This window comes from Petrotoga sp. 9PW.55.5.1, from assembly GCF_003265365.1.
GTDB lineage: Bacteria > Thermotogota > Thermotogae > Petrotogales > Petrotogaceae > Petrotoga.
Genome location: NZ_AUPM01000018.1, coordinates 1 through 57,671, shown reverse-complemented (window position 1 = coordinate 57,671; position 57,671 = coordinate 1). Strand labels below are relative to the sequence as shown.

The following is a 57,671-nucleotide window of genomic DNA, read 5'->3' as shown; positions in this document are numbered from 1 at the left end:
TACAAGAGTTTCATTTTCTTCGTATAATGCGAGAGTTTTCGGCGTCAGAGTTATGGCATTTGCTATAGCAGCTTTCTCAAAATCAGATTTGTTTTTAACATTAATATGAGTTAATCCAGAATATTTTTTTTTCATCAATATTAAAGGTAAAAATAAAATAGCATTTTTGTACATTTTCAACAAACTTCCCAAACTATACAATAACATTTCAACGGTTCCATATGTGGTGTTTTTGAAAAAAATATCAGTAATTTTAACGGTAATTAATACAGCTAAAAGGCCCAATATTATAGAAATATCAGAAAAATCGTTTATAAGAACTCCCCAAATTAAAAACAAAAAAATATAAGTCATTAAAATCACCTAATTTATATTAAAAAGTTAAATCACCAATGGATTCCCTTAAATATTTAGATATATCTTCAACTATTTCTTTAATTGATTTTTCAATATTACGAGTTTGAATGGAAAACCCGGCGGCCCGAGGGTGCCCCCCTCCCCCATACTTTAAAGCTATTTTTGAAACATCTGCCCATTTTTTTGACCTTAAAGAAACATGGTATAAATTTTCTTTGTACTCTTGAAATACAATAGCTATTTCAACATTTCTTATAGAACGTATATTTTCTACAAAAGAAGGACTATCTTTTGGTAAGATATTATATTTAGCAAGCATACCGAGCGTTAATAAAGAGTAAGCTATTCGTCCTTCGGAAGTTATTTTCAGCTCATTGAGTATATCTTTGTATAATAAAATATGTTCCAAAGGAGTGTTATCTAATATAGTATTTGCGATGTAACTTATATTCGCACCTTTTTCAATTAAATCAGCCGCATCTCTAAAAACAGTTGAACCGGCATTTTGGTATTTAAAAAATCCCGTATCAGTAGCTATTCCAAGTAAGTTCATGTTAGCTAACTCATTATCATAATCAATGTTAAAATCTTTTAGTATTCTATAAACCATCTGTGCAGTTGAACCCATTGTAGGATCAACCCAATTAATGTTTCCAAAATGTGTGTTAGTAACATGGTGATCGATTAATAAAACTCGAAAAGAATTCAAGTATTTCTCAAACCTACCTACTCTATCTGGTGATGAAGAATCTAGAATTATCATTAAGTCAAAGTTTTGATAAATATTATTTTCTACATCTTTGAAACTTTCAATGGAAGCTTTTATAGTTGGAAATTGTAATAAATATTCTGGAATATCATCATCTATAACGGCAGAAACTTTTTTTCCTAATTTTTCCAGTCCTAATTTCATCGAAGTTAAACTACTAACATCATCCCCATCGGGTAATATATGACCTACTAATAATATTTTCTCATTTTTTACTATTTCTTTAGTTATTTCCTTAATATTTCCTTTCAAATATTTTCCTCCTAAACGTCTATAAAAATTAGAATAATTTGATAGAGTTATAGACCACTTTTTCAAATTGGTTTTTAATCTTTTCAGTAGTTCTTAGAACCTCTTCATGCTTCAGAGGTTCAGGTAGTATTCCAGCGGCCATATTCGTAACAGCAGAAAAAGAAATTGTATTTAAACCCACGTGATTTGCCGCCATTACTTCGGGCAAAGTAGACATACCAACTAAATCTGCTCCAAATTTTTCAAACATTTTTATCTCAGCAGGTGTTTCGTAAGAAGGACCCATAGTCCATAAATACGTACCTTTTTTAATTTTTATTCCTTCTTCTTGACATTTATCTATAACAATATCAATCCATTTCTTATCAACAGGTTCAACCATAGAAGGGAATCTTGGGCCAAAATCATCGATGTTTGGACCTCTAAGAGGGTTTTTGAAAGTAAAATTGATAAAATCTGTATTGGCTACTATATCTCCAGGAGTGAAAGTTCTATTTACACCTCCGGCCGCATTTGTGATTATTAAACCTTTAACTCCTAAACTTTTCATTACATATATGGGAAAAACTATTTTTTTGAGGTCTATACCTTCATAAGCATGAAATCTTCCTTTTAATATAATAACAGCAATGCCTTCTATGGTTCCTGTAACTAATTTTCCTTCATGACCCTCTACACTGGATTGGGGAAAGAAAGGTATGTCTTTGTAATCGATACTCTTTGGGTTTTTTACTTTGTCAGCTATATATCCTAAACCAGAACCTAAGATTAAACCCAAGAAAGGTTTTAATTCAATATTATCTTTGATATATTGAGACGCTTTTTCTATTTTGTTAGGCATAAATTCCTCCTTTTAAAAAGAATTCCCATTATTTTTATAAAATATTTTGTGGGCCAATAATTATATGCTCAGCTTCATTTTGGTTTAAATTAATTATTTTATCATTAGCTGAAAATTCAATGGAATTTTTATATTTATTTGTAATCTTAACCAACAAACCCGGAAATATTCCTTTGTCAATTATCAATTTTCTTAAGGAAGATTCTCCAGAAATATCGTAAACTTCAGCAATTTCTTCTTTATTTAAACTCCATAAAGTATTTTTGAAATCGTGGGGCATTTTTTTTGTATATTTTTGAATAAAATTTTTTGCTTCTGCAAATTCTATGGGATTTCTTCTTAAGAAAAGTATTAAACCATCCAATGAAATATAAAATTTATCGTTCATATGATGTTCTACACCACAAGCTAAATTGTAAGCTTCTTCTTTTGATAATCCTAAAATGTTTACAAAAAAGTCTATTAAAATTATATATCTTCTATAAACTTTTTCCGCTGTTAGTAGTCCTTTATCAGTTAATTTAACGTATCCATATCTTTCGTGTATGACATAGCCAATTTTTTCTAACCTTTTAATCGCATCAACTGAAGAAGCATCTTTAACCGACAATATTTTAGATATGTCTTTGATTCTTGGAATCTTACCATCGATATGTAAAATATATATAGCTCGTAAATAATTTTCAAGACTCTCGGAAATATTGGGAATCAATATACTATTCTCCTTCTTTAATGACTTCTCTTATAAATAACCCGGTATCTATACCCGTTTCAATAGTATTACCTTCACATTCCACTACGGGAAAAGATGATGTTTTACCTTTTTTTACTACAGTGGCTTTTTTCCCATTATTTAGAATAACTTGAGTACCTGTTGGGTACAGTCCTACGATCGAAAAGAAAACGCTAACATAGTAAGGATCAAAAATTAATCCTGAATATCTTAAAAGAAAGCTCATGGCATCGTATGGTGTATTTCCGGCTTCTATGAAAGAATCATACGCATCCCCTATTTGTAGTATTCTTACAAGAGGGCTAATATCGTTTTCTTTCAATCTCATAAAAATTCCTGTTCCATCAAATCTTTCATGATGGGTAGAAATGGCATCTACAACCTCTTTGCCAATTTTTTTTTGCATGTCTTTGAAGGTTTCATATGCTGAAACTATGTGAGACCTTACTGTTACATCTTCTATATCAATATAATCAAAAACAACCCTCTTTCCAATTAAACTATATCCAATATCATGCAGCAAGCAAGCCTTAAGCAGATTATTTAAAAATATATCAGGCATATCCAATTTTGAAGCAATTATACTCGATATAATGGCAGTGTTTATAGAATGAGCATTCAGTGCTTCATCCCCCAAAGAATGAAAAAGATTTAAAATAACATCTTCGGATTTTAAAAACTTTTTGTAAATATCTTCTGCGAGAGAATCTAATTCTGAGGGGTCATCTTTTAAGTGGGTTATATCTTTTACAAATTCAAAATGTTCATGCCATTCCTTGTAAGTTTCTTCTTCTACGATAGCAGGAATGTTATCAAATTCTATAGATATTTTTTCTTCGATCTTTTTTTCCAGAAAGTCGTTTTCATCATAAACTTCTACGTTCTTAATACCATGATTTCTTAACCTGATGATATCTTTGTTTTTTAAAACCGTGCCTTTAGATATTAATAGAGTTGAATCTTTGAAGATATCTTCTGCAACTACTTGACCGGGCTTTAATTCATAAAAAGGAACTTTTTTCATAAAAACACCCGCCTTTTAGATATAAAAATTATTATTTTTTGGGAGAAAGTATCGATATATATCGATTATTTGAGAAAATTTTGTTTGATGTATTTAATACATCCTCAATTTCTATTTTTTCTATTTTCTTTATAAAATCTTCTATTGTAATGATTTTACCATAATTTATGTACAAATCTAAAATATTTAATGCCAATGATAAATTATTTTCAATTTCAAGAGTGAGTTTTCCAATCAATCTTTTTTTACCGTATTCAAACCATTTTTCAAGAGTTTTATCATTTTTAATTTCTTCAGGAATTTCTTGCATTCTAACGAGTAATTTTTCTAGATTTTCATTAGTTGTAGCAGCATAAAATAATAATAAGCCAGATTTTGGATAAGTTACATAATCGGAAGCAACTTCATAGGCTAGTCCCTCTTCTTCGCGTATTTTTGAAAACAAGAGAGAACTCATTCCACTACCTAAAAAAGTGTTAAGTATTAAGGTAGAATAATATTCATTTTCTAATTTTGAAGGAGCTTTAAATCCCTCCACCACATAATTACTGGCAAGATCAACCTTATAGTTTCTTAAGGTTATTTCTTCATCAGTGATTTTTGGACTTTTAATAGTATTTTTTGGTTTGAATGTATTTTTAATTTTGCCAAGGCTTTTTAATACGATATCCTCATCAAATTTTCCAGATATTATTACCGTGGAATTTTCAGGTGCATAAAACTTTTCATGATAATCTCGAATTACATCTTTATTCATATTTAAAACAGTATCTTTATAACCTAGTATAGGCCTAGAAAAGTCGGTATCATAAATACCTTCATATAATTTTTCAAATACTATATTTAATGGATCGTCTTCATAAGAAGAAATTTCTTCTATTATTATAGTTTTTTCTTTTTCTATGTCTTTTTCATCAAGAAGTGGATTATAAATAATATCCGACAAAATATCTATTGTATCGTTAACTTTTACAGATGGAACTTTTGAGTAGAAAACAGTAAAAATTTTTGAAGTAAAAGCATTTAAAACTCCTCCAACTTCTTCTATGGGGTGTTTTATTTGATAGATATTTCTGTTTTTTGTTGCTCTGAATGAGGTATGCTCAATAAGATGAGATAATCCTGCATTCTCATTCTTTTCATTAGAAGAGCCAGCTTTAACACAAAAAATTATAGCTGCACTCATCATAGAATCTCGTTTTATCAAAATTACATCAAGACCATTATCTAATTTTTTAAAACTGTACAAAAAGGTCACCTCTATTATTAATAGTGTTTATATTAATTATATAAAAAATATTATATAATTAATATAAACATGCGGTTAAAAAGCCGCACGTTTTTTATTCTAATCTTCTTCTTTTAATTGTTTTAACTGAAACTTACCCTGATCTTCTATACTTAAAACCTCAACTTTGACCTTATCGCCAACTTTGAAGCTTTGAAGTTTATCTTTTAAGTTTGAAACATGCAACATGCCAACTTTTCCTGGAAGAACTTCTACAAAAATTCCATATTTCTCTATTCTTTTAACCATACCTTCGAAGACTCCGCCTTTTACTACTTCAGTAACCATATTTTGAATATGTTTCAAAGCAAGATCAACTTTATTTGAATCGGTGCCTGTGACTTTAACCCTTCCATCATCTTCTATATATACTTCCACATTGTATAATTCACTTATTTCTTTTATATTTTTTCCTCCTGGGCCTATTACTTCACCAATTTTTGAAACAGGTATTCTAATCAATTTCATTATTGGAACATACGGTGACAATTCTTTTCTCGGTTCAGAAATAGTTTGATACATTATTTCAAGTATTTTTAATCTAGCAATTTTAGCTTTTTCCAAAGCTTTTTGAAGTACGTCTCTATTAACCTCATAAGTTTTAACATCCATTTGAAAAGCTGTTATTCCATCTCTTGTACCAGCAACTTTGAAATCCATATCACCGAGATGATCTTCCATCCCCAATATATCTGTCAAAACTACGAAATCGTTATTTTCAAATATTAAACCCATTGCTATACCTGCAACGTGTTTTTTTATAGGTACACCTGCATCCATTAAAGCTAAAGATGCAGAACAAACACTAGCCATTGAGGATGAACCGTTTGATTCCAAAATATCAGAAACCACTCTTATTGTGTAAGGGAATTCCTCATCATTGGGGATAAGATTTTTGTGAGCTCTTTCTGCAAGATGTCCATGTCCAATTTCTCTTCTACTAACCCCTCTCAACCTTTTTACTTCTCCTGTGGAAAAAGGGGGAAAGTTATAATGTAACATAAATCTTTTTTCCTCATCACTAAAGATAGTATCGATTATTTGAACATCCATGGGTGCTCCTAAAGTTACGGTTCCAAGTGATTGAGTTTCTCCTCTAGTAAATAAAGCTGAACCATGGACTCTTGGTATTAATCCAACTTCACAATTAATGTTTCTAATTTCATCAGTAGTTCTTCCATCAACTCTTTTGTTTTGTTGAACGATCATATTCCTCATCGTTTTCTGAAGTTTATCTTCAAAAGCATTGTGTAAAAATCTTTTTTTATCTTCGTAAAAGTTTTCACTCCACTTTTCTAAAAATGTTTCTTCAAAATTTTTCGTTATCTGTTCTTTAAATTCTGATAAAGCCTTATCCCTGTTTTTTTTACCCTGAGTGAGAAGAACATTTTCAAGTTCACCTTCGTCTATCAAAGATAAATAATCGTTGATGAATTCTTCTGGTACCACTTCATTTTTAACTTCCCACTTTTCGATGTTGAATTCTGAAATAATCTCTTCTTCAAGCTTTATTATTTCTAGAATCTTTTCTTGGGCAAACATTAAGGCTTCCACCATTTCTTCTTCAGAAACTTCCAGTGATTCACCCTCAACCATTGTTATTGCATCTTTTGTTCCTGCAACCACCATGTCTATCTTGGATTTCTTTAATTCTTCTTGAGTAGGAAAAGCTATAAACTTTCCATCTACATATCCGATTCTTACCCCCGCAACTACTCCTTCAAATGGTATTGGAGAAAGGTTTAAAGCTAAAGATGCACCAGTTATTCCCCATGTTTCAATACTATCGTCGTTAAGCATTGAAAATACAGTTGCAATTACCTGAACTTCATTAAAAAAGTTTTCTGGGAATAGGGGTCTAATTGGTCTGTCTATAAGTCGTGCTGCAAGTATAGCTTCGTCACTCGGTTTTCCTTCTCGTTTTATAAAACCACCTGGAATCTTTCCTACCGCGTAAAATTTTTCCTGGAACTCAACAGTTAAAGGGAAAAAATCTTGACCTTTTACAGATTCTTCTGAGGCATCTGTAGTTACCAATATAGTTGACTCATCAAAAGTCAACAATACAGAGCCTAAAGCTTGTTTTGCTACTTTTCCGTGTTCTATACGAAGTTTTCTTCCAAATAATTCACGTTCCCATACTTTCATTCTTTCACCTCCATTAGAAAAATAAAAACGGAGCAAATGCCCCGTTTTTTATGTTTTGATTAACCTCTGATACCTAGTTTATTTATGATTTCTTGATAAACTAACGGTTTTTTCTTTCTTAAGTATTTTAGCATCTTTCTTCTTTTTCCTACCATCATCATCAAACCACGTCGACTGTGATAATCTTTGGGGTGTTGTTTTAAGTGTTCTGTCAAATGTTTGATTCTGGCAGTAAGTAACGCAACTTGAACTTCAACTGAACCCGTGTCTTTGTCGTTGATCTTAAACTCTTCAATAATATCGTCTTTTTTTTCGGGGTCTAATCCTCTTGACATCTTTCTATAACCTCCTGCGGGTGTAATTCCTTTAACTAAGTTAAGGGGTTATACCCAAAACTGAGTTAAGGTCCAAAATATATTATACAATCAAATTTCTATTTTGTCAATTTTAACTTGTTTATTTCGGGTTTCGTTAATATATTCTCGAACAGCATGAGAAGAAGCAATGGCTCCATCAGCAACAGCGGTTACTATCTGCCTTATTTCTTTGTGTCTGATATCGCCAATGGCATAAATACCTTTTACCCTTGTTTCCATATTCTTGTCTGTAATTAAAAACCCGTATTCATCAGTTTCAAAATTATTAATATCTAGAAAACTTGTTTCAGGAACTAGTCCAACGAAAATAAAAACGCCATCAAAAAGTTCTTCTTTTAACTCACCGGTTTTTACATTTTTTAAAACTAAGCTTTGCACTTTTTCCTTCCCTTTTATTTCTTCAACAACAGAATTCCAAATGAATTTAATATTTTCTTTTTCAAAAGCTCTTTCTTGATAAAGTTTATCAGCTCTTAACTTGTCTCTCCTATGAATTATATAAACTTCACGGGCAATATTTGATAAATAAACAGCCTCTTCGACCGCAGTATTTCCCCCACCTATAACCGCCACTTTTTTATCTTTAAAAAAATGTCCGTCACAAGAAGCACAGTAAGAAACACCTTTAGAAGTAAATTCCTTCTCTCCTTTTACTCCTAGTTTTTTTGGATTAGAACCGCTTGCTATCATTAAAGTTTTAGATTTAAATATAATTCCATTATCTATAATTACTTCTTTGAAGTCTTCTTCTGATTTTATTTCTTTTACTTCTCCAGAATAAAATTCTGCTCCAAAATGTACAGCGTGTTGTTTCATCAAAGACGAAAGTTCTTGGCCTTTTATCGATTTAAAACCTGGGTAATTCTCTACAATATCAGTTAAATTCATTTGGCCGCCTTCTATAGCCTTTTCAATCACTAAGGCAGAAGCGCCTCCTTGAATCGCATATATAGCGGCGGATATCCCTGCCGGTCCGCCGCCAATTATTATAACATCATAAAATTCTTTTAATTTATCTTTTTTATTTTGTCCTTCAACGTTGAAAAACATAAGAAGTCCTCCTGTTTTTTATTCTACTGCTTTTAGAATTTCTTCAACGTAACTGTTTTCTGGATAAGCTCCTACGAATTCTCCTTTTTTAACCCACTTTCCGTTTTCTTTAACTTCTATAACAGTCTGTGGAACAGAACTGACACCGTATTCAAAAGAAATTCTACCAAATTCGTTAGCTTCAATCATTTCCCCGGTGATTTTCGGATTCAACATAGCTGTTTGATGAGCCGCTAAAACAGATTTTGGACAGTATGGGCATGTTGGAGTAACGAAAACTCTTATGCGTAATTCTTTATTTATATTAGCTAATTTTTCTATATTTTCCTTAGTGAAAGAGTTAACCGTTTTATTTGAAACTGCTATAATATTCTGTAAAAGTGTGGTAAATTCGTATCCTGAAGGTATACCGTAGTACCTTATTCTATAATCTTTACCATCGTTGTCTAAAATCAACAAAGCCGGTAAGAGATCATTTTCAAATTGATAAGTTCTTGCTTCTTCTGAATCAGAATGATAGCTATTTACTATTATTCTTTCGTCTAATTCCTTTAGTTCGTCTAAAAGTTGTTCAACAATATCAGAGTATTCTCCTTCATTTTTTATCAGTACGATTTTGACAGGTTGTGTTAATTCTTGTAAAATCTCTCTCACTTTATTTTGTGTATCCTTGTCTAGCATTTTTTCCATAATTAAAGACCTCCGTTTATTTATTAGTTTTATATTGTTATTATACCCTCCATAGGTATAATAACATAATTTGATTTAATTCACTTTAAAATTTTATATATTTTGTTAACTTTTGAAGTTTTCGCTAAAGCAGTTAAAAATAATATAACAGCTGGTATTACTATTATTAGAGGATGAACATACACATATAATGAATAAAAAAGTTTATCTAGAAAATAGTGTAAAGAAAGAGCAAAAAGATATGCTTCAAAACCTCTTGATAGAATCTTTTTTGAAAGAAAGTTGCTAAAATAACTTTTCTTTGAATTCCCTAGTGATAGAATCGTTATTTTGAATCTTTCATGATACTTTTGAGTTGCGGTATTAAAAGATCTAAGGTAATAGAATGTGATGATAATGAATATAATTATTTCCATGAAATAGATAGAATTGCTTAAATATTTCAAGTAAAAACAAAGGAGCAAAAAAGAACTTGCTCCATAGATATTAAAATAATCTATAAAATTAAATAATTCTCTATTTTTTAATATTAGATTTTTAATACTCAAAAACGCTATAATAAAACTAATAGCGTTTATAAATATAGACCTTAAAAAGAACATCTTTGAATCCTCACAAATCAAATTTATTCTTTATTTTTTGGATTGTTTTCTAAAGGGACATCATTTCTTGAGATATCAGCCATAGCAGCTACAGAACTAAGTATGCCTGATATTTCATAAGGCATAAATATCTTTGTAGATTGTCCATCTGAAATGGATTTTAAAGCTTCAAAATATCTTAGGGTTATTAAATCTTTTGTAGGATTACCTTTGTGTATAGAATTAAATACTTTTAGAATAGCTTCCGCTTCACCATCTGCTTCTATACTAAGCTTGTATTTTTCAGCGTCTGCTTTCTTCTTAACGGCTTCAGCTTCTCCTTCTGCCTTTAAAATTGCTGCATTTCTATCTCCTTCTGCTCGGGTAATTTGTGATTGTTTATACCCTTCGGCTTCTAAAATAACTGCTCTTTTCATTCTTTCGGCTTTCATCTGTTTGCTCATAGCATCCATTATATCTTGGGGTGGATCAATCTTTTTAATTTCTACTCTTGTTATTCTAACTCCCCATTTATCAGTTGCTTCATCAAGTACCTCTCTTAATTTTGTGTTTATTCTTTCCCTAGATGTAAGGGTTTGGTCCAATTCCAGCTCACCTATTACATTTCTTAAATTCGTTTGAGCTAATTTTACAGCAGCAGAAGTGAAATCTCCAACGTTATATACTACTCTGTACGCATCGGTAACCTCATAGTATATTACAGCATCTACAGTAACTATAACGTTGTCTCTGGTAATAACTTCTTGAGGCGGTACATCTATTACCATTTCTCTTAAATCAACTTTAGTTATTCTTTCTATAAATGGCGTAATAAAATTCAAGCCTGAATCTACCTGTCTGTGGAACTTTCCTAATCTTTCTACCAAGCCTTTTTCATACGGACGAATGACCTTCAAACTTACTGAAGCTAAAAAAATAAGAAACACAACAACTATTATTAAAATCAGGAACATTTTATTCCCCACCTTTCTTTAAAAGATTTAATGAAAATATTCTAAACTTCTTCCCTTTTGTTATCCTCTGAACTTTCTAATTTTTTTATATAGACAAAATTAGCACTTTTTCTAGTTATTATGACATCATCACCAACATGTAATTCATTCATAGGTTGATCTTCTTCAGGAAAAGCTCTCCACTCATCACCTTTGATTCTAACTATTATTCTTCCATTATCATAAATTTTATCGATTTTGCCCTTCTTCCCGGCAATTTGTTCCTGATAAACTTTCGAATCTGATGAACTTTTATACAGTCTTTGAACTATTCTTTTGGTTGAAATCCAAAGTATAAAAGAAACTGTCAGAAATATAATTAAATTTAAAGATGCTGATGAAATAAACAAAGAACTAACAGCAGCAACTCCAGCTCCTATTGCAAACCATAAGAAAAAAAATGAAGGAAGAACTGCTTCGGCTATGGCAAAAATTATTGCAAATATGATCCAGACACCCCATTGCCCCATAAATTTCACCTCTGATTTATTATATTTTAAATATTCTTTCTGGATGAACTATATTAATATTTGTATTTGGAAACTCTTTTCTTAAATGTTCAGTAGTTGTTTTAATTATTTTGTTGTATCTACTTGAAACGTGATAAATAATAATTTGTTTTGGCATAGTTTCATGTATTAATCTTTTCAATTCTGACAAAGAAGTATGGTTTCTGATCTTTCGGTCATTCTCTTCAAAAAAAGTACACTCATGAATTAATATTTCGCAATCCTTGGCAAAATTTGGAGGAATAGGTAAAGAATCACCGCTTATGGTTAAAATGTTAGCAGTGTAATTTTCCAAAATATCTTTTTTTTCATTAACTATTAAATTTCTAATTTCTTCTTCTTTTAAGTTCCTATAAGACTCCTTCAATCTTTTTCTTGTTTCTAATATTTGATATCCAAAAGAAACTTCTCCCGGAGAATGTCTGGTTTTGAATGGTTTTATAAATCTTTTATTATTTAGCTTAATAGAGTTTGATAAATCGATTTCTTTGAAAACGACATCGTATCTCAACCTTTTGTTCATTCTACTTATGAATTGTAAATACTCATTTATATTATTTGAACCTTGAGGGTAATATATCTCTAATTTCTTGTTTCTACTTCCCATAGCATTGTTGCGAGTATTTATTATTCCCCATAATCCTGCTATGTGATCCACATGGGAGTGAGTTAAAATAATTTTTTCAATTCCATATATCTTGTTTCCTAATTCGGCACTTACTCCTTCTCCTGCATCAAAAAGTATTCTATTCGGCTTATAGAATACCCATGTTGTATACAAAGCCTTTGACTTTATTAAAAATTCCAATCCTCACAACTCCCAACTAGCTTTTATTCTTCAGGTAAAACTTCAACCTTTATCTCTCCTCTCACTCCTTGAGGAAGCTTCAATTTTAATGAATAGATTCCTAATTCCTTAATGTTGACTTTTTGATCTATCCATGTTTTGTCAAATTTTTCACCTATAACCTCGGTTATTTTGTCAGAAATATTCTGAGCGGTTATCGCTCCAAATAACTTCCCCTTTTCTCCAGATTTTGCTTTTATTTGAATTTTCTTACCCTTTAATTTTGCCAAAATATCTTCGCTACTCTTTTTTATGTTTTCTTTTTTTTGATCCTCTATATTTTTTATTGTTTCTAAATGTTTTAGCTTTCCGCTTGTAGCTTCGACAGCCAAGTTCTTACGAATTAGGAAATTTCTAGCATACCCATCAGAAACTTCTTTAACCTCTCCCTTTTTCCCGAGTTTTGGCACATCTTGAATTAGCAATACCTTCATACAATCATACACCCCTTTATAATATTTTATCATAATTAAGTTCAAAAAAAACACAGATGTGTTTTAGAACAAATAAAAATAGATAGAGGATCTCCCTCTATCTATTTGATAGTGAAAAATTTTACTCACTAACGTATGGTAAAAGCATTACTTTTCTAGCCCTATGAATAGCAGTTCTTACCATTCTTTGGTGTTTTGCACAGTTACCGTTTATTCTTTTAGGAACAATTTTTCCTTTTTCATTTATGAATTCTTTTAATTTTTTTACATCTTTGTAGTCTATATATTCAACATTATCTCTACAAAGTTTGCATTTCTTTACTCTTTTTCTATCTCTTTTTACATAAGCCATTTATAATAGACCTCCATTTTTATTTTTCTAGAAAAAAATCATATAGGTTTTTCATCGGATGTAAGATCGCTTTCCAAATCACTTAAACTTTCCTCAAAATCAGGGATTTCGTCGGAAAAAACATCATCATCTATTTCTTCTATAGAGTTATCGTTTGTGGCTCCTTCTTCAACAGTTATGTCCATGTCAATAAAATCATTTTGTTGTTGTGCCTTTTTTGTTTCCATAAAAGTCATACGATTAGCCCAAACTTCTGCGCTCTCTCTTTTTATATTATCTCTATCAGTCCATTGGTTGATGTGTAAAGACCCCTCAACTAATATTAATTTGCCTTTTTTTAAATAATTAGAAGCAAAATCTGCTTGTTTATCAAAAGCAACTATACGTATGAAATCTGTAGTATCTTGGTTATTGGAAAACCCACGGTCAACAGCCAAACTAAAATTCGCAACGTTCTTTCCATTCATCGTAGATCGTATTTCGGGGTCTCTTGTTAGTCTTCCAACCAAAATAACCTTGTTATAAGAAATAGACATAAAAAAACACTTCCTAAATTTATTTTAAATTTCTTCGGTAACTTCAGGCTCTTCTACTTTTATCTTAGTCTTTTTCTGTGTTTTTCTTACCTTTTTTTCTAGATCTTCTCTTCTTATAGTTTGAAATCTAAAAATTTGTTGATTAACCTTAAAAAGTTCATCAAGTTGGTTAATTTTTTCAGGTTCAGCATTGTAAATAATATAAGTGTAGTCACCATCTGTAAATTTTCCTTTTTGAGTTCTATAGGCTAATTTTCTAATACCCCATCTTGTGAACTCTTCCACTTCTCCGCCAACTTGATTTTCAATCCAGCCTCTTACTTTTTCTGCTAGAGCATTTCTTTCTTCTTCTGGAAGATCTGTTCTTACAACAAACATAGTCTCATAATATCTTTTACTCACTTTATACCTCCTCCTATGGTCTTAGGCCTCTGAACTTGTCAGAAGCAGGAATTTAACATGTATCATTATAACAGAAAAAACGAAGAGTGTTATTTTTTTTACTTAAAAATTATATTAAAATTTTATAGCGATTCCAAAATTTAATCTAATGATATTTTTTTCTTCATCTGAAGGAACAAACTCATTTTTTTCTTCATCCAATTCTAATTTATTTTGGATTACCCCCATATTGGTAGATAAATTAAGTTCTATGTTTTTAAAGAAGAATTTTGTTGCCAATGTATAAATATATCTTTTTTCCAACTTGTCTTCATCTAAAAGATATGTCCCACTATTTGGAGCAGTTTTTTTAGTAGGTGATTTACTACCAGATAAAATTGTTTCAAATGAAGAATAAATATTAAACCAGTTATCTAAGGTATAATCGTAATCCATTAAAAAAGAAACGGTGTTTTCTCCATATTTGTAACCTATATAATTATCGGTGTAATCTATTGTTTCACCATTGTAAGTATTTTCTGGATATATTGTATAGCCAGGGCCTCCGCCTCGTTGAAAAGTGTATCTTGTTGCAAAAGCTCCGTGTAGCCCGAATGTTCCGATATTACTTTTTACGTTGAATCCCGAAGAAAAAGCAACCTTGTCAGGGTTTTGAGTACCTTCTGGATTGAAAAACCTATTCGTGTTAAAATCATCTACTAATAACTGAGAATATAGGTAATAATTAGGATCGTTATAATCAAAAAAGAATCCCATTATAGAATTATCATTGCTATCATCTTCTGACCACGGCATATTATTACTAGAAGATCTAAATTCTTGGGCAAAGTATGCGGGCATTGGGTTTAAAAGATAGTAGTAATCAAAAGCTCTTTCGTAAACCAGAACGTCTTGATAACCTACCCTAAAATCTCCAACTTTCAACCCATAAAGCTTGTAATTCATGCTACTAGTTGAGTCAGGAAAATTTCCGTTATTTTTGCTCACAAGTTGTACCCACATCGTTTCAAAAAAGAAGTTATCATTTTCATAACTAAACTCAAAATAAGGTTGAGAAATCTTTTCGGATGAAAAGAACAAAGAATATGGAGAATTGATCTCATCTTTGAGATCTTTTATTCCCCCACTTAAGGATATAGTTCCGTCATAATTTCTAAGAGTTATATAACTGTTTTCTATCAAGAAATAATGACCCCAGTAATAATCTTCTTCGTAGAAATGGTACTTATCATCGTTGTAAAAAGCTATATCGCTCATAATATCAAAATTTGAGGTTGTATAATAAAGAGTCACACCTAACCTATCGGTTAATTTATCTTCTTCATAAAAACCTTCAGCGCTTAATTCTAAGTTTAATGAAAATATCAAAGAAAAAGAAAAGATAGTTACTAAACAAAGAAATATAGGTTTTTTAAACAATTTCCCCCCTCCTCCATTTTTCTATTGATTTTTTACCTCATAATCTTCATCTTCTTTGTTAATTATTTCTTTTAATTTCATTATTTTAGAATCTTCTCCAAGGACTATAATTACATCATCTTTTTCAATCTTAGTGGATGCTTTGGGATTGAATATGCTTTTATTGTCTTTTTTTCTAACAGCAATAACTATAAGATCTACTTTGTCTGGTAAAGCTATTTCTTTTAATGTTTTATCCGCTATCCATGAATTTTCAGGGATTTTTACCTCTTCTAATTGAAGATCTTTTTCGGGTGTATGTATTATCGTTTCAAGAAAAGAGACAATGTTAGGCCTCGTTGCCATATAAGCTAATCTGTTACCAGAAATTTCTGATTCAAGTACTATTTTATTTATACCTGCGTACGAAAGCTTTTTAACAGATTCGGGATCGTTGACCTTAGAAATTATATTTATATCCGGGGCTATGCTTTTAACAGTCAAAGCGGCAAAAAGATTATCAACATCTGAAGGTAGGGTGAGTATTACACTATTTGCCCTTTCAATTCCGGCATCTAAAAGGGCATTTTCGTTTTTTGCATCACCAACAATATATGTAATTTCCTCATTAATTTCTTGTATGAATTGATGAATCTTCTCTTCGGATTTATCTAGAAGTATGAAATCCTTCTTTTCTTTTATCATGTTTTGACAGACAAAAAAGCCTGTTTTTCCTGCTCCAACAACAATGTAATGATTTTTCATATTATTAATTTTTTTCATCCTTTTTCGGGCCTCCAGGGCATTTTTCATTTCACCTTCAATGATAAAAGAAGTTAAAGTTGATAAAGAATAAACGACAACCGTAATTCCTGATAATATTAAAATAATTGTGAACATTTGAGTTCCACTTGTTATGCTTTCTGGTAAATTATAACCTACTGTGCTGAGGGTGACGAGGGTAAAAAAAAGTGATTCTAATAAAGACCAATCTTCAAGCATGGTATAACCTAAAGTGCCTATTAGAACAATTAAGATAAAAATTACTAACGATATCGTAAAACGCCGCATTTTAAGAGCTAAACTTTCTCTCATATTAGGTACTATTAGCCTCCTTTGGGAAGGGCCTCTTAAGATTAGTATATTATTTAATTATCATTAGAATTTGGTCACCCTCGACACTATCTCCCCTTTTTACTAGGATTTTTTCTACGACACCATCGTATTCTGCAGGAATTTCATTTTCCATTTTCATTGCCTCTATTACCAAAAGTTTATCACCAGCTTTGACAGTTTGACCTTCTCTTACGTTTATTTCATTAACTAACCCTGGAAGAGGAGCTTTTACTTCAAAACCAGAAGTTTCATCGCTTTTAAATGATTCCGTTTTTGTTTCTTCTGTTTTTTTCTCCTCTTTTCTTTTTTCTTTTTTCGGTTTTTCTGGAATTTCTTTTGGTTTCTTCTCGATTTTTTCCTTTTTTATTTCTTTTACTTCATCATCTTCATAATTCTTAGATGTTTTTTCGACTATATTTTTATTATCTTCTGAATCTATTTCTTCTACCTCAACTTCATAGCTTTTATCATTTATAGAAACTTTAAATTTTCTTTTCAATTTAACCTACCTCCAACGTTTATTATAATATGGATTCCAAGAAAAAGTTGGTTCATGGGAGATCCACTTGTTTTTAATTTTATTCTCAATTTTCTCAGAATCTTGAATTCTTTTTATGCTTTCTATTTTAAACTCTGCTTGAGAAATATAACTACTTATCGCTGAAACAATTGCAAATAGCTCTTCTTCTGTGATGTTTTCTTGATTTTCGATTTTTTTTACTTGTGGAGGTTTTATATACTCCTTATGTGGTTTTTCTAGATTGGTAGTAACATTATTGTTCCCGTTTTTACTTTTGAATAAAAATTTAAATGACCAAATAATCGCCATTAAAATAATAAGTAGTATAAAAACTATAGATATACCCATTAAAGCTAATGTCCATATATTTCTCATAATTATCCCTCTTTATAAAGGAATGTTACCGTGTTTTTTTGAAGGTTTGGCTTTAACTTTTGAATATGCTATTGAAAGAGCACTAGACAGTTTGTTTCTTGTTTGTATTGGTTCGATAACGTCTTCTATATATCCTCTTGAAGCAGCTTCGTAAGGATTTGCAAATCTCTCTTTATACTCTTCCACACTTTTTTTACGAGTTTCTTCAGGGTTTTCTGATTGTTCTATCTCTTTTGCGAATATTATGTTTGCCGCTCCTTCAGACCCCATAACGGCTATTTCAGCAGTAGGCCAAGCAAAAACAAAATCTGCTCCAAGATGTTGTGAAGCCATAGCTATATAGGCTCCTCCGTAAGCCTTTCTTAAAATAACGGTGATAAGAGGCACGGTGGCTTCTGAATAAGCGAATAAGAGCTTTGCCCCATGTCTGATTATTCCACCATGTTCTTGAGAAACTCCGGGTAAATAACCTGGCGTATCTACAAAGGTTATAATTGGAATATTAAAAGAATCGCAAAATCTAATAAACCTAGCAGCCTTATCTGAAGCATCGATATCAAGAGAACCTGCTAAAATCTTAGGCTGATTGGCAATAATTCCTACAGATTTTCCCTGAAGCCTTGCAAAACCAACGACTATATTTTTAGCAAAGTGAGGATGCATTTCAAAAAATGATCCTGGATCAAAAACTAAATTTATTATATCTTTTACATCATAACTTTTTTTAGGATTTGGTGAGACTATATCGTTTATTTCTTCACTTGGTTTATACTTTTTGTCGAAGTCTATTACTTCTACTGGATCAACATTGTTTGACGGTAAGTAAGAAAGTAATTTTCTTGTAAGTTTCATCGCTTCTTCGTCGTCTTTAGCTAATAAATGAGCGACACCACTTTTTGAGTTGTGTATCTTTGCTCCTCCCAAATTTTCTTTATCAATTGATTCACCTGTTACAGATTTAATAACCTGAGGACCGGTAATAAACATTTGAGAAGTTTGATCAACCATTATTACAAAATCGGTAATAGCTGGGGAATAAACTGCTCCGCCCGCACATGGACCAGCAATTACAGTTATTTGGGGTATAACACCTGACGCCTGTGTGTTTCTGTAAAATATTCCTCCATAGCCATATAGCGCATCAACCGCTTCTTGAATTCTTGCTCCACCTGAGTCGTTTATACCAATAATAGGGATTCCATAAGTCATTGCTAAGTCTTGAAGTTTCATTATTTTTTTAGCATGCATTTCCCCCAAAGAGCCGCCTTGAATGGTAAAATCCTGAGAAAAAATTGCTACTTTTTTCCCATCAATTTCTCCAAATCCAGTTACAACACCGTCGTAGGGGAACTCTTTTTTATCCAACCCGAAATAAGTACATCTGTGTTTCACCATCATATCTATTTCTTCAAAGGTTCCTTCATCTACAAGTAAATTTATTCTTTCTCTAGCAGTTAATTTGCCATTTTTATGTTGTTTTTCTATTCTTTCTTTTCCGCCACCTATTAACAAACTTTCCTTTTTTTGCTTTAACACTTCTATTTTTTGTATTAGTTCTTCATCAGGCATAAATTATCCTCCTTTATTTGATGTGTTGAACAAATTCAGTTAAAATGCCATTAGCTGATTTAGGATGTAAAAAGAAAACTAAACTTTCTTCAGCTCCTTTTTGTGGTGTATCGGATAAGGTTCTATACCCATTTTTTTTAGCTGTTTTTAAGACTTCTTCAATATCATCTACTTCAAATGCAATATGGTGAAAACCTTCACCGCGTTTTTCAAGAAATTTTGATATTTCTGAGTTTTCTCTAATTGGTTCCATTAATTCTATTCTAACATCTTTTACATATAAAAAAACGACTTTTATTCCTCTATCTTCAAGAATTTCCTCTCCACTTTTTTGAATGTGAAGTAAGTCTTGATAAAATTTTAAAGCCGTATCAATTGAATTTACAGCAATTCCAATATGATCAATCTTCTTTTGCATTATTCGACTCTCCTCTACATAGAAATTTTAGAATTTCATCTTTTAAGAAAGAAATGTCATTTCTTTCTACAATATGTTCTTCTAAAAAATTTTCTATTATGTTAAGAAAATAGTATTTTATTTTGTTTTTTTCTCTTAATAGAAGTTTAGAGTCTTGATTTATTTTTTCTTTTTCGTTTAGTTCTATGTTATCGAATAATTCTTCAAATCCTAGTCTTTCAGTTGAACTAATACCAAAAATCTTTTTTTTACCTTCATTTTTTGAATCAAAATAACTTTCTAAGTACATTAAAAATCTTTTTGAGTTAGGTAAATCTATTTTGTTAACAACGTAAAAATCAGCTATTTCCATTATTCCAGCTTTGTAAATTTGAATCTCATCGCCAGAATCGGGAGACAATAGTAAGATGGTTGTATCGCATGCATAGAATATATCTATTTCTGATTGGCCTGCGCCAACGGTTTCTATAATTATTTTATCGAATCCAAAAGATTTCATAATATCAGTTATATCATAAATGGCATTACAAACACCACCTACAGCACCTCTACTTGCTAAACTTCTTATATATACATTGGAAGAATTAATTGAGCTAAACATTCTTACCCTATCCCCCAAAAATGCGCCTCCTGTAAAAGGGCTACTTGGATCTATCAAAATTATGCCGATTTTTTCTTTTTTTCTCGTATAGTGTTCTATTAATTGTGAAATAAAAGTGCTTTTACCCACCCCGGGACTTCCAGTAATGCCTATTACATGAGAATTCTTTGGGGGTATTTCAGACTGTAATTTTGAAATTATAAGCCAACTATCTGTTGGGTTTTCCTCAACCAGGGAAATCATTTTAGCAAGGGCACTTTTATCCCCTGATTTGAATTTTGGGATTAATTTCTCAAACTTTTCTTTCCAATACAACATTTTTCACCTTCTCGATTATTTCAGAAAGAGGAGTTCCCGGTATAAAAATTTCGACTATACCCATTTCTTTTAACTCTTTTATATCCTCCTCAGGTATAATCCCGCCTAACATTACTGGTATGTCAGCATTCTTTTCTTGAAGAAGTTCAATTATTTTTTTACACAGGTTTTTATGAGCACCAGATAAGATTGAAAGACCAATTACATCAACATCTTCTTGTATTGCTGATTCAACTATTTCTTGTGGGGTTCTTCTAATTCCTGTGTAAATTACTTCCATACCAGCATCTCTCAACGCTCTCGCTATAACTTTTGCACCTCTGTCATGGCCATCTAAACCAGGTTTACCAATTAAAACTCTAATTTTTTTAGGCAATTAGTAACAACCTCCTTTATTTTTGAAGGTAATACTGTCTTTAGAAATTCCAAAACACAGAATTTAACTAACTTTTAATACCTTGTGTTTGAAGTGGTTACCTCCCTACGTTATAATGTATTTGGTACCACAAATTTATTATCCCGTAAGGAGGTTAACCAGATGTCTCTTCATTCTGAATCCAATCAACTGTATTTCGATTTCGTTTATTCCGATTATTTTAATAAACATTCTGAGTTTAAATATTTGCTCGATTTGATAAATCAAATAGATTGGTCTGCTGTTCCTGAATTTAACAATCCCCATGTTGGTAGAACTGGTTATTCTCGTCACTCTTTACTTAAGGCTTTGTTCGTTCAAAAGGTTAAAGGGTTTAATACTAGAGAGTTGATTCATTTCCTTAGATCATATCCTTTTTTCTCTCAAGCTATAGGCTTTAACCCTATTGCTAACTTTGTCCCTTCTGAGTCTACCTTTTCTTCTTTTAAGAAGTCTTTTGATACTTCTTTACTCGATGATATCATTGCTTCTACCGTTAAAAGAGGTATCGATATGGGTGTCTTTGATCCTATTAACCTTTGTATTGATTCTTACCCTGTCACTTTTCGTTCCTTTTTCAACAATAAGAAGAGCCACGGTAAGTTTAAATATTGTAATGAGTATTATAACTCTCCACTTGATGCTGATTTCGGTGTTAAACCTGTTTCTAATTCTAAACCTGTTTACGATAAACACGGTAACCAGAAAAACTCTATCTCTTATCTTGGTTACAAGGTTCATACCCTTTCTTTTTTAAATGTTCCCCTGTTTAGCGTTGTTTCTTCTGCTAGCCATCACGATAAGAATTATGCTTTCCCTTTACTGAATAAAGCTAAAGAACTTTTGAATCTTTCTGGGTTTAATTTCTTGGCTGATGCCGCTTACGATTCTTCTGATCTTTACGATTTTGTTCATTTGGAGAGTGAGTCTACCGCTTTTATTCCTCTTAGAACTTCTTCTAAGAAACCTTTAGTGGGTGATTGCGGTAAACCTCTTTCTCTTCATTCTCACTACCGTGAGACTAAAAGGAATATCTTTAGAAATAAATACGTTTGTGATGATCCTTCCAATTGTCCTTTGAACAAAAACAATTGTTATGCCTATAGAAACTTTTCTAAAGATGATTTCCGTCGTTTTCTCAACAGAGATTCTTCTTCTTTCAAAAAGGTTTACAAAAAGCGTACCCTTATTGAGTCTATCTTTTCTAAGTTGGCTGATATGACTAATTCTACTTCTTTGAGATGTAAAAATGCTGTTGAAGTTGAATGTAACCTTTCTAACCTTTATCTTATTGCTTCAGCTTTCTTGGCTCATAGTATGGGTAGAGATGATTTATTAGCTTCTCCTAAGACTTTGATGTATGAGACTGCTGTTTGCTGATTTGTCATCTTAGTTATAATCAATACTTTCTAACAACCAGTTACTGACTAACTGGAGTCTTTTTATTCCTGTTTTTTCTTCAAAATGAGTACTTTCTTGTATCTTTTTATCCTTCTTTAAGTTTTTTGACTTTTTCAAAGAGCATTTTTCCTTGGAATTCAATATTTTAGTTCTTCTTTCCTTTTATTTAATCTTTTTTACTTCAGCTTAACCACTATTTTTTGCTATTTCTGAAGTGGGTATTTTGAAGGTAATTCATTGTTTTTTATTTTATATAGTTAAGTTTTCTTCGTAAACTCCATAGACTTCTTTTAATGTTTTTATTATCTCACCAATTGTTGCATAATTCTCTACACATTCAATGACAAAGGGGAAAAGATTTTCTCTTATTGTTGCTGCTTTTTTAAGTCGTTCTAGGGATTTTTGTATTTTATTAGTATCTCGCTCACTTTTCAATTTTTTAAGTTTTTGAATTTGTCTTTCTTCAATGTTTTCATCCATTTTAAGCATTTCCACTTTTTCTTCAGCATCTGAATTGTATTTGTTAACGCCCACAATAATTTGTTCTTTATCTTCTATCTTTTTTTGTGTTTTGTAAGCACTATTCAATATTCCTTTTTGAGGATATCCTATCTCTATAGCTTTAACCATACCACCTATTTTATCTATCTCATTAATGTACTTTATTGCTTTTTCTTCTATCTGTGAAGTCATTTTTTCTATGGCAAACGATCCTGCTAGAGGATCTACAGTTTCAGTAACTCCCATTTCATGAGCTATAATCTGTTGGGTTCTTAAAGCAATGGTTACAGCTTGTTCGGTAGGTAAACCTAAAGCTTCATCATAGGAGTTAGTGTGAAGTGATTGTGTGCCTCCTAAAACCGCAGCTAATGCCTGTATAGTTACTCTTATTATATTGTTTAAGGGTTGTTGAGCCGTTAAGGTAGAACCAGCTGTTTGGGTATGAAACTTTAGTTTCATAGCTCTTTCATCGGTTACACCGAATCTTTCCTTCATGATTTTTGCCCATAATCTTCTTGCTGCCCTAAATTTTGAAATCTCTTCTAAAAAATTATTGTGAGCATTAAAGAAAAACGAAAGATTTTTACCAAATTCATTAGGATCTAAGCCGGCTTTTATCGCTGCTTCTACATATGCTATACCGTCTGCTAAAGTGAAAGCTACCTCTTGTGCAGCATTTGCTCCAGCCTCTCTAATATGGTATCCACTTATACTTATTAAATTGAATTTTGGAAGAGTTTTACTTCCATAATCGAAAATATCAACTATTAAATCCATAGACTCTTTTGGAGGAAATATGTAAGTTCCTCTTGCCATATATTCCTTTAATATATCGTTTTGTATAGTCCCTCTTAATTTATCATATGGTACTTCTTGTTTTTTTGCTATAACCATAAGCATTGCTAACAGGATCATTGCAGTGGAATTGATAGTCATGGATACGCTAACTTTATCTAGGGGGATACCATCAAACAAAATCTCCATATCTCTTAAAGAATCTATTGCAACCCCAACTTTGCCTACCTCCCCTTCACTCATAGGATCATCTGAATCGTATCCTATTTGTGTAGGAAGATCAAAAGCAATAGAAAGACCAGTTTGACCCTGTTCTAATAAGTATTTATACCTTTTGTTTGATTCTTCTGCTGTTCCAAATCCAGCGTATTGCCTCATGGTCCAAAATTTGCCTCTGTACATAGTAGGTTGAACTCCCCTAGTAAAAGGGTATTCTCCCGGGAATCCTAAATCTTCTAAATAGTTTAAGTTTTCTATATCTGAAGGAGTATAAATTCGTAATATGTCTTCTTCGAAAGTAGTGTGAAATTTCTCTTTTCTTTCAGGAAATTTCGCTAATGTTTTATTCAATGTTTTTTCTTCCCAGTCTCTTTTCTTTTTTTCTATTTCGTCGATTTTTTCCTTATCAAACATCAATAATTCCTCCTTTGGGAGTGATGGTGTATTTTTATAATATGGTATGAAAAAAATTTCATTATTATATATTATTAATATTTTACCCTATTATTTTGTAATTTACAAATATTTTTTACAGAAGTATCTACTAAAATATTTTCAAAAATAGTGTGATATAATTAACTACAAAACAAAGATTGTGGGGTTCAGGGAAAATGATTAAAGCTTACTGGGATAAAGATATAAATAATTTAATAGAAAAATCAAAATATTCGAAAGAACAAATCGCTAAGGAATTAAAAATCCCAATCATCACCTTAGAAAACCTAATAAATGGGCAATTTGATACTTTCACAAAAGTATCATTGTTTGATATATCAAAGAGACTCAGCTCTTTGCTGGGCGAAGAAGTAAATATAATTTTTAAGGAAGAATATGAAAAAGAAGAGAAAAAGGAAATAAAAAAAGTATCTAAAAATTTAAAAGTCAGCTTTTATCGTTTGATAATTACGTGTTTTTTAATAGTTAATTTAGTGTTTCTATATTTTTTGATAAAAGACCTACGGTATTATAATAACGTTTTAAAAAGGAATATTTACACACTGAATATTATCAATAACGGTCCTTCACAAATAACAGTTGGAGATAAAGCATTAGAGCCAAAAGAAAGTCTAATAATCGAGCTACCTTTCGGAGAAAAAATAGAATTTGAAAATAATCAAGGAGAAACCCTTATTGAAACACCAATAGCTAAATATAGTATAAAAATTGAAAATTTTGAGGTGAGCTTAACATATGGGGAAGACTAAGGTAGCTGATCTTGTAAATTATGTGATCCATCTTTTTACCGCAGGAGATTCAGAGCTTTGGTTGAATAAAATGAACTTAAAGAATATTCTTGAGGACCATTTTGGTCTTGTTGATTATGTTTCTAAACCGTTAGATTTTCAACGTTTTACTTATTACTATAATGAAGAAATGGGCAAAAACATCAAAATTGAAGGGAGGCTTATTAGTTTTAAAAACCTCGGTTCTCCTGCATTTCTTCCTGATGCAAAGTTGATAACCAATGAAATAGAGAGGTTATACTCTGTAGATAATAATAGAAAAGTAAATTTGGATATCGGTTATTTGCATCATACCCAGTTTGTTTTAGCTAGCACGAAACATTGGGGTAATAGGTTATACATAGGTAAGAATATCTACGCAGAAGTTACTCTGATGTACAATTTTGGAGAGTGGGAACCATTAAAATATACCTATTCTAATTTCAAAGATCCAATTTATCTTAAGGAATTAGACTATATTAGAGATATGTACCTAAAAAAAAGAAAGAATTACGTTTTATAAAATAATATTCTTAATAGAAATGGAGGGCGAAACTATTGTTATCTTATGGTGGCTGGCTAACGCTGATATATTTGGTAATATTTCTTTTCTTAGCTTATTTTTCCCCTTTTATTATTGGTGCTCTGATCTTAGGTGTATTTATTTCTATGTTAATAGAAGCTCCTAAAGGTCTTTTGTCCAAGTTTATGAATCCAAAAGTGTCATCTGTCATATCTCACGTTCTTGTTCTAGGACTTATACTTTATGCGGGGATTAATTTCTTTCCAGTTGTTATTAATGAAGGAAGAAAATTGTTTTCGATGCTTTCAACTTTAACTATTCCTCAAGAAGAGCAATTAGCCCAATTACCTGTATGGTTGATAGATTTTATTAATTCACTCAATCAAAACTTATCTGATTTTGCTTTGAATATAATAAACCAAATGATTGCCTATGTGCCTAACTTGATTACTGCAACAATAGTTTTGGTTATTACAACAACCGCGATAGGATCTTTAAGATCTGTAGCAAAAAATAATGTATGGAAACTTTATCCAGTAAGTGATAGAGAAAGAGGTTTGAAATTTATAAAAGAGACTTATTCACAGTTTGAAAGATTCGTTCTCGGACAGTTTTTAGCAGCTTTAATGCTTGGTACCTTTATAGGTGTTATGTCTTTTATATTGAAAATTCCAAGCGCTCTTTTTTTAGGAGTTTTAGCTTGGATAACTGATTTTATACCTTATTTGGGTGTTGTAATTTCAGCAATACCTCTGCTTATGCTTGCTTTCACTGAAAATGGATTAATAGGGCTGATATTGGGACTGATAATTTTAACTCTTGCTAATCAATTAGAGATGTGGTTTTTACATCCAAAGATTCAAAGTAATGCTCTGAATTTACACTGGTTTGTTATTATTGTTTCGCTTCTTCTATTTGGTGAATTATTCAGTCTTTTAGGTGTTCTTATCGCTTTGCCTATAGTTGTTTATATTAGAAATTTCTGGGAATACTTTGTATTAAAAATAAAGTGAGAAAAAATGAAAAAATTGACTTTACTTATTGCTAGTATTTTTTTTGTGATTTTAAGTTTTTCGTCAGCCAAATTTCTAACTAAAGAAGACCCAAAATATTATTTTGTTTTTTTGGGTGGTAACAATTTAAAATATCCAATCTACGATGATGAAAATAACGTCGAAGGCTTTGAAAATTATTTAAGTTTTACTTTCGATCTAAAATATGAAGAAAGGTTAGTAGATAATTTTAGTTTAGTCTCAGGTGGCTGGTATAGAAGTACGAATATAAAAGAGAATTTGTTCAGAGACTTTGTTTTAAAAAACGGAGAGTTGTTTTCTTTTGGTTTTAAATCTTATTATGAAGACTATTTCTATGCACAATTCATTGCTGATTTTAGGTTAGCAGACACAACGTATTTCAAGTATGGAAATTATAATCTTTTTGATTTACCTGATATAGTTTATATAGGATTAGATTTTCCGACCTTATCTTATTTATCCTACAATAAAGAAAAGTTAAGTTTTTTTGTAGGTAGAGTACCTCTTTCTTATGGCCCAATGAAGTATAATCTTGTTTTATCGGATAATTCGCCTTATTACGATACATTTGCTTTTTCTTACAGATTTAATTCCCAAATTGATTATGATTTTGCAATTATATCGATGGTTCCAATGATGTCAAAGCAAGAATATGAAAAGATGGATGAGGATTTTATTGCCTTTAGAAACGCCTTTTACAACGGATTAAATTATAATCCCAATGAAAAATTATATCTGGGAATTAGTTCATTGAATCAGGTAGCAGGGAAGCTTCCTAATCCTATAAATGTTTTTGTTAAATCCGATGTGGGAATTTATGGGGGATATATTAAGCTCATACCATTTCTAGGAATTAATTTGGATGGGGAGTACGCAATAAATTATGATACTCTTAAGGGTGGGTACGGATTAGGAATATCAAAAACATTTGATTTTGATGGTTTGAAATTTAAAATAGGGTTTGAAAGATACGAGGTAGAAGATTCCTTTTTCTCTAGCGATTACCCATATAATAATTTGTACTACCGTACGATAGCTTTATCAAACGATCCAGGAGCAAGGATCTTTTTTGATTATCCTTTTGGTTTTAAATATGGAGAAGATTCTAAAATCAACAGTTTAGATCTAACTTTGGCTTTCGAAAAAGGTTATCTAAGTTATATTTTTGATAGTGGTTACAACGCACATGGGGAAATTAATAGTATAGAATTTAGAATTTTATTGGATTCTAAACTAGGAGATTTTGGATTGAATTGGAAATCACTAAAAAATGGCGGAGATGAATTTGAAACGTTGTTTTTATTTTATAAATTTGAGGTGGATATAAAATAAAATGAAGAAAGTAGAATTATTGTCGCCAGCTGGAAATTATGAAAAATTAGAAACGGTTTATCATTATGGAGCTGATGCTGCATATATTGGTGGAAAAGTTTTAAATCTAAGAGCCTTTTCTAAGAATTTTGAAGATGAAGAATTAGAAAAGGCCATTAAATTGTCTCACAACTTAGGGAAAAAACTTTTCATTACCGTGAATGCAATACCCCATAATGAAGATTTAGAAATACTTCCTGAATATACAAAATATCTTGAAAGTTTAAAAGTAGATGCAGTAATAGTAGCCGATTTAGGGGTATTTAATATAATAAGAAAACATACAAACTTGCCAATAACTATAAGCACACAAGCCAGCAACACAAACTGGGCAAGTGTTGCTATGTGGAAGGAACTGGGAGCAAAAAGGATCATTTTGGCAAGAGAACTGTCTTTAAAAGAAATATCAGAAATTAAGCAGAAAGTTCCTGATGTTGAATTAGAGGTTTTCATACATGGAGCTATGTGTATTTCTATTTCCGGAAGATGCCTTTTAAGTAATTATTTAACAGGAAGAGATGCCAACAGGGGCGAATGTACTCAACCATGTAGATGGAAATACCATCTAATGGAAGAAAAAAGGCCTGGAGAATATTTCCCGGTTTTTGAAGATGAAAGAGGCACATATATAATGAACTCAAAAGATCTTTGCACTATTGATTTCTTAGACAAAATAATAGAAACGGGTGTTGATAGTTTAAAGATAGAAGGAAGAATGAAAAGCTCATATTATGCAGGAGTAACAACAAAGGTATATAGAGAAGCAATAGACAGTTATTACTCAGGAAATTTAAACACTCAGAACAAAGAAAAATGGATGAAAGAACTTCAAGGTGTTAGCCATAGGGAATATACCAGTGGATTTTATCTAAACAAGCCAGGAAAGGATTCGCAAAATTATAAAACGTCTTCTTATATAAGAAATTATAAGTTCGTTGGTAAAGTAATAGAAAAAATTTCAGAAAACAAATATATTGTAGATGTTAGAAATAAAATCAGGAAAAATGATGTAGTAGAAATTATACCGGGAACTGGAAGTAATATAACGATTCATCTAAATAAAATCGTAGACTATGAAGCAGGAGAAAGTTTAGAAGAAGCCAATCCTAATCAAAAAATCGTTATAGAAAGTGAAAAACCACTAGAAGTTGGAGATCTAATAAGAACAATGAATATATCTGATTCTTAATAATAATATTTTGACACACTTAATATTAACTTTTATAATAAGAATATTATCATTTTTACTAAAAAAATTATAGCGGTTTTTTATCGATAATTTTAGAAAGCATTCTTTTGGTCAATAAGTTCTTTCATCTTTTTGGGCTGTTCTGCAACCTAAACACTTTCCTTTAACATAAGTAGGGCAACTATCATAATAAAAACTTGACTTTTCTTTATTGTAGGATAAATAAGATAAGGTTGTACTGAAACAAATATTGAAATGGAAACTTGACTTTTGACTGCTATCATAGTATAATATGATAGCAGTCAATTTTAAATGGGTGATAAATTATGTGGTTTAGTATAGATTTTTCTTCTCATGTACCAGTTTACAAACAAATAGTAGAAAAAATAATGGTAAAAGTTGCACAAGGTGAGTTAAAAAAAGGAGACTTTTTACCTTCTGTGAGAAAACTTGCTGAGGATATAGGCGTAAATTTTAATACTGTTTCCAGGGCTTACAAAGAACTAAGCACAATGGGAATAATTGAAATTCAACGAGGAGAAGGGTATATTCTAAAAACAGAAAATCTTAAAGATTTCAATAAACAAGTATTATCAGAAGTAAAACAAATAATAAAAAAGGCACTAAATGCTGGTGTATCCCCAGAAGAAATTGTAAAGGTTTTTGAAGAAGTTGTTGGGAGGGAAATATATGATTCTAAAAGTAGAAAATCTGAACAAAAGTTACAATCAAAAAAAAGCGGTAAATAATGTAAGTATTGAAGTAGAACAAGGAGAAATTTTTGCTTTGTTAGGCCCTAATGGTGCTGGAAAAACTACAACTATTAAAACGATTTTAGGTCTGAGAAAAAAAGATTCTGGAGAAATAAAATTATTTGGCAAATATGCTTATCTTCCAGAAAAGAAACAATTGTATAAATACCTCACAGTTAGAAAAATGCTTGAAATTACAGCAAATATTTCTAAATATTTTTCATTAAAAAAAGCGAATCAATTTGTAAAAGAATTTGAAATTCCTCTTGAAGAGAAAATTTCAAAATTATCTCATGGGATGCTTACGCAACTTTATTTATCCATTGTTTTGTCTGAAGAAGCAGATATTTATTTTTTGGATGAGGCTACGGAAGGGTTGGATCCAATGAAACGTTTGCGTTTTTTTGAACTAATAAGAAATTTTTCATATGAGGGGAAATCATTCTTTTATACAAGTCACGTCATTCCAGAAGTAGAGAAAATTGCTGACAAGGTGGCTATAATGGTAAATAGTAAGGTAGTTGAAATGGATTATCTTGACAATATAAAAGATAAATTTACCGCATGTGTAGTTGATAAAAATAATTCACTAGATGGTTTTTTATATAGGCAAACTGAAAATGAGAAAGTTTATGTAATTGAAAAAGATAAAGTAAATTCGAAGCAAGAGCCAGTTACTTTTGATATGATCTTTGAAGCTATTGTTAAACATTATTCTGGAGGGAGAAAAAAATGAAAAAAGAAATTATGGAAGAAAAGAGAAAAGCTATATTGATATTAATTATAATGGTTGGATTATTTTTTTCTTTTGCTCCCTTTCAAGATTTTATGGTTTCAATATTTAATGAGGATTTGCAAGGGTTTGAGCAATTTATCGGGCAAGATTTAGTACAAAATCTTAAAGACTGGGATTTTTACATGACTTCACAGTGGTTTGGCAAAAATTTCGGACAATTTGTACCTATAATTGCAATAATTCTATCTTTTTCACTGTTCGCAAGAGAATTTGAGAGTGGAACTATTGAGTTTTTACTCGTACGACTTCCTAGAAAGAAGGTATTTTTAAATAAATTGGTAGGTAGTCTTGCGATTTTATTAATCATACTAAGTGTTCTGTCATTTTTACCTTCCATTTATTCTTTAGTAGTATCAAAAAATTTTGAGCATATATTGACCCTTAAATTTATGGTTCATGTATTATTTGGAGCTTTCTTTTGGTACAGTATTAGTATATTAATGAGTGTGCTTTTTGATTCTCAGGTAAAATCATTAATTACATCATTACTACTACTTGCAATAACGACTATTTTAGGATTGATAAAACCACTTGGTTTTTTAAACACTTATAAATACATTTTGGGTTCGGATATTTTTGGTGGGCAAATTAATTGGATATATTCATTTGTTATTTTAATTATAGGTATTCTTTGCATTTTCTTTTCTTACTGTGTTTTCAAAAACAAAGAAGCATAAGATTTCAACCTTTTTTATGAGGAGGCTTTAAGAAGTTGATTGAACTAATCAATCTAACGAAACGTTTTTCTGAAAATGTACTTGCTGTTAATAATTTGAATCTAAAAATAGAAGAGGGGAAAATTTTTGGTTTTCTTGGGCCAAATGGTGCTGGAAAGACAACAACTATCAATATGATAACGGGATTATACAAGCCGACATCTGGGAAAATAATTGTGGATAATATGGATATGGAGAAAGAATCAGAAAAAATTAAAAAAATTATAGGTTTTGTACCAGATGAGCCTCTTATATTCGAAAAAATAACAGGAATATCTTATCTAAATTTTATATGTAACGTATTTGAGGTAGATCCCGAAGAAAAAGAAAAAAGAGGAGATTGGTTAATAAAAACTTTTAAACTAGAAAAAGTGATCAATAACCCTATTTTCACATATTCTCACGGTATGAAACAAAAATTAAGTTTAATCGCAGCTTTGATTCATGAGCCTAAAATATGGATTCTTGATGAACCTATTGTAGGTCTTGATCCAGAATCTGCTTTCATTTTAAAAAATTTAATGAAGAAACATGTTTCTAATGGGAACATAGTGTTTTTTTCCACACATGTTATGGAAATTGCAGAAAAAATTTGTGATGAATTAGCAATAATAGATAAAGGAAGTATAGTTTTCCAAGGAACTATAAAAAACTTAAGAAAATTAAGAGGAGAAAAATCTCTTGAGCAATTATTCTTAGAGGTGACAAATAGTGAAAGTGAAAAGATTGACTTCTCTTATCTTGATTGAACTCGACCAACATTACAGAATTACTAAAAATAAATATTTGATAAAAAGAAACAAAAGTGATTTGTTTTCATTTGTAGCAATATTATCAGCTATTATAGCAATGATTCTAATTTATTCCCCTATTTATTTAAAAATGCTTGAAGCAAATTTAGAAATCTACATTATTACTCTAAACATTCAATCGTTTTTTCTGGCAAATTTTATTATTCTTTCGGGATTTTTTGGGTTTTTCCTGGGAACTTTTATTATGATAGGAGAGTTTTATTTCAATAAAGATATGAAATTATTAATAACTCTACCTTTAAAACCATATGAAACGATTATAGGGAAAGTATCAGTAGTATTAGCCGATCAAATGATAATTTCTATAATATTACTACTGACTCCAATGATTTATTTTGGTATCAACACTAATCAAAATTTTCTCTATTATGTAATAGTATCTGTTGTATTTCTTTTTTCACAGATATTACCTGTAACGGTAGTTTTATTGTACACATTTCTTATCTCCCATCTTTTAAAAAAAATCAATAAAAAAGAGATTTTGATGTATCTACTGACAATACTCCTTATAACTGTTGTGGCAGTATACATATTTTTTATGGGGAACATATTCTCAGTTAATATAGAAAATAGTCAGGAATTGCCAGCTGTTTTAATAAATCCAGATAGTTTAATTTCCAAAATATTTTGGATTTATCCAACCGCCTTTTTTGCAATAAAAGCATTTAGTTCTTTTGGTATTGCAAAATTTCTATGGTTATTAATATTTATATGTTTTCATTTTTTTCTATTTTTTTTGGTAATATATTTTGGAAAGAAATTTTTTTATTCAGCGTATTCAAACTTAATACAAGTAAAACCCAACAACAAAAAAGTAAAATCATTTAATTTTAATAAAAGATATTCTCAAGATAAATCTTTGTTAAAAAGAGAGTGGCAATACTTTTTAAAAACTCCTTCTTTTTCCTTTAATGGATTTTCGAACGTTTTAGTTTTTCCAATATTGTTTATTGTTTTTAGTATTATATTCAAAAACGTTGATTTAGGTTTGACTCAGGAAGGGTTAGAAACCCTCTTTCACTATAAGATTTTCATTGTAGCTTTAATTGCATCGTTATCTTCTTCACTAAATGGTCTTTCTTATTCTTGCTTTTCAAGAGAAGGAAAGTTCATTAAGGAGTTAAAAGTTTTACCAGTAAAAACAAAACAAATTCTTAAAGCCAAAATTATTCATATATTTCAATTAGGTTTTATTGGACATATTACTGGGTTGATTGTTGGAAGTATCTTTTTTAGACTCAATCTTTACGAATTTTTTGGTGCTCTCATCTTATCAACAACTTTAAGTGTTTTTCTCAATATAATTCAAATGGTTATAGATGCTCTAAGGCCATATCTAGACTGGGATAATCCTCAAAAAGCAATGAAACAAAACATAAATGGTCTTTTCTCGGTATTGATAATATTTGGAACTTTCGGATTGTTAAGTTTTTTAATATATAAACTAGTTCCAATCTTTGGTCAAACTATTTGCTTGGTTATTTTTAGTATAATATTCTTAATATTAACGCTCTCATTCTCGAAGATATTGATTAGAAAAACAGAAAATCTTTTTAGTAAAGACTTATAAAAATAAAGAAGGTGAAAGGCATGAAAAAGAAACTCTTGGTAATGATTTTAACGGTTTTTTGTTTTTTGATTGTTTTCTCAGAAAGTTATCAGTATTATATTTATCAAAATGATGTAGAAATAGGAAACATTTTGGTTGAATTTTATCCAGAATCTTATTTAGGAAAAACCACATCAACATTTGAAATAAGTGGGAATATAATAAAATATGTTGCAGAAACAAAATACGACAAAACATGGGATTTTAAAGAATATTCTTTAGATATTTTTGTAGATAACCAAAAACAAGGCACATTAACAAGCACCTATGATGGGAAAAAGATACAAAACAAATTTAATGGTATAAAATTAAAAAGCTACAATGCCAAAAACGCTATTATTTTAGATAATAACTTTATATTTGATCACATCTTTGCTATTTTATACAAGGAATTATCTGAAGCGACATACACCGCTTTTGTACCTCAACTTGTATTAAATCAATCAACTTGGGATTTAGCCATTTTAGATATCAGATTAAAATTCAAAGACTCAGAAACACTAATAATATCTTCTCTTGGAGTAGAACAATATATTACTTTCAAAGACAAAAAAATTATAGAATATGAAATTCCTGCCCAAGGGTTTGAGGTAACAGAAGTTAAAAAAGAACAAAAAGAGAAAAACTATATCGAAAAAGAAATATCTTTTAACAGTTTTGATGATGGATTTAAATTAGAAGGCTCTTTAATGATTCCAAGTAATTTCAAAACAGGAACACAATTACCAGCTTTTGTATTAGTTCACGGTTCAGGGCCAAATGACAGAAATGAGACGATGGGGCCACTAGCCCCTTTTAAAGATTTATCAGAACAACTTGTTAGCAATAATTTCATTGTATTAAAATACGATAAAAGAACTTACACTATGATTAAAAACAATCAAGACGCTTTAAATGTAATGCCCGAAGATTTTATAAAAGATGCACAAGCAGCTATAAGATACCTAAAAACTCTTCCGGAAGTTGACCAAGATAAAATAATAGTCATAGGTCATAGTCAAGGCGCTTCTTTCTTGCCATATATAGTAGAAGGACAAAACGTAGCTGCCGCTATAGCTATTTCACCAGGAATAATAGAAATCACTGATTTAATGGTTTATCAAATAGAATACCAAATAAAAAATTTAGAAAAATTAAACAAAGATAATATATATGATGATTTAATAAATCAATTAAAAAGCCTTCTGCCAGAAATGAAAGAAATAAACGAAAAAATGAAAAAAGAAGAAATAGAGCCAGATAACATCTATTTAGACTCCATGACTGGAAAATTTTTATTACAATGGAGTGAATTAACACAAAACATGGTAGATAAATTTATAAATATGAAAGTACCTGTATTGATAATAAACGGAACAGAAGACTTGAAAACACCGTATGAACTATTAAAAGAAAAAGAAAACGAATTAAAAAGCAAAGAAGATTTGCAAATAATATACATCGAAAACATGGGGCATGAACTCTATAAAACCGGAACAGCTAAATTCGAAGAAAAAGTTGTGGAGCAAATCAAACTCTGGTTGAAAAATTTAGAATTAAAATAGGCTAAAATATAGCTAATATTTCCAAAACAAGATTTTCAATTCGTATGCGTCAAAAAGATTAAATTAGCAGACTCTTAAGGTAAAGGAGCAAAAAATATGGATGAAATTAAATACCATCCCATTGGTATAGTTCATTCTCCGTTTAAAGAACCAAAAGGTACACCTATACAACCCACTGCTGCTCTTGGAATCAAAGCAACTGTAGAAATCTACCATGAATATGAAGAAGGCTTACAAGATCTAGAATGTTTTTCTCATATAATCATAATATACCATTTTCATTTATCAAAACATTATAATTTGAAAGTCAAACCATATATGGATAACAATTTCCATGGTGTCTTTGCAACCCGAAGCCCTAGTAGGCCAAATCCTATTGGTTTGTCTGTTGTTAGATTAATAAGTATAGAAAATAACGTACTAAACGTTCAAAATATAGAAATTATTGAAGGTACACCAGTTCTAGATATAAAGCCATATATTCCAGAATTCACAACTAACGAAAAAATAAAAATAGGATGGCTTGAGAATAATATTCATAAATTAAGGCAATCAAAAGATGATGGTAGATTTATTTAAAAATAAAATTTTTTGGTTCTCTCACAAATAGTGTGGGTAATTAAGCCGGAGTTAAATTAAGATTATCCAAAGCAATAAAGATAGTTATTTTTAGATTCTTTGATCTTTTTGAATTCAAACAACATACCGAATGTAGTTTAGAAGATGTCAAGAAACAATAAGAAAGAAAACTAAAAGGATTTTCTATGGCATATAATGAACTACATAAGATGTTGGAAAAAAGATATGGAAAGTAGCAAGAAGTTTTTAGTTAAATAGGTTTGAAGGTAAAAAGGTTTTTCAAAAAATGATTAAATCCACATCAATTAGAGGCAAAGAATCTATCTAAAACATGCTCTTGAAAGCAATAACCAATAATTAAAATAAAATACCAACAACTAAATAAATCAGGGAGAGCTTCTCCCTGATTTATTTATTGGCTTTTTCTTTTAACTTTTTTGCTAAGAAGGTTGCAACATGGTTTCCTTTAGTTCCTCTTCCAAATCCTGCGTCCATATGATTTTTTACTGCTAGCTCGTTGGTTATTTGAGTTCCTCCAACTATTAAGAATAATTTATCCCTTACTCCTTTTTCTATAGCTACTTCGTGCAATTTTTTCATATTTTCAACATGTACGTCATTGTGAGTTATAATCATTGAGGCCAATACAGCTTGAGCCCCAACTTCTATTGCACTGTCTATTATTTTTTCTGGTGAAACGGAAGTGCCGAGATAAACATAGTTGATTCCGTACTTTTCTATACCTCCGTGTTTTATATCGAGTATTTCTCTAAGCCCGATACTGTGTTCGTCGTTTCCTATAGTACCAGCAACAACTTTTACTTTGTGTTCAGCAAAGAATTTGTATAATTCATCCTCACTCATTATTTCACTTTTCTTGGGGAGTTTTAGTTCATCCTTTTTTACGAAAAATGGCACTTTTCCTTTTAATTCAAGGTATGTACCTTCTGAGGGATGTAAGATGGTTGTGTGAATTACTTGAATTTCTTCTAGTCCCATTTTTTTACATATTTCAACGGCCGCAGCTTTTGCGTATTCTTCAGGTTCTGGGATGGTCATATCCAACTGTATCCAACCATCAAAGCTCCATTCTACTTCCGGTTTTATTAGGTTTTGTTGCTTGTATTCTTTTATTTCTTCAATTCTTTTTTCTACGTTGTCGCTTTCATCCAATTCGTCTATAAATTGAATTTTTTCTCTTTTTTCCAAGGTGCATCCGTCTATTAAATCACAAGGTTTTTTTATGTTTTCAGGAAGGTTGTTGTATCCAAAATGTTCACATACTGGGGCCATGTAATCTTTGTCTCTTGGGACAACTGTGCCTGCAGCTATTTCTCCGTTTTTATGCCTTGCAATGCCATCTCCAGCCCTTTCTGGGTAGTAACCATTATCTACGAACATTCCGTTTTCTAGAGCTTCAAAGTAACCACCCATCTCTATTATTTCCTCTAACATTAGTATAGCTCTCATTTTTAGTTCTCTTACTTCTTTTCTTATTTTTTCTTCATCAATTTTTAGATATTCTTTGATGTCATCAGCAGATATTAATGTGTGTTTAGCTGTTTCAACGCCTCTTATAGAATTTATGTGCCAAGGTACGTTTCTTCCTTCATCGGGAGTGATAGTTGATTGAATATCAGCGGAAGTAAGTCGAGAAATGAGAGTGTTTAAAACATGGATTCTAGTTGCATCAAATAGATCCGATTCAATATATCTTGTGTTCATCTGGGCTCTGAATTTGTATCCTTTAAATAGTTCTCTTAAGGTTACTGCATAAGCTAAATTTATTCTAAATTCAGGGGTTGGAGAGACTATCGGAGGAACGGTTGACAATGCAATATTTTCTTTTTTCATACCAACTTTTACTGAAAACAGAGAGTTTATGGCATGTTGTACTAGAAGTTCAGGCATAACATTTTTTGCCTTTTTAGCTGAGGCATTGGCGTTGTGAGCCCCATCTATTTGAAGCATGTTAACAGAAGCCATTATTTTTTTTGCAACAGCTGCATCTACAAAGGAACGAATTGGGTTGATTCCCCTGTATAATATATTGTATTGTGGGTCTTGATGTGCTCCATTTACACCTTCTTCTGAGAATAAAACAGCTATTTCAGGGCCTGCAACCCCCGAAACGTAGCTATGAAAGTTTATTGGCCTTCCAACTTCTTCTTCTATTAAGTCAAGAGCTTTTCTTGTAGCCCTTAGTTGTTTTCTTGTTATTGGAATACCGCCGATTCCTTCAGGAGACCCTTCTATGAGTCCATCTATATGGCTTTGACCTAGGGTTCTTATTACCATTATATGATCCGCTCCATGCCAAGCTGCCATTCTCATTCTTCTGATATCTTCTTCGAACCTTCCAGAAGCAATTTCAGATGTTATTACTGTATCAGGTTGTGGATCGATGTTATCAAAGTAATGAGATGCTGGTAGAAGGATAGAATTTTTCAAATCTTCACTTATTTCATAATAGTCGAAGTCACTTTTTTTTGTTCCTTCAGGTAATTTTTTTCTCCAAGTCCATCCTTTTCTTTTGGGAGAGTAATTTTCTAGATTGCTTAAGATTTCTTCTATATTTATTTTTTCATTTGGTTGAAGTTTCATTAGTTTCACCACCTTCGAAGATCTTTTCTACATCTTCCCAATATTGATCGTTTATTAACGCTTTTCCTGTGTCTATTATTTCCATGTTTTTTGATTTAGAAAGTTGGTAAACAATGTTACCAGCACCTTTTGAAAGAAGGTTATGTTCCCCTATTTTTTCTACCAAAGCTTTTGCTTGAAGTGAGTTGAAACCCATCCTTAGTAACACGGATCTTTCTATGGAGGGAGAGGTATGTGTTTGAGCTAAATCAACCAAAGGGTCAACTACTTTGCCGACTAATTCCCAAAAGTAATTGTCTAATTCTTCATCTGTCATATTCTTAAGCTTTTTGGATCTTTCATTGAAGTCGTCGGGTCTTTCTTTCATTCAGATTCCTCCTTTATCTTTTCGATCAACTTTTCTAAGAATTCGAGATTTTCTCTAATATCTTCTGCTATAAATTTCTTCTCTTTTTGAGAGAGTTCTTTTTTGCTTAATCTTTTGAAAAGTTGCTTTATGTATGATTCTTTTAACTGAGTCATTGGAATTTCAATATAATCTATTTGTGAAGGATTTTGGGGAATGACTATATTTTCACCCGGTTTATCATCTTTTATTGGATCTCCTATTATTATTTTTATACCATTTTCTTTTGCAAAGGTTAGCTGAGCACTTGGGAGTTTTCCAGCACCAGTGTATTCTGTTTCGTTAACTACTATTGTTTCATTTTCATTCATTTCTTTTGCCAGTGCAAAAGCAGCTGCTAAAGAAGTGTTCCCAGCAGGTCCTCTTTGCAATCCTTCAAGCTTTGCTAAAAGTTCCGTCATATAGAAAACTTCTCCTTGTGTTACTAGAACGTATCTATCCATGTATCTTAAAACTCTTGCAGCGTTTCTTGGAACGTCTGATCTATCAGGAAAAACTGCGAAGGGTATTCCAAATCCTGTGTGCCCAGTTGTGAAAAACTTTCTATTAAAATCTTTATCTGAAGCCATGTGCAATCTCCTTAAATCTATACTTGCACCTATTATCTTTGTTGAATTAGCGCCCGCTTTTTTCAATCCTCTTGCTGTTCCTGTTGTTAATCCTCCTCCTGCATGAGTACTTACAACAACATCTGGGAATTTTCCAATGATTTCCTTACTTTGATGAGCTATTTCCCACCCTAGAGTTTCTATTCCAGCTATTGCGAAAGGAGAGTATAATGATGCATCGAAGTAGCCTGTTTCATCAAGAAGCAGCAAAGTATAATAAAATAGTTCTGGCCCTACACTTACTTGAATAACCTCACTTCCATATGCTGCACAAGATCTTTCTTTTTCTAATATTTCAGGTTGGCCAACACCACGAGAGTCAAAACATTCTTGGACTATAATTGATTTTAAACCTCTTTTTGCTGCTTGAGAAGCTACTGCTGCTCCATAATTTCCACTTGTCGCTGCAATGACTCCTTTGTATCCCATTTCTTTTGCTCTATAAACACTGATTGATGCGCGCCTGTCTTTGAAAGATCCTGAAGGATTAGTTTGTTCATCTTTTATAAATATTCTTGCGCCTTTTCCTGGTTTTGATAATTTTTTGATCAGTTTGTTTATATTTTTTAGTTCTACTAAAGGAGTGTTTCCTACTCCCGTTTCTTTTTGAATCTTTTGAATTTCTTGGATTGAGTATCCTGCTTCTTCCATCATCTTTTCATAATCAAAAGCTATTCCCTCGATTTCATATTTGCTATAGTCAAGACCTACAGATTTTTTAATGATTTCTACTTGCCTATTCATTATTTCTTTGTAATTTTTAGTCATCTTTATCACCATCTAGCAAATCATCTTTGTTTATTTTTAAAAGTTCTGGAATGGGATCTCCAAAGTTATGTTCATACTTCGGATTTATTTTTTCCAAAGTTCCTTTAACTAATCTTCCTATTGGTGTTTTAATAGTTACTGTGTCTCCTATTTGTGCTTTGCCTTCTTCTAAAAAGCCTTTAATTCTAATTTCAAACGGGACTTTTTTTGTGTCTTCAGGTAAATGAGGAGACCTTTCTTCAGGTTTTAAGGCAATAAAATGAATTTGAACCCAGTCACCTTTATGCGCATTCATTTTAATAACCTCCTTCAAAAAATGTATCTCCTTTTAATAAAGCCCTTGGTATAGGTAAATCTGCCATAGTTAATAATCCAGGCTTTGATTCTATTACTGATTCGATCATATTTGTTGCTATAGCTACAGTACCTTTTCCACCAGGGATTTCAGGTTTTATTGACATTGAGATATCAGGGTCTCCCTTTATATTTATGTAATCTCCAGTTTGGACATTTTCCTTTTCTGGAAGTATTTGTTGCGGATGCTCTAAATCAATCACAACTTCATCGTTCATATACGCTTTTGCAGTGTGTTTACAACCAGCTACCATTCCAGGTTCAACTTTTATATACTTAGTTTCTCTAACGACATTTGATATTATGGGTTCTCTTTTTTCAATGATTTTATCTATCTTCCAACCTAATGCTTTTGCTATCATCCTTATTGATTGTTGAAATCCTATATGGCCAACAATTTTTCCATTTTTTATTCCTTCTTCAAATTCTTGAGGTGTTGTTCCAACTCCCTGAGTTTCCATAACTGTGGGGCCAAAAGGTGAAAGATCGTTGATTCTAGAGGCATTTATTTTTTCAACGTTTAAGCAAGCTCCCGTTAAAGTTATGATAAGTGTATCAAGTACAAATCCGGGGTTAACACCTGTCCCTAAAACAGTTACGCTGTGTCTTTTTGCAACGTGATCTATTTCATTTGCTGCATAAGGATCTGTATAATATGGGTAAGACATTTCTTCGGCGATAGTAATTACATTTACATTTTTTTTCAGTACAGAAATTATTTGATCTTTTACTACAGAAATAAAAGAGTGTGTCGCTATTACAACCAAATCAGGATTGGTTTCTTCGATCATTTTTAAAGGGTTATCAAATACTTTGATATTTATATTTCCTATATTCAATAATTCTCCAACATCTTTGCCAATGTATTCTTTCCTTTTATCGTGTACTCCTACCAATTTCATATTTACTTTACTAAGAATATTACGAGCTATTCCACTTCCCATAGCTCCAAAACCCCAAACTGCTACTCTATACAATTCAAAAACCTCCTTAAAAATGAATTTTTACAAAGTATGAAATTTTTTTCATCATTCTAATTATATCTTACACCAATGTAATATTTTTCTCAAGCCTAATTATTCTTGATTAAAAGTAAAAAAAGGCGTTTAATCGTATTTAGAAACGATTAAACGCCTTATAGTCGTTATAATATAACAATATAAAAGATCATATAATTTTTATGTAACCTTCTTTTTTTCGAAAATATTGAGACAATTTTTTTATTCTTTTGTCTTTTAAAAGGTCCTTGAAAAATTGCTCATTTTCAGAATCGCTTTTAAACCAATAATTTATTAAGTCAATGAAACCTAAGTCTTTATCATCCTGTTTTAAATACAATCTTGCAAAACCATACTTGTTCCAAACATCGGCTTGGATCAAATAATCATAAGATAGAGATTCAAGAATCTCTTTGAGGCTTTCTCTCTCTTTGAGAATGGTTTCTTTTTCTTTTTCCAATATAGAAAGAAGAAATAGTAAAAAGTCTTCTCCCATTTCATCAACTATTATTTGATTTTTTTTTGACGTATCTTCATCAAAATCATAATAATCCACATCTTTTTGAACAGCGTATCCTGGAACTATTTCAAATGCTTTCATTAATTTAAGAACATTCACAATTTCCTTTTTGTTTTTAACAGATTTTCTAAATCTGTTAATGTTTTCCCTTTCATAGGTTTCGAATTTAAGGTTATCGATAATTTCTAACTGTTTATCAGTGAGTATTTCCAAATAATGAGCTAAATACAGTTTGAACAAGCCAATTTACTCCTATAATCTAAAGATTTTTAATTTTTCAGATAGCTCTTCTGACAGACTAGACAATTCTTGAGAATTTTTTTCAATATTTTTCGCATATTCTTTCTGATTGTTTATTAGCTTTGTTATTTCTGTTAAACTTTCACTTATAGAAGTAACTGCCTGAGCTACTCTATCCATTGCAGAACTCATTTCTTCAGTGCTTGCACTTTGTTCTTGGGAAGTTGCTGTTAAGTTATCTATCCCGCTGTTGAGATTTTTAACCATTTCTAAAATCTCTTGGAATCTTTCGTTTATGCCTTGCATTTGATTATTAATATTATCGATCATTTTAACTGTTTCATTTGTAGAAGTGTCTACTACATTTGTACTATTTTTAATTCCTTCAAGCATATTTTCTATTTGAGAAGTTGCATCTTTTGATTCCTCTGCCAAGCCTCTTATCTCATCAGCAACTACTGCAAAACCTCTTCCTGCTTCACCTGCTCTTGCAGCTTCTATTGCGGCATTTAAGGCCAAAAGATTGGTTTGTTCGGTTATGGTATTTATGGTATTCACTATCTTACCAATATTTTCTGATCTTTGAATTAATGCTTTTACAACGTTCTGAGTCTTTTTAGATTGTTGAACAGCATTATTTATTGTGTCAACAATTAGTTTTATTGATTCTAATCCATTGGTGGCTAAATTTTCGGTTTCAGATGCTGCTGTGTTTAACTCTTGAGCTGATTTAGATACATTTTGTGCTGCTGCAGATATTTCTTGAATACCAGATGTAACTTGCTCTACTGAGGCGGACGTATCTTCAGCATTTTCGCTGATTTCAGTTGCCTTTTCAGATAAGTTTTCTGCTGATTGTGTAGTATTTTTGGATATATTGAATAATTCTAAAGCAGAGCTGTCGATCTTTAAAGATCCTTCTCTAATTGATTCTATAGAAGTTTTCCAAGCACCGATAGCTTTATTTAAAGAATTTGCCATATCTCCTATCTCATCTTTGGAATCTATTTTGAGGGAATTTGATAAATCTCCTTCTCCTAATTTATTTATGTATTCTTTCATTTTGTTTATAGGTTTCGTAATGATGTTTAGTGCAAATAAGATTCCGGCTATAATTGCTAAAACTGCTACTACAATAAATATAATTAAAGTTGTTTGTGTGACATTTCTTACTTCATTGTATAAATTATCAGTGTTTGCTTGTGTTAAAACCGTCCAATTTAAACCGGGTATTTTGTTATATGAGAATAGTATATTTTCATTAACAAAAGCACCTCTTGATTTGGTTATATTTTTAAAGTAACTTTCTTTTGAAATGTTTTGTCCTATCTTTTCGTTTGATGGGTGAAAAATAATCTGACCATTTTCGTTTATGACAAAAATAGTTTCATCATATCCTAGATTTTGATTTATTATTTCGTAAACTTTGGACATTGAAAGGTCTATTCCAACGACGCCTACTATTTCGTTTTTAGTATCTTTTACAGTCTTTGAAATAGCAACTAACGTATCACCAGAAACTACATCTAAATATGGATCTGAGATTACAACATTTTCCCGATTTTGAATAGCGCTTTTATACCACGGCCTATCTCGTGGGTCGAAGTTTGAAGGAATTTGATTTTCAGATTCAATAGGTCTGATAAATATTTTACCATCTTTTGAACCTACGTAAACAGATATAAACTCGGGATAAATTTCAATGTAATTTTGTAGCTTTTGATACATTCTGGCTCTTTCTTCGTTACTTTGACTGAGTAAATTAATTACATCAGGATCAATAGATAATGAAGAAACAACTTTTTCTAAATCTTTTATATACTGATCTAAAAAATTTGCTATTTGACCGTTATTTACTTTTATTATTTGCTCCACGTCTTCTCTTAAAATATTCCCATAATTTACAGATGAATAAGTTATCAAGATAATCATTGGTAAGGCTGAAATCAAAAGTATTAAAGTAACAATTTTTGATCTTAATTTCAAAGTTTTTCCCCCCTCGTATAATAGTATACTAATTTATATTACATTTTTTTCTAAAAGTATTTGTTTCAATTTCTTCTCTAGAGTTTCATAGGAGAAGTATTTTTTACCCAATTCAAAATTTTTTTGAACAACATAAGAAGCTTTTTCTTTATTAAATAGTATATCAAAAATTTTGTCTTTTGCCTTAATTATTTCATTTTGATTCACTCTATACTTTCCTCTTTCATATTCAGCCTTGCTTCCAAGTGTAACCACTTCAAACCCTAAAGGGGCGATATCTTTTTTGTATACTGGGTATTCAAATAACAAAACAGGAGTTTTTGAAAAGATAGCTTCTAAAAACTGATTTCCAAAACCCTCTAGAATACTTGGGTAAGTTATAAAATCAGCAATTGCATAGAAGTCCCATAAAGAGAATATTTCTTCCTCTTCGTGTCTTATATCATCACTAATTGAAAAGGCTAACTTTAATTCTACGTCTTTTTGTGTCGCGTACTCTTTTAATTCTTCCACATAGTCAGATTCCTCAGATAAACCTGGTAATAACAGAAAAATATTTGTATCTTTCGTTATTTTCTTTCCATTATAGGTTTCTTGCCCTGTAAATTTATTGAGATCTTTTTTTACTTCAGATATAGTATCAATTGCTAATTCTATAGCCTTTCTTCTTACAATTCTTGTTGCTTGTAAAAATATTAAGTCGTTTGGTGAGATATCAAGCTTGTCATAGATTTTTTGGTTATAGTCGTCTAATTCCCATTGTTTTTGATTAAAGTCAAAGACATTTGGGATAATGTAACTATCCACTCCTTTTTTCCTTTTTAGTTCTTCTTGAGCTAAGGAGTTAATAACAATATGCGTTATATCTTTTGGGGGGAAATATTCATCTAATATTTTTTTTATAAAATTATTGGTAGGATTATTATAGAAGTCTCTTTCCCAATAGAAATCATGATGATGACCGATCATTTTTATACCTTTATCTTGGCAAAATTTGTATAAAGCAACAGAAGCAGCTGGGTTGTGAGCTAAAGAAAACATGTTGTTAATTATCAAAACATCTAAATTCATCATTTCATCAAGTTGATTGTAAATTCCTCCTATGTATTTATTCATTTCTGTTTCAAATTTTTTTTCGTCCCAATCATCTAACCCTATAAATGATCTTTGTTTTAACAAGTTACTTCTTTTATCTGTATAAGCGATATATGGGATTTTAAAACCTGGAGATGTTCCCATATCACCTGCTATTAAATAAACTTTGAAATCCATGTTTTTTAGGACTTCTTTCCATTTAACCATTTCCAAAGAAACCCCATCTGTTTCTCCGACTCTGAAATGAATGAGTCCAATTTCCATTAAATATACACCTCTTTTTTTGAACTAAGTAGTTGAAGAAATGCCTGCTAAATATCCACTGGACCAAGCCCATTGTAAATTGAAACCACCACTTTCTCCAGCAACATCTATAACTTCTCCGGCAAAGAACAAACCAGGTATTATTTTAGATTCTAAAGTATAAGGATCGATTTCGTTAGTATTAATTCCGCCTAATGAAACTTGAGAATCTTTCCAATCGCATGTATCTTTAACTTGAAAATCCCAATATTTTAACTTATCGGCCAAAATTTCAATATCTTTGGTAGTTAAATAGCCAACAGGTTGATCTAAATTTTCTATCCCCATTCTTTTGAAAAAGTATGGTATCAACCGTTGATCAATTAGACTTAATAATAATAATCTCAAAGGCTTTTCCGGTCGAAATTTTATCTTTTTTGTTAGCAAATCATATATATCTTTTTCAGAATAAGAGGGAAACGCAATGAGTTTTATAAAAATATCTTTTCCATTTTCTATAAGAGGATGAATATAATTACTTAATTCTAATATAGGTATTCCGCTGAGAATTCCACCTTTTTTGAAAAGAACTTCGCCTTTATATACTTTGGATAAAATTTCACCCTTTTGATCTGTCAGGTAAACGTTTCCTTCTAATTTAGAACCTGAAATTTCTTCTGTAAAGTAAGATATAACCTTTAAGGGTACCAACCCGGGCTTTAATTCAATTATAGAATGGCCTAACTTTTTAAGAGTTTCAAATATATTGCCATTTGAACCATATTGAGGTGAGGATTTGCCTCCAGTTGCGACAATAACTTTATCTGATTCAAAAGATTTATTTTGGCATTTAATTAAAAATTTATTCTCTTTTTTTATAATTTCTTCTACCTGAAAATTAAGCACAACATTTATGTTGTGCTTAGCTATTTCGTATTTAAAGTTGTCTACTATATCTTTTGACCTTTCTGTATATGGAAAAAGTTTTGTGCCTTTTTCTTTGACAATTATTCCAATTTCTTCAAAAATACTAAGTGTTTGAACTACCCCAGATATTTGTAGAACTTTTTTAACAAAATCTAAATCGTTGCTAAAATAGTGATTTTCATCAGTTTCCAAATTAGAAAAATTCCCTCTTCCATTACTGCTAGCTAAGAGTTTTTTGCCTAATTTTCCTTTTCGTTCAATTATGGTAACTCTTGCTCCATTCCATCCAGCTATAACACCCGATATTAACCCAGCGGCTCCGCCACCAATAACAGTAACTAACAACTTTTGAATATGCTCCTTTTCAATTATTTATATAGCTATTTCTTTCAACTTATTTTGCATATCCAAGATGGCTTTTAACACGTTTCCTAAATTATTTATATTCTTAATTAGCAGGTTTATCTTTTCTTTTGAGTCAGTTAATTCTTCGGCATTTTTCTTTAAATCATCTTTCTCAGTATTCAAATTTTTTATTAAATTTTCCATAAATGTTAAGTTATTGTTCAAAGTAGAAAGGGAAGTTTCAATTGAATCAGTTATTGTCACAAAAATATTTTCTAGATTATTGATGATTTCTTGAACTTCAGTTATTTGTTTTGAAAGAGTTTCAACTTTCTTAGATATTTTACCAGATGCGTTGTTAGTCTCTGCAGATAACTTTTTAATTTCTTCAGCAACAACTGAAAATCCTCTTCCACTTTCGCCGGCTCTTGCGGCTTCTATAGAGGCATTTATTGATAATATATTTGTTTGCCGAGCTATGTTTTTTATGGTTCCTGTTAGTTCATTTATTTCTTTAAAGCTATCTATAACTCCTGAAATTGAGTTGAGAGATTTATTTACGTCTTTTTCAACTTCATCAAAATTGGAACCAAAATTACTAAGCTTGGAAATAATTTTTTCATTATTTTGAGAAATTTCACCGATTCTTTTATCGCTATCTTCAACGGATTTTTCAAGAGTTTCAGAAGTGTTGTTTATACTTTCTATGAGTTCTAAAAGGTTGTCTCCTACATTTTTGGTTAGTAAATTCGCATCATAAAACCGGTCCCCTAGAACTTCATCTAATCGTTCAATAAAAGATACTAGAAGATTTTCATGGTATACACTTGAAGACAATTTTTTAATTGTATTTTTATATCTTTCTTCACTGCTCATTTCTCATTCTTCCTATAAATTTTGTCGAGAATATCAACCCCACATTCTAAATTGGAAAACCATTTTAAAAACTCTTCAAACTCTGGTTTTTTGTAAATAGCCCCGTGTTGTGGGGCCATTTGTTCTATTTCATATTTTTTTATAAGTTCTACCCACATCTTGCATGCTTTGTTAGAACTCATATATCTTTTATGAAAACCTTCTATATATTTCATATGATTTGAAAAATCCTCTACAAATAATTTTTCCTCTCCTTCAGGAAAAACTGATACACCGATATCTCCTGAAAATAGTATTTTAGAGACAGGATCATAGAGAGTAAAGTTTCCAGTTGAATGAAGAAAATGCGCAGGAATTATTTCTAATTGGGTGCCATCTTTAAATTTAATCTTACCTCCGGTGTCTTCTATGGTGACCATCCTTGATTTTTCAAAAATCCCAAAATGTGGTAAGAATCTTTCCCATAATTTTGAAATGTAGAAATTGGTTTCTAAAACACTATCCCAAAGGGTTATACCGGAAGAAACATCCGGATCTTGATGGGAATAAAAAACATGCTTAATTTTGCCAAGATCTATAAATTCAACTACGCTAGCCAAAACTCTAGGAAATACATGAACCCCCCCTGGATCAAGCAAAACTCCTTCGTTCTTGTGAATTATTAAATATTGGTTAGTAGATATGCTTTCTACACTTTTGTTTTCGGAACCAAGAAATATAAATTTATGTTCTCCGTTGTCGAACAAAGTTACTAAGTTATTATTTTCTTTATTCATTATATCCCTCCATCTCTTTCTAGAACTGTGATTATTTATTATTGACAATAGAAAAAAATTCTGTTATAATAACTTTTGTCTTAAGTCGCCCCTGTAGTTCAACGGATAGAACGGTGGATTCCTAATCCACAAATGAAGGTTCGACTCCTTCCAGGGGCACTTTTATATTCTCTGAGCGGGATAGTAATTTATTTTTCCGTTGTCTGTAACAGATATAACGTCTATTTGAACTTCTTCAAATTTAATATGATGATTTTTTGCTATAAAATAATTACCGACTTTCATTATTTTCTTCAGTTTGTTTGAGTTTACCCTAAAAGCGGGATCGCCCAACACATCTTTTCCACCTTTAACTTCAATAAGGTGAAGAACTTTATTTTTAATAGCTATTATATCTATTTCTCCATATTTGTAAGAAAAATTTCTTGATATTATTTGGTATCCTTCTTTTAAAAAATAAGAGGTAGCTATATCTTCATATATTTGACCTTTCTGATTCAATTTTTCATTCTTCCTCTTTTATATTTATCCCTGGAACTTTGAGAAACCCATCTTTGTTTTCAGGAAAGTTGTTAATAATACTTTCTCTGTTATCAAATCTTTCAACTTCATCTTTTCTGAGAACAGAAGAAGAAAATTCGGCAGGAGATATCAATTCATCAATTCCATCAACATTTACATTGTCTAAAATCTCTAAATAAGCTAAAAGATCGTTTAGATCATCTTTTATCTTTTCTTCCTCTTTTTCATTTAATTCTATATTAGACAATTTTTCAAGTTTCTTAATAAGCTCAGAATCTATTTTCAATTACAACACTCCTTCCTTAAACTAAGCCTAAAATGAGAACTAACTTGCCGTTTTCGATTTTTAACTCGTCAATAGAAATATTCTTAGTTATAGGGTTTGGTGGAAAGTCTATAACTAATTTTTTTTCATCTAATTCAATAAAATCAGGGATTTCATCTTTTTTTATCATCTTTGTGGGAATGTTGTGAAGAAATTCGTATTTCCCTGAAAGTGTTTTAGGGTATGTTTTTATTTTTAAAAAGTATTTAAACATTAAAACTTTAAATCTAATTTCGTTATTATCAAATTTTATATCCGATATATGGTCAAAAATTCTTTTTAAAAAATGAAATTTGCTATTTTTAACAAGAACTAGTAATAATTCTTTTGCGATTTCCGAATCTATTTCTAAAACTGTGTTCTTCATAATACACCACCTAATTTTTGAACTCAATCAGCAAATCAAATTTTCCATCTTGTAGCTGAAGTTGTGAGATTTTAATAGACTTCATAATTGTATCAATAAAAGGGTTAATCCTTACTTTGTTGAAGTCTATTAATATTTCAAAATCCTTTGAAGAAATCGCTTCACTAAATTCTGAGAGAATATAAAAAACACCCTCTAATATTTTTCTAACCCCTTCGTCTCCGGTTAACGATAATCTCAACTTTCCTTTTTCTAAATCTTCAGGTTTTTCTAAAATTTTTATTAAAGATTCAACGGTAGCTTCTTTTCCCAAGAAATCTACCTCCATTTGAAAATTAATACCATCTTCCCTTAATTGCACATTCAAATTCTTAAGGCCTTGTATTTGAGTGTTTTCTTCTATAACTTTGTCTATTAAACCGTTAATAAATTCTTCATCAACTTCTATCTTTAATTTGCCCAAAATATGCTCCCTCCTTGTACCTAAAGATAAGCAAAAATCATGCATTTCTTAATTTTTATATTATATCATATATTTTATACGAAATTTAAACAAAAGATATGATAAAATAAAAAGAACGAAGTTTTTGTAAAAAATAATACGAAAGAAGGCGAAAATATGGATGTTAACGGCTTTGTAAACAACGAAGTTCTTACAACCCTTTATTTATTGATGGTGAATTCAATCTATGTTCTACTTCCGCTATCTATATTTTTCTTGTTTTTTTCGAAAATTTCTTCTAAGGTAACTATTTTTCTTTTGGGGATTTATGCATCATATTCTATAATGATTCCATATCTTTTAAAGATACCTTTTATTAATGATTTTATTGTTTCTACAGGAGATTTCAGCTTTTTTGTTTATCTGATCTTTAGTTTGATCTTTGGATTTGTTTTTTATCATTTGGTGAACCTTGCTTTTATTGTTGGAGGATTCCTTTTGGGAGGTTTAATAGGTTATTCAATAGGAACTTTTATTATTTCTTCCAATGGAGAATGGTTAAATAATTTACCTTTTGCCGCTTCATACATACCATGGATAGTCTTCGCTGTTTTGGGAGTCATCATTTCGATAATATTTTCAAAAAATTATGAGTCTATTATTTCCACTCTGTCTATTATTTTTGGCTCATTTATTCTATCGTTTTATACTATTTTTCTTTTAGAAAAATATACTAAAATAACTCTTGGTAACAATTCTCTTTTAGAGAGTTTGGATCAAATCAGCCAACCTGAATTTTATAGTATTTTTATCTCTTTTATTATTTACATGGTGATAGGTTTTTACTTTTCAATGAGGAAAAATAAAAAAGACAAACGAATAGGATAAATGGAGGATTTTAATGGTTTCTGAGAAACAAAATTTACTGCTGCAACAGATTGAAAAAGTAAAAAGAAGTGTTCGTGAGCAAGTTGAACAAAGGTACGAAGAATTCAAGAAAATTGGAGAAAGTGGAGATGAAGTCGCATTATTTGGAGAATTATCTTTTTGTGTTTTAACAGCAAACTGGACCGCAAAAGGGGGAATGAAAGCCCAAAATTTGATCACTAACGAAGGGTTTGCTTATTTAAAAGAAATAGAGTTAGTGTCCAAATTAAAAAAAATAGGGCATAGATTTTCTAATACTAGAGCGAAATATATAGTTGAAAATAGATGGATTATTGGGAAAATGAAAGATATTTTGAAAATGGATGTAAAACACTCAAGAATTTTTTTGGTAGAAAATGTGAAAGGGATAGGTTGGAAAGAAAGCAGTCATTTTCTAAGAAACGTTGGAAAAGATGATGTAGCAATATTAGATAAACATATATTGAGAATAATGAAAAATTATGATCTTTTAAAAGAGATACCAAAACCTTCGTGGAACGAAAAAAAGTATACCGAAATTGAAAAAATTTTAAGAACTTTTGCTAAAAAAACAAACGAACCATTAGGAAAACTTGATATCTTTTTATGGTACATTGAGACAGGCAGTATCGATAAATAAAAAATTTTTAACCTTATTATCGTATAAAATTTCATAATTTTTTGTTATTATGTAAACGAATTTTTGAAATAATTTCTTTTTAAATAAAAGTTTGGGACTTGAGAGAGTTTCCTAACTTTGTTTTTTTGATAAATTGAAAGAAATCGAAAAAGGAGGAAACAAAATTGCCTTTATACAGATATAAGTGCGAAGAGTGTGGATATGAGTTTACAGTTTTGCATTCAATGAGCGAAACACCAGAGATAAAATGTGAATTATGTAATTCGAGCGCAAAGAGAATTATTAGTAATGTAGGAATTGCTTTCAAAGGAGAAGGTTTTTATGTAACGGATTCTAAGAAAAAAGCAAAAAGTGATACAAAAAAAACTTCTTCAAAGAAAGAAAATAATAAAGTCGCTTCTTGACAAAATCAGGAAGTTAAGGTATAATAGGTAACGTTCAGGGCCATTAGCTCAGCTGGTAGAGCGGCTGACTCTTAATCAGTAGGTCGTGGGTTCGATTCCCGCATGGCCCACCAAAAATCAAAAAGTTAATATTAATAATTCATATCATACTAAGAGGAAGTCACCTAAAATTCACTTCCCACCTCGGGTAAAGAAACAAAAACCGTCAGGGGTAATAAGAAACTATTATTATCGATATTAGAAACAATTTTACGATAATTAAATTTCTAATTATTTTAATGGGTGACTACGATGTCACCCATTTTTAAATATCAAAAGGAAGGTGATTTTATATAAGCGATAAAGTCGCTAAAAATGAGGAAATAAGGGTTAGAAAAGTATTGTTGATTGATCAGGATGGCAATAAATTAGGAGAAATCCCAACCAAAGAAGCATTAAAATTGGCTCAACAATCCGGACTAGATCTTGTTTTGGTAGCACCTCAAGCAAAACCGCCTGTTGCAAGAATGATGGATTATGGTAAGTATATCTATGAAAAAGAAAAGAAAGAAAAATTAGCTAAGAAAAAGCAAAAGAAACAATTAGTGAAAGAAATGAAATTTAGGCTAAGAATCGATGAACATGATTTTAATACCAAATTGAAGAAAATCAGAGAATTTCTAGAGGACGGTCATAAAGTTAGAGTGGTTATTATGTTTTTAGGTAGAGATATATTGTTTAAAGAAAAAGGCAAAGAGATTTTGGATAGGGTAGTAGAACAAACTTCAGATATAGCAAAAGTCTCAAGAGGGGCAAAGTTACTTGGAAAAGATATGGATATTATATTAGAGCCTATTGTTGAAGATAAAAAATAATTTATTATATAAATTAAGATATTAGGAGGAATAAAAGTGTCCAAACTAAAGATAAAAACAAAAGGTTCAGCTAAGAAGAGATTTAAAGTAACAAAAAGCGGAAAAATCCTTCGCCATAGGAACAACGTTGGTCATAATACAGGCTTCAAAAAAAGTAGCCATATGAGAAGATTAAAAAGAGAAGTTGAAGTTCCAAAAGAAATTGAAGATAAAGTGAAAAGATCAATTGGATTGAAAGGTTGAAATATTTTAAAGATATGAAGGAGTGAGTGAAATATGAGAATTAAAAGGGCTTTAGGTTCTCGAAAAAAAAGGAAAAAATATTTAAAAGCTGCCAAAGGATACACAGGGGCATTAAGTAGAAGATATTCTTTAGCAAAACAACAATATTATAGATCAGGAAAATACTCTTATGCTGGTCGAAAGAATAAAAAAAGAGATTATAGAAAATTATGGATAACTAGAATAAACGCAGCAGCTAGAACACAAGGTATGAAATACAACGAGCTAATTCACGGTTTAAAATTAGCCAATGTAAATATAAATAGGAAAATGCTTTCTGAACTTGCTATAAACGATCCCGAGGGTTTTAATGAATACATCAATATTGCTAAAGAATCTTTGGCTCAAAACGTACAATAATAAAAAAGGGCGAATTATTTCGCCCAATTTTTTTAGTTTTTTAAATTATTTTCCACCTACACTAAGATCTTTTATTAACATTGTGGATCCGGATACGGGGCCTAAATACTTAAAGTCAGAACCTATACTAACTAAATTGTTTAAGAGCTCGCTCAAAGTGCCTGCTAAAGTCATACCTCTAAAACTGCCAACAAATTCTCCATTTTCAACTACTCTTCCACTTATTTGAACGGAAAATCTACCAGAAACAGGATCAGCAGTATGCATGCCCATTATATTGGTTACATATAAAGCCTTTGGAACGTCTAATATGGCTTTTCTTGTCTTGTTGGCAATGAAATGTAGATTTACTGTTCCAATTGAAGGGTTAGGTGAATCTATTGAAGCAAAAGCGTTTCCGCTAGGTTTTGTTCCAAGTTTTTTAGCTGAATATATATTGTGAAGATAACTTTTTAGAATACCATTTTCGATTATATTAAATCTAGAGGTATTTGTTCCTTCATTATCAAACGAAGCGATTATAGGAGCGGAACCATTCATGGGATCGTGAATCAAATTAATTGAACCATTAGCTACCTTTTCTCCAACTTTTCCCTTTAAAAATGATTTCCCCTTAAAAACATTTTCTCCTGATAATGGGGTAGTAAGAGTTCCGATAAACATTGCCGATGCTAGAGGACTCATAATTATATCGTATCTTCCAGACTTTAAAACCTCTGCATTTAAGCCAGAGATCGCCATTTCTACGGCGTTTTTTACTATACGGTCTATGTCAACAAGCCTATAACTTTGAGCAACTTCAAAATCAAATCCAAAAGAAGAGTTTTCCCCTTCTATTGCTGCTAAACTAATAGAACTTGAAGCATTTGTATGTAAAGCATTCTTGTATAAGCCATTGGTGTTAGCAAAATGAATCCTAGTTAAATCAGTTTCGTATTCAGCACCACGCACAAACATTATTCTATTATCGGCATTTTTAGCTTTCTTCTCTAACTCTTCTGCTATTTTCATAACTTCGTTCAAACTCATATCTCTTGTATCTGTATCATAAGCCCAATCTATATATGTGAACTCTTGATCATCAGAAATATCATTTCCATCATCTTTCTCCGTATATTTAACCATAGCCATAGCCTTTTCGCTAGCTTCCATAATACCTTTTTCAGTTAATATATTTGTAGAAGAAGTAGCTATTCTTCCATCGGCACTTATAACTTTTATTCCAGCTGTACCTTTTTCTCCTTCAGCTAATTGCTCTAACTTTCCATTACTGAAGGATGCATTTTTACTTTCAATGGAAAAAATATTTATTTGTCCTTTGAATCCCTCTTTTTTTATCACATTCATTGCTTTTTCCATAATACTCTTTATATTGCTCATTAATTACTACCCCCTTTAACAATTCCTCCAACGACTAATTTTGGTATTCTTATTGTAGGTTGTGCATCAGAAACGGGCGCTCCTTGTCCATCTTTTCCACAAGTACCAACACCGTAGCCTAGGTCATTTCCAACCATATCAATACTTTCTAGAACTTTCAATCCATTTCCAACTAAGCTAGCTCCGCGAATTGAATTTTTTATTTCCCCATTTTCTATAATATAACCTTCGTCAACACCAAATTGAAAATCACCACTTATAACATCGACTTGTCCTCCACCCATCTTTCTAACAAAGATACCATGTTTTACGGATTTGATTATATCTTCGGGGTCATCTTTTCCAGGCAAAATCATTGTATTTCTCATTCTGACTATGGGTAGAACCATATAAGACTCTCTTCTTCCATTGCCTGTAGGATCTACTCCAAATTTTTTGGCAGTGATCTTTGAGTGCATATAGCCTTTTAAAACACCATTTTCAATTAAAATGGTTCTCTGGGTTGGTGTTCCTTCATCATCGTAATTAAGAGTTCCTCTCTTATTCTTATCAGTACCATCATCTACGACGGTTACCTTATCAGAAGCTATTTTTTTACCAATCTTATCTCGGTAAACTGACCCAGAAAGAACTAAATCTGCTTCCATACCATGTCCGCAGGCTTCATGAATCATAGTCCCACCTGCTTCAGAAGAAAGAACAACTGTAAATTCTCCAGCAGGGGCATCTTCTCCTTCTATTTGCGATATTACCTGTTTTATAGCATCTTTTGTCACTTTCTCTATCATATCATCACTAAAAAATTCAAAACCCATATTTGCCCCATCAGAAGAATAGCCTCTAAACAAATTTCCATCACTATCTTCTCCGAAAACAATGACTGCATAACGAGGATAATTTCTGATATCTTCTACAATATTTCCTTCGGAGGTTATTATTTTAACCTTACGGCTACTATCAGCATAAGAAACGGTAATTTGTTTAATTCTATTATCAGTATTTTTTAAAAGATTAACTCCTTTAAAAACTTTCTCTACTTTCTTGTCGATATCAATTTGATCAAACGGGGTTTTAAAAGGAGAAAAATTTCTCTTTTCAGCTTCTTTCAACTCTTCAACTTTTATAACGTTTGAACTGTTGAATCTTTCAGATGCATTCTTTTTCAAAGTTTCTGCAAGGTTCATAAGGTTTTCAAAAGTAGGATCATTAGTGTGTGCGAATATTGTTTCCTCACCTGACACAACCCTTATACTAGCACCTTTTTGACTGGAAAAATTAACTTTCTCGATCTTACCGTTATCATACAGTATTGATGTACCGTAGTAATCTTCAAAGAAGATTTCGGAATAATCTCCCCCCGATGAAAGAGATGTGTTTAAAATTTCCAAGTATTGGTCCTTAGATAACTCCACTTCTATCCCTCCTAAAACTTTTAACTAAATTTAGTTAGTTTTCCTATCTAATTAATTATACTACCAAATCACAAAATAACAAAGAAAACACCATAGATTACATTTTGTGTCTGTTTGCTAATATAAAAAGGAATGAATAGATTGAAAATCAAAGAAATAATATTCTTGGTTGAAGAAAATCCTGAAGGCGGTTACAAACTAAAAGCTTTGAGAGAATCGATCTTTATAGAAGTTGATTCTTTAGAAGAATTTTAAGAAAACATTAAAAACGCAATTAAATGCCACTTTGGCAGAGAAGGATCTTTATTCAAACACCATTAACACCTCAACAATCTTCTCTCTTTCTTCACCTTCAAAAACATAGAAAGAAGTTGCAGATAATCTTCTTTTTAAAGTGTATTTCTTCACAAATACATTAATTTCTTTTGGTACCTTTGGTCTTAATTCTTTTGGTATGTTCTTTATTTCATAATACCTTCCATAGTTCATTATGTACTTTTCTATTATCTCTTTTTGATCTGAATCAAGTTTTATATATTTTTCAATGAACTCTTGTAAGTATGTTTTATTTAAATCTTTCATGAACCTTTTTACAAGGATTTTTCTTTGCTGAATAGTAAGGATGTTCTTTGAAAGTTATATCTTTGTTTGTGAATGTTTTTAGTCTTTGGTTGTTTGCAAAGTAATGAATCAACATCTATATTTGGAGTTTTTTCAAATATTGAGTTTATTAACTCTCTTGTGTAATAATCACATCTTTCTTTGATTAAACTTTCACTTTCAATATCTTTAATCACCTTTTCTAATTTAACCTCTTGCCTGTGATAATGAACAAGATACGAAGTAAAAAATTCAGAAAGTTGCTTTTCTACCCTTAACTGCATAAATTTGTAAAAGTTTTCTTCAAACTTTTTGTCTATATCTTTCTTTTTTAGTTCTTTTATTATTGGAATAGCAAGAGAGGTGTTTATTTCAAACTCAAGNTTNTNTATTATNTTTCTCAATGTATTTGGCTTTATTTGCTTTGTTTTTCC

65 protein-coding genes, 2 tRNA genes and 1 pseudogene (1 of these 68 running past the window's edge) are annotated in these 57,671 nt (G+C 31.0%); 21 read left to right on the top strand and 47 right to left on the bottom strand.

What is annotated here, in order from left to right:
• The 26 genes from PW5551_RS03170 to PW5551_RS03045 form a co-directional block, all read right to left on the bottom strand.
• Window positions 1–354, bottom strand: the 5' portion of a protein-coding gene (locus PW5551_RS03170) for a Na+/H+ antiporter subunit E (protein ID WP_113074372.1). Its footprint begins 72 nt before the window's first position; only the first 354 of its 426 coding nucleotides appear in the window; the start codon lies at window positions 352–354; the stop codon falls past the left edge of the window.
• A 19-nt stretch (window positions 355–373) separates the two neighbouring features.
• Complete coding sequence (locus PW5551_RS03165) at window positions 374–1,378, bottom strand: bifunctional oligoribonuclease/PAP phosphatase NrnA (protein ID WP_113074371.1); 1,005 nt, start codon at window positions 1,376–1,378, stop codon at window positions 374–376.
• Window positions 1,379–1,406: 28 nt separating this feature from the next.
• The gene (locus PW5551_RS03160) at window positions 1,407–2,219 is read right to left on the bottom strand and encodes a purine-nucleoside phosphorylase (protein ID WP_113074370.1); all 813 of its coding nucleotides are present in this window, start codon (window positions 2,217–2,219) and stop codon (window positions 1,407–1,409) included.
• Window positions 2,220–2,253: 34 nt separating this feature from the next.
• Window positions 2,254–2,931, bottom strand: coding sequence for a metal-dependent transcriptional regulator (locus PW5551_RS03155; protein ID WP_158526125.1), 678 nt, complete (start codon window positions 2,929–2,931; stop codon window positions 2,254–2,256).
• A gap of 4 nt (window positions 2,932–2,935) precedes the next feature.
• Window positions 2,936–3,976, bottom strand: coding sequence for an HD-GYP domain-containing protein (locus PW5551_RS03150; RefSeq protein ID WP_113074368.1), 1,041 nt, complete (start codon window positions 3,974–3,976; stop codon window positions 2,936–2,938).
• Window positions 3,977–4,007: 31 nt separating this feature from the next.
• Window positions 4,008–5,225, bottom strand: a complete 1,218-nt coding sequence (locus PW5551_RS03145) for a pitrilysin family protein (protein ID WP_113074367.1) — start codon at window positions 5,223–5,225, stop codon at window positions 4,008–4,010.
• A gap of 99 nt (window positions 5,226–5,324) precedes the next feature.
• Window positions 5,325–7,412, bottom strand: a complete 2,088-nt coding sequence (locus PW5551_RS03140; protein ID WP_113074366.1) for a polyribonucleotide nucleotidyltransferase — start codon at window positions 7,410–7,412, stop codon at window positions 5,325–5,327.
• Window positions 7,413–7,471: 59 nt separating this feature from the next.
• Window positions 7,472–7,747, bottom strand: coding sequence for a 30S ribosomal protein S15 (gene rpsO / locus PW5551_RS03135; protein ID WP_113074365.1), 276 nt, complete (start codon window positions 7,745–7,747; stop codon window positions 7,472–7,474).
• Window positions 7,748–7,837: 90 nt separating this feature from the next.
• Entirely contained in the window at window positions 7,838–8,839 is a 1,002-nt protein-coding gene (gene trxB, locus PW5551_RS03130; protein WP_113074364.1) for a thioredoxin-disulfide reductase, read from the bottom strand.
• Window positions 8,840–8,857: 18 nt separating this feature from the next.
• The gene (locus tag PW5551_RS03125; RefSeq protein WP_113074363.1) at window positions 8,858–9,529 is read right to left on the bottom strand and encodes a thioredoxin family protein; all 672 of its coding nucleotides are present in this window, start codon (window positions 9,527–9,529) and stop codon (window positions 8,858–8,860) included.
• Window positions 9,530–9,609: 80 nt separating this feature from the next.
• The gene (locus PW5551_RS03120) at window positions 9,610–10,131 is read right to left on the bottom strand and encodes a hypothetical protein (protein ID WP_113074362.1); all 522 of its coding nucleotides are present in this window, start codon (window positions 10,129–10,131) and stop codon (window positions 9,610–9,612) included.
• A 23-nt stretch (window positions 10,132–10,154) separates the two neighbouring features.
• Entirely contained in the window at window positions 10,155–11,084 is a 930-nt protein-coding gene (locus PW5551_RS03115; protein ID WP_113074361.1) for an SPFH domain-containing protein, read from the bottom strand.
• Window positions 11,085–11,125: 41 nt separating this feature from the next.
• Entirely contained in the window at window positions 11,126–11,593 is a 468-nt protein-coding gene (locus PW5551_RS03110) for an NfeD family protein (protein ID WP_113074360.1), read from the bottom strand.
• Between the two features lie 19 nt (window positions 11,594–11,612).
• Window positions 11,613–12,440 (bottom strand): MBL fold metallo-hydrolase, encoded by an 828-nt coding sequence (locus tag PW5551_RS03105; RefSeq protein WP_113074359.1) that lies wholly within the window; start codon window positions 12,438–12,440, stop codon window positions 11,613–11,615.
• 23 nt (window positions 12,441–12,463) lie between these two features.
• Window positions 12,464–12,913: a 50S ribosomal protein L9 gene (gene rplI / locus PW5551_RS03100; RefSeq protein ID WP_113074358.1), complete on the bottom strand. Its 450-nt coding sequence runs from the start codon at window positions 12,911–12,913 to the stop codon at window positions 12,464–12,466.
• Between the two features lie 121 nt (window positions 12,914–13,034).
• Window positions 13,035–13,265, bottom strand: a complete 231-nt coding sequence (gene rpsR / locus PW5551_RS03095) for a 30S ribosomal protein S18 (protein ID WP_113074357.1) — start codon at window positions 13,263–13,265, stop codon at window positions 13,035–13,037.
• 38 nt (window positions 13,266–13,303) lie between these two features.
• Complete coding sequence (locus PW5551_RS03090) at window positions 13,304–13,801, bottom strand: single-stranded DNA-binding protein (protein ID WP_113074356.1); 498 nt, start codon at window positions 13,799–13,801, stop codon at window positions 13,304–13,306.
• A gap of 24 nt (window positions 13,802–13,825) precedes the next feature.
• Window positions 13,826–14,203, bottom strand: a complete 378-nt coding sequence (rpsF, locus tag PW5551_RS03085; protein WP_113074355.1) for a 30S ribosomal protein S6 — start codon at window positions 14,201–14,203, stop codon at window positions 13,826–13,828.
• Between the two features lie 114 nt (window positions 14,204–14,317).
• Window positions 14,318–15,622 (bottom strand): hypothetical protein, encoded by a 1,305-nt coding sequence (locus PW5551_RS03080; protein ID WP_113074354.1) that lies wholly within the window; start codon window positions 15,620–15,622, stop codon window positions 14,318–14,320.
• 21 nt (window positions 15,623–15,643) lie between these two features.
• Complete coding sequence (locus tag PW5551_RS03075; RefSeq protein WP_113074353.1) at window positions 15,644–16,696, bottom strand: TrkA family potassium uptake protein; 1,053 nt, start codon at window positions 16,694–16,696, stop codon at window positions 15,644–15,646.
• A gap of 49 nt (window positions 16,697–16,745) precedes the next feature.
• Complete coding sequence (locus tag PW5551_RS03070) at window positions 16,746–17,216, bottom strand: biotin/lipoyl-containing protein (RefSeq protein ID WP_113074352.1); 471 nt, start codon at window positions 17,214–17,216, stop codon at window positions 16,746–16,748.
• 6 nt (window positions 17,217–17,222) lie between these two features.
• A complete protein-coding gene (locus PW5551_RS03065) occupies window positions 17,223–17,612 on the bottom strand; it encodes an OadG family transporter subunit (RefSeq protein ID WP_113074351.1) in 390 nt (129 codons plus the stop codon).
• A 12-nt stretch (window positions 17,613–17,624) separates the two neighbouring features.
• On the bottom strand, window positions 17,625–19,181 hold the full coding sequence (locus tag PW5551_RS03060; protein ID WP_113074350.1) for an acyl-CoA carboxylase subunit beta: 1,557 nt from the start codon (window positions 19,179–19,181) through the stop codon (window positions 17,625–17,627).
• Window positions 19,182–19,194: 13 nt separating this feature from the next.
• Window positions 19,195–19,599 (bottom strand): methylmalonyl-CoA epimerase, encoded by a 405-nt coding sequence (mce, locus tag PW5551_RS03055; RefSeq protein WP_199562165.1) that lies wholly within the window; start codon window positions 19,597–19,599, stop codon window positions 19,195–19,197.
• The gene (gene meaB, locus PW5551_RS03050) at window positions 19,583–20,518 is read right to left on the bottom strand and encodes a methylmalonyl Co-A mutase-associated GTPase MeaB (RefSeq protein ID WP_113074348.1); all 936 of its coding nucleotides are present in this window, start codon (window positions 20,516–20,518) and stop codon (window positions 19,583–19,585) included. Before meaB ends, mce begins: the two co-directional genes overlap by 17 nt.
• On the bottom strand, window positions 20,493–20,894 hold the full coding sequence (locus PW5551_RS03045; RefSeq protein ID WP_113074347.1) for a cobalamin B12-binding domain-containing protein: 402 nt from the start codon (window positions 20,892–20,894) through the stop codon (window positions 20,493–20,495). The genes meaB and PW5551_RS03045 overlap by 26 nt, the downstream gene beginning before the upstream one ends.
• A gap of 162 nt (window positions 20,895–21,056) precedes the next feature.
• Here PW5551_RS03045 and PW5551_RS03040 point away from each other — a divergent pair, with 162 nt between their 5' ends.
• Window positions 21,057–22,313: a transposase gene (locus PW5551_RS03040; RefSeq protein WP_113074346.1), complete on the top strand. Its 1,257-nt coding sequence runs from the start codon at window positions 21,057–21,059 to the stop codon at window positions 22,311–22,313.
• Window positions 22,314–22,322: 9 nt separating this feature from the next.
• Here PW5551_RS03040 and PW5551_RS10655 read toward each other — a convergent pair whose 3' ends face one another.
• Window positions 22,323–22,451, bottom strand: a complete 129-nt coding sequence (locus tag PW5551_RS10655; RefSeq protein WP_255420110.1) for a hypothetical protein — start codon at window positions 22,449–22,451, stop codon at window positions 22,323–22,325.
• Between the two features lie 132 nt (window positions 22,452–22,583).
• Window positions 22,584–24,263, bottom strand: a complete 1,680-nt coding sequence (locus PW5551_RS03035) for a methylmalonyl-CoA mutase (RefSeq protein ID WP_113074345.1) — start codon at window positions 24,261–24,263, stop codon at window positions 22,584–22,586.
• Window positions 24,264–24,460: 197 nt separating this feature from the next.
• Between PW5551_RS03035 and PW5551_RS03030 the strand changes: the two genes are divergently transcribed.
• From PW5551_RS03030 to tsaA, 12 genes are all read left to right on the top strand, one after another.
• Complete coding sequence (locus tag PW5551_RS03030; protein ID WP_113074344.1) at window positions 24,461–25,054, top strand: hypothetical protein; 594 nt, start codon at window positions 24,461–24,463, stop codon at window positions 25,052–25,054.
• Window positions 25,041–25,595, top strand: a complete 555-nt coding sequence (locus PW5551_RS03025; RefSeq protein ID WP_113074343.1) for a DUF4416 family protein — start codon at window positions 25,041–25,043, stop codon at window positions 25,593–25,595. The genes PW5551_RS03030 and PW5551_RS03025 overlap by 14 nt, the downstream gene beginning before the upstream one ends.
• A gap of 35 nt (window positions 25,596–25,630) precedes the next feature.
• Window positions 25,631–26,608 (top strand): AI-2E family transporter, encoded by a 978-nt coding sequence (locus tag PW5551_RS03020; protein ID WP_113074342.1) that lies wholly within the window; start codon window positions 25,631–25,633, stop codon window positions 26,606–26,608.
• Window positions 26,609–26,614: 6 nt separating this feature from the next.
• On the top strand, window positions 26,615–27,961 hold the full coding sequence (locus PW5551_RS03015; protein WP_113074341.1) for a hypothetical protein: 1,347 nt from the start codon (window positions 26,615–26,617) through the stop codon (window positions 27,959–27,961).
• Between the two features lies 1 nt (window position 27,962).
• Window positions 27,963–29,189 carry a U32 family peptidase gene (locus PW5551_RS03010; RefSeq protein WP_113074340.1) on the top strand — a complete coding sequence of 409 codons (1,227 nt, stop codon included), beginning with the start codon at window positions 27,963–27,965 and terminating at the stop codon, window positions 29,187–29,189.
• Between the two features lie 326 nt (window positions 29,190–29,515).
• Window positions 29,516–29,938 (top strand): GntR family transcriptional regulator, encoded by a 423-nt coding sequence (locus PW5551_RS03005; protein WP_113074339.1) that lies wholly within the window; start codon window positions 29,516–29,518, stop codon window positions 29,936–29,938.
• Complete coding sequence (locus tag PW5551_RS03000) at window positions 29,880–30,677, top strand: ABC transporter ATP-binding protein (protein ID WP_113074338.1); 798 nt, start codon at window positions 29,880–29,882, stop codon at window positions 30,675–30,677. Before PW5551_RS03005 ends, PW5551_RS03000 begins: the two co-directional genes overlap by 59 nt.
• Entirely contained in the window at window positions 30,674–31,414 is a 741-nt protein-coding gene (locus PW5551_RS02995; protein ID WP_113074337.1) for an ABC transporter permease subunit, read from the top strand. Before PW5551_RS03000 ends, PW5551_RS02995 begins: the two co-directional genes overlap by 4 nt.
• A gap of 35 nt (window positions 31,415–31,449) precedes the next feature.
• Window positions 31,450–32,202: an ABC transporter ATP-binding protein gene (locus PW5551_RS02990; protein ID WP_113074336.1), complete on the top strand. Its 753-nt coding sequence runs from the start codon at window positions 31,450–31,452 to the stop codon at window positions 32,200–32,202.
• The gene (locus PW5551_RS02985; protein ID WP_113074335.1) at window positions 32,165–33,835 is read left to right on the top strand and encodes a hypothetical protein; all 1,671 of its coding nucleotides are present in this window, start codon (window positions 32,165–32,167) and stop codon (window positions 33,833–33,835) included. Before PW5551_RS02990 ends, PW5551_RS02985 begins: the two co-directional genes overlap by 38 nt.
• 20 nt (window positions 33,836–33,855) lie before the next feature.
• Window positions 33,856–35,418, top strand: a complete 1,563-nt coding sequence (locus PW5551_RS02980) for a S9 family peptidase (protein WP_113074334.1) — start codon at window positions 33,856–33,858, stop codon at window positions 35,416–35,418.
• Between the two features lie 96 nt (window positions 35,419–35,514).
• Window positions 35,515–35,997, top strand: coding sequence for a tRNA (N6-threonylcarbamoyladenosine(37)-N6)-methyltransferase TrmO (gene tsaA, locus PW5551_RS02975; protein ID WP_113074333.1), 483 nt, complete (start codon window positions 35,515–35,517; stop codon window positions 35,995–35,997).
• A gap of 408 nt (window positions 35,998–36,405) precedes the next feature.
• Here the strand turns inward: tsaA and oraE are convergent, their stop codons facing one another.
• The 11 genes from oraE to PW5551_RS02920 all read right to left on the bottom strand — a co-directional run bounded on the left by oraE (window position 36,406) and on the right by PW5551_RS02920 (window position 48,743).
• Entirely contained in the window at window positions 36,406–38,601 is a 2,196-nt protein-coding gene (oraE, locus tag PW5551_RS02970; protein ID WP_113074332.1) for a D-ornithine 4,5-aminomutase subunit OraE, read from the bottom strand.
• Window positions 38,582–38,968 carry an ornithine aminomutase subunit alpha gene (locus PW5551_RS02965; protein ID WP_113074331.1) on the bottom strand — a complete coding sequence of 129 codons (387 nt, stop codon included), beginning with the start codon at window positions 38,966–38,968 and terminating at the stop codon, window positions 38,582–38,584. Before PW5551_RS02965 ends, oraE begins: the two co-directional genes overlap by 20 nt.
• On the bottom strand, window positions 38,965–40,383 hold the full coding sequence (gene ortB, locus PW5551_RS02960) for a 2-amino-4-oxopentanoate thiolase subunit OrtB (RefSeq protein WP_113074330.1): 1,419 nt from the start codon (window positions 40,381–40,383) through the stop codon (window positions 38,965–38,967). Before ortB ends, PW5551_RS02965 begins: the two co-directional genes overlap by 4 nt.
• Window positions 40,376–40,678, bottom strand: a complete 303-nt coding sequence (ortA, locus tag PW5551_RS02955) for a 2-amino-4-oxopentanoate thiolase subunit OrtA (RefSeq protein ID WP_113074329.1) — start codon at window positions 40,676–40,678, stop codon at window positions 40,376–40,378. The genes ortB and ortA overlap by 8 nt, the downstream gene beginning before the upstream one ends.
• 1 nt (window position 40,679) lies before the next feature.
• Window positions 40,680–41,714 (bottom strand): 2,4-diaminopentanoate dehydrogenase, encoded by a 1,035-nt coding sequence (ord, locus tag PW5551_RS02950; RefSeq protein WP_113074328.1) that lies wholly within the window; start codon window positions 41,712–41,714, stop codon window positions 40,680–40,682.
• Between the two features lie 190 nt (window positions 41,715–41,904).
• Complete coding sequence (locus PW5551_RS02945; RefSeq protein WP_113074327.1) at window positions 41,905–42,495, bottom strand: hypothetical protein; 591 nt, start codon at window positions 42,493–42,495, stop codon at window positions 41,905–41,907.
• 12 nt (window positions 42,496–42,507) lie between these two features.
• The gene (locus PW5551_RS02940; protein WP_113074326.1) at window positions 42,508–44,481 is read right to left on the bottom strand and encodes a methyl-accepting chemotaxis protein; all 1,974 of its coding nucleotides are present in this window, start codon (window positions 44,479–44,481) and stop codon (window positions 42,508–42,510) included.
• Window positions 44,482–44,514: 33 nt separating this feature from the next.
• The gene (locus tag PW5551_RS02935) at window positions 44,515–45,840 is read right to left on the bottom strand and encodes a glycosyltransferase family 4 protein (protein ID WP_113074325.1); all 1,326 of its coding nucleotides are present in this window, start codon (window positions 45,838–45,840) and stop codon (window positions 44,515–44,517) included.
• Between the two features lie 24 nt (window positions 45,841–45,864).
• Window positions 45,865–47,091 (bottom strand): aminoacetone oxidase family FAD-binding enzyme, encoded by a 1,227-nt coding sequence (locus tag PW5551_RS02930; protein ID WP_158526124.1) that lies wholly within the window; start codon window positions 47,089–47,091, stop codon window positions 45,865–45,867.
• Between the two features lie 27 nt (window positions 47,092–47,118).
• Window positions 47,119–47,967: a methyl-accepting chemotaxis protein gene (locus tag PW5551_RS02925; protein WP_113074323.1), complete on the bottom strand. Its 849-nt coding sequence runs from the start codon at window positions 47,965–47,967 to the stop codon at window positions 47,119–47,121.
• Window positions 47,964–48,743: an MBL fold metallo-hydrolase gene (locus PW5551_RS02920; protein WP_113074322.1), complete on the bottom strand. Its 780-nt coding sequence runs from the start codon at window positions 48,741–48,743 to the stop codon at window positions 47,964–47,966. Before PW5551_RS02920 ends, PW5551_RS02925 begins: the two co-directional genes overlap by 4 nt.
• Window positions 48,744–48,830: 87 nt before the next feature.
• Here PW5551_RS02920 and PW5551_RS02915 point away from each other — a divergent pair.
• Window positions 48,831–48,902, top strand: a tRNA-Arg gene (locus PW5551_RS02915).
• Window positions 48,903–48,905: 3 nt separating this feature from the next.
• Here PW5551_RS02915 and PW5551_RS02910 read toward each other — a convergent pair.
• From PW5551_RS02910 to PW5551_RS02895, 4 genes are read right to left on the bottom strand one after another with little or no spacing between them, the layout of a single operon-like run.
• Window positions 48,906–49,244 (bottom strand): YraN family protein, encoded by a 339-nt coding sequence (locus PW5551_RS02910; RefSeq protein ID WP_113074321.1) that lies wholly within the window; start codon window positions 49,242–49,244, stop codon window positions 48,906–48,908.
• A gap of 4 nt (window positions 49,245–49,248) precedes the next feature.
• Window positions 49,249–49,551, bottom strand: coding sequence for an Asp-tRNA(Asn)/Glu-tRNA(Gln) amidotransferase subunit GatC (gene gatC, locus PW5551_RS02905; protein WP_113074320.1), 303 nt, complete (start codon window positions 49,549–49,551; stop codon window positions 49,249–49,251).
• 16 nt (window positions 49,552–49,567) lie between these two features.
• Window positions 49,568–49,957 (bottom strand): hypothetical protein, encoded by a 390-nt coding sequence (locus PW5551_RS02900; RefSeq protein WP_113074319.1) that lies wholly within the window; start codon window positions 49,955–49,957, stop codon window positions 49,568–49,570.
• 10 nt (window positions 49,958–49,967) lie between these two features.
• Window positions 49,968–50,420 carry a hypothetical protein gene (locus tag PW5551_RS02895; RefSeq protein ID WP_113074318.1) on the bottom strand — a complete coding sequence of 151 codons (453 nt, stop codon included), beginning with the start codon at window positions 50,418–50,420 and terminating at the stop codon, window positions 49,968–49,970.
• A 156-nt stretch (window positions 50,421–50,576) separates the two neighbouring features.
• On the opposite strand from PW5551_RS02895, the gene PW5551_RS02890 reads away from it, so the two are divergent.
• The 7 genes from PW5551_RS02890 (at window position 50,577) to rplT (ending at window position 53,845) form a co-directional block, all read left to right on the top strand.
• Window positions 50,577–51,287 carry a hypothetical protein gene (locus PW5551_RS02890; protein ID WP_113074317.1) on the top strand — a complete coding sequence of 237 codons (711 nt, stop codon included), beginning with the start codon at window positions 50,577–50,579 and terminating at the stop codon, window positions 51,285–51,287.
• A gap of 13 nt (window positions 51,288–51,300) precedes the next feature.
• Window positions 51,301–51,945 carry an N-glycosylase/DNA lyase gene (locus tag PW5551_RS02885; RefSeq protein WP_113074316.1) on the top strand — a complete coding sequence of 215 codons (645 nt, stop codon included), beginning with the start codon at window positions 51,301–51,303 and terminating at the stop codon, window positions 51,943–51,945.
• A 164-nt stretch (window positions 51,946–52,109) separates the two neighbouring features.
• Window positions 52,110–52,349, top strand: coding sequence for an FmdB family zinc ribbon protein (locus PW5551_RS02880; RefSeq protein WP_113074315.1), 240 nt, complete (start codon window positions 52,110–52,112; stop codon window positions 52,347–52,349).
• Between the two features lie 37 nt (window positions 52,350–52,386).
• Window positions 52,387–52,462, top strand: a tRNA-Lys gene (locus PW5551_RS02875).
• Window positions 52,463–52,681: 219 nt separating this feature from the next.
• On the top strand, window positions 52,682–53,203 hold the full coding sequence (infC, locus tag PW5551_RS02870; protein ID WP_113074314.1) for a translation initiation factor IF-3: 522 nt from the start codon (window positions 52,682–52,684) through the stop codon (window positions 53,201–53,203).
• A gap of 36 nt (window positions 53,204–53,239) precedes the next feature.
• Complete coding sequence (locus tag PW5551_RS02865; RefSeq protein ID WP_113074313.1) at window positions 53,240–53,446, top strand: 50S ribosomal protein L35; 207 nt, start codon at window positions 53,240–53,242, stop codon at window positions 53,444–53,446.
• Between the two features lie 33 nt (window positions 53,447–53,479).
• Complete coding sequence (gene rplT, locus PW5551_RS02860) at window positions 53,480–53,845, top strand: 50S ribosomal protein L20 (protein WP_113074312.1); 366 nt, start codon at window positions 53,480–53,482, stop codon at window positions 53,843–53,845.
• Window positions 53,846–53,890: 45 nt separating this feature from the next.
• Here rplT and PW5551_RS02855 read toward each other — a convergent pair whose 3' ends face one another.
• From PW5551_RS02855 to PW5551_RS10450, 4 genes and pseudogenes are all read right to left on the bottom strand, one after another.
• A complete protein-coding gene (locus PW5551_RS02855) occupies window positions 53,891–55,225 on the bottom strand; it encodes a TldD/PmbA family protein (RefSeq protein WP_113074311.1) in 1,335 nt (444 codons plus the stop codon).
• Window positions 55,225–56,637 (bottom strand): TldD/PmbA family protein, encoded by a 1,413-nt coding sequence (locus PW5551_RS02850; RefSeq protein WP_113074310.1) that lies wholly within the window; start codon window positions 56,635–56,637, stop codon window positions 55,225–55,227. The genes PW5551_RS02855 and PW5551_RS02850 overlap by 1 nt, the downstream gene beginning before the upstream one ends.
• Before the next feature lie 303 nt (window positions 56,638–56,940).
• Entirely contained in the window at window positions 56,941–57,219 is a 279-nt protein-coding gene (locus PW5551_RS10455; protein WP_233488411.1) for a hypothetical protein, read from the bottom strand.
• Between the two features lie 8 nt (window positions 57,220–57,227).
• A pseudogene (locus PW5551_RS10450) lies at window positions 57,228–57,623 on the bottom strand (hypothetical protein); the annotation flags it as partial.
• Window positions 57,624–57,671: the final 48 nt, after the last annotated feature.

Excerpts from the sequence above, each read along its gene's own strand:
- PW5551_RS03115 (WP_113074361.1), bottom strand. The coding sequence starts at position 11,084 with ATGTTCCTGATTTTAATAATAGTTGTTGTGTTTCTTATTTTTTTAGCT.
- PW5551_RS03040 (WP_113074346.1), top strand. The coding sequence starts at position 21,057 with ATGTCTCTTCATTCTGAATCCAATCAACTGTATTTCGATTTCGTTTAT.
- PW5551_RS02925 (WP_113074323.1), bottom strand. The coding sequence starts at position 47,967 with ATGAGCAGTGAAGAAAGATATAAAAATACAATTAAAAAATTGTCTTCA.
- meaB (WP_113074348.1), bottom strand. The coding sequence starts at position 20,518 with ATGTTGTATTGGAAAGAAAAGTTTGAGAAATTAATCCCAAAATTCAAA.
- PW5551_RS03120 (WP_113074362.1), bottom strand. The coding sequence starts at position 10,131 with ATGTTCTTTTTAAGGTCTATATTTATAAACGCTATTAGTTTTATTATA.
- mce (WP_199562165.1), bottom strand. The coding sequence starts at position 19,599 with ATGCAAAAGAAGATTGATCATATTGGAATTGCTGTAAATTCAATTGAT.
- PW5551_RS03150 (WP_113074368.1), bottom strand. The coding sequence starts at position 3,976 with ATGAAAAAAGTTCCTTTTTATGAATTAAAGCCCGGTCAAGTAGTTGCA.
- PW5551_RS02995 (WP_113074337.1), top strand. The coding sequence starts at position 30,674 with ATGAAAAAAGAAATTATGGAAGAAAAGAGAAAAGCTATATTGATATTA.
- tsaA (WP_113074333.1), top strand. The coding sequence starts at position 35,515 with ATGGATGAAATTAAATACCATCCCATTGGTATAGTTCATTCTCCGTTT.
- PW5551_RS03160 (WP_113074370.1), bottom strand. The coding sequence starts at position 2,219 with ATGCCTAACAAAATAGAAAAAGCGTCTCAATATATCAAAGATAATATT.
- oraE (WP_113074332.1), bottom strand. The coding sequence starts at position 38,601 with ATGAAACTTCAACCAAATGAAAAAATAAATATAGAAGAAATCTTAAGC.
- PW5551_RS03005 (WP_113074339.1), top strand. The coding sequence starts at position 29,516 with ATGTGGTTTAGTATAGATTTTTCTTCTCATGTACCAGTTTACAAACAA.
- PW5551_RS03000 (WP_113074338.1), top strand. The coding sequence starts at position 29,880 with ATGATTCTAAAAGTAGAAAATCTGAACAAAAGTTACAATCAAAAAAAA.
- PW5551_RS02980 (WP_113074334.1), top strand. The coding sequence starts at position 33,856 with ATGAAAAAGAAACTCTTGGTAATGATTTTAACGGTTTTTTGTTTTTTG.
- PW5551_RS03140 (WP_113074366.1), bottom strand. The coding sequence starts at position 7,412 with ATGAAAGTATGGGAACGTGAATTATTTGGAAGAAAACTTCGTATAGAA.
- PW5551_RS03110 (WP_113074360.1), bottom strand. The coding sequence starts at position 11,593 with ATGGGGCAATGGGGTGTCTGGATCATATTTGCAATAATTTTTGCCATA.
- trxB (WP_113074364.1), bottom strand. The coding sequence starts at position 8,839 with ATGTTTTTCAACGTTGAAGGACAAAATAAAAAAGATAAATTAAAAGAA.
- PW5551_RS02890 (WP_113074317.1), top strand. The coding sequence starts at position 50,577 with ATGGATGTTAACGGCTTTGTAAACAACGAAGTTCTTACAACCCTTTAT.
- PW5551_RS02900 (WP_113074319.1), bottom strand. The coding sequence starts at position 49,957 with ATGAAGAACACAGTTTTAGAAATAGATTCGGAAATCGCAAAAGAATTA.
- PW5551_RS03035 (WP_113074345.1), bottom strand. The coding sequence starts at position 24,263 with ATGTTTGATAAGGAAAAAATCGACGAAATAGAAAAAAAGAAAAGAGAC.
- PW5551_RS02935 (WP_113074325.1), bottom strand. The coding sequence starts at position 45,840 with ATGGAAATTGGACTCATTCATTTCAGAGTCGGAGAAACAGATGGGGTT.
- PW5551_RS03015 (WP_113074341.1), top strand. The coding sequence starts at position 26,615 with ATGAAAAAATTGACTTTACTTATTGCTAGTATTTTTTTTGTGATTTTA.
- PW5551_RS03065 (WP_113074351.1), bottom strand. The coding sequence starts at position 17,612 with ATGAGAAATATATGGACATTAGCTTTAATGGGTATATCTATAGTTTTT.
- rplT (WP_113074312.1), top strand. The coding sequence starts at position 53,480 with ATGAGAATTAAAAGGGCTTTAGGTTCTCGAAAAAAAAGGAAAAAATAT.
- PW5551_RS03075 (WP_113074353.1), bottom strand. The coding sequence starts at position 16,696 with ATGAGAGAAAGTTTAGCTCTTAAAATGCGGCGTTTTACGATATCGTTA.
- rpsO (WP_113074365.1), bottom strand. The coding sequence starts at position 7,747 with ATGTCAAGAGGATTAGACCCCGAAAAAAAAGACGATATTATTGAAGAG.
- ortA (WP_113074329.1), bottom strand. The coding sequence starts at position 40,678 with ATGAATGCGCATAAAGGTGACTGGGTTCAAATTCATTTTATTGCCTTA.
- PW5551_RS02965 (WP_113074331.1), bottom strand. The coding sequence starts at position 38,968 with ATGAAAGAAAGACCCGACGACTTCAATGAAAGATCCAAAAAGCTTAAG.
- PW5551_RS02920 (WP_113074322.1), bottom strand. The coding sequence starts at position 48,743 with ATGAATAAAGAAAATAATAACTTAGTAACTTTGTTCGACAACGGAGAA.
- PW5551_RS03060 (WP_113074350.1), bottom strand. The coding sequence starts at position 19,181 with ATGCCTGATGAAGAACTAATACAAAAAATAGAAGTGTTAAAGCAAAAA.
- PW5551_RS02855 (WP_113074311.1), bottom strand. The coding sequence starts at position 55,225 with ATGAGCAATATAAAGAGTATTATGGAAAAAGCAATGAATGTGATAAAA.
- PW5551_RS02885 (WP_113074316.1), top strand. The coding sequence starts at position 51,301 with ATGGTTTCTGAGAAACAAAATTTACTGCTGCAACAGATTGAAAAAGTA.
- rplI (WP_113074358.1), bottom strand. The coding sequence starts at position 12,913 with ATGAAGGTATTGCTAATTCAAGATGTGCCAAAACTCGGGAAAAAGGGA.
- PW5551_RS03090 (WP_113074356.1), bottom strand. The coding sequence starts at position 13,801 with ATGTCTATTTCTTATAACAAGGTTATTTTGGTTGGAAGACTAACAAGA.
- rpsR (WP_113074357.1), bottom strand. The coding sequence starts at position 13,265 with ATGGCTTATGTAAAAAGAGATAGAAAAAGAGTAAAGAAATGCAAACTT.
- PW5551_RS03010 (WP_113074340.1), top strand. The coding sequence starts at position 27,963 with ATGAAGAAAGTAGAATTATTGTCGCCAGCTGGAAATTATGAAAAATTA.
- PW5551_RS03030 (WP_113074344.1), top strand. The coding sequence starts at position 24,461 with ATGATTAAAGCTTACTGGGATAAAGATATAAATAATTTAATAGAAAAA.
- PW5551_RS03025 (WP_113074343.1), top strand. The coding sequence starts at position 25,041 with ATGGGGAAGACTAAGGTAGCTGATCTTGTAAATTATGTGATCCATCTT.
- ortB (WP_113074330.1), bottom strand. The coding sequence starts at position 40,383 with ATGACTAAAAATTACAAAGAAATAATGAATAGGCAAGTAGAAATCATT.
- PW5551_RS03125 (WP_113074363.1), bottom strand. The coding sequence starts at position 9,529 with ATGGAAAAAATGCTAGACAAGGATACACAAAATAAAGTGAGAGAGATT.
- PW5551_RS10455 (WP_233488411.1), bottom strand. The coding sequence starts at position 57,219 with ATGAAAGATTTAAATAAAACATACTTACAAGAGTTCATTGAAAAATAT.